Raw genomic sequence first — 56750 nt, 5'->3', positions numbered from 1 at the left:
TTATTTTGATTCGATTCCCAGTAAATAAGTAAGAACTTCTGCGTCATTGCGGGTGCAAAAGTAGCATACTTATTCGCTTTCGCAAACTTTTAAATGTCTTTTTTTGAAAGTTTTTTTGATTGATACGCTAAGTTGCTGGGAGCGTGTTTTTTGGATATGAAAGTTTTTTGGCCGTTTTCGCTCGGAAGGATGCTAATCGGTCCATTTGTAACAGGTGACCGTTTTGGATTAGCTTGAAATCTTTTGAAAATGTACGGTTTTTGCGGATTGCAGATGAAAGGAAATTCATAAATAAGCCTCAAACTCCTCCTTTAGCCCCGAGTGCAGCGGAAATCCTTTCGCTTTTTCCTTTAAAAAGCGAAAGATTGGAGCGGAAAGCGGGAATAAGACTTATATATAAGGACGGACTTTGCGCTCCTGAGGAAAATATTAATCGAAACGGATGGCTTTTACAGGAGAAATTTTGGTTATTATATAGGATGGGATTAACAATACGACCAGGCATATTAATACGGTTCCTATATTTAGAAGCAGAATGTATCCCCAATTGAGATAGACTGGTGCTTGGTTGACATAGTAATTTTCGGGATTGAGCTGGATGACGCCAAAATATTGTTGGATTAAAACGAGCCCGATTCCTATTAGGTTCCCCCAGAACAGTCCTCGTACTATAAGGTAGAAGGCATTATAGAGAAATATTTTCCGGACTGCCCAATTGCTTGCGCCTAATGCTTTGAGGATTCCGATCATTTGGGTACGTTCTAAAATCAATACTAATAATGCGACTACCATATTAATGGTGGCAACTACAATCATTATGATGAGGATGATGATGATATTGAAATCGAATAATTTGAGCCATTCGAAGATGTAGTAATATTTTTCGACAATGGTTTGTGTGTTGAGTGTGGAACTGGTTTGTTCGTAGACCTCTTTCCCTTTGGCTTCAATATTATTGAAATCGTCTACAAAAACTTCGAATGAGCCGACTTGCTCCGGTTTCCATTTGTTGATGCGTTGCAGATGACGAATGTCTCCTATAATATAGGTAGCGTCGAATTCCTGGAATCCGGAGTTATAAATTCCAGTAATTAGGAAAACCCGAAGGTTTGGCATTTGATTGCTGTCTTCTTTCATGAAGAAGGTATTGAACTTATCTCCTACTTTTAGATTTAATCTTTTGGCGAGATATTCCGAGATTAGCACTTCTGGATTTAGATTGCTCGACAGATTTGGTAATTTACCAGCAATTAAATACTCTTTAATATTATCCCATTGATAGTCTTTGCCAACACCTTTAAAAATAATCCCTTCAAAAGCCGTTGCGGTTCTTATAATTCCGGCTTTGCTGGCTACTGCTTGAATATGACTAATTCCATCAACTGATTTGAACTTGGGATAAAAATCCTGTTTTGTCGAAATAGGCTCTACGCTTACCTGAGATTGATTATCATCGTAATTCGAAATAATAATGTGTCCGTTGAAGGCAGAAACTTTTTGGCGTATTTTTTGCTGTAAGCCAATACCGGTAGCAACGGACACAATCATCATAATCATTCCTATTGCAATAGCAGAAATAGCAATTTTTATAATTGGTGCAGAAATACTACTTTTATGATCTTTAGCAGTAATGAGTCTTTTGGCTATAAAATATTCTAAATTCAATTTGATATGGTATCTAATTCGGTTTTCAAAAATACAGTTTTATTCTTGGTTTTAATAATTTTTTCAACTTCGTGTTCTGCAAAGAAAGCACAAGGAGATTCTGCGGAAACAAAACAAGTTCTCGAAAAAACAAGTTCTGACAAACAAGAAATAAAAACCGGAGCTGATAATTACGTAAAGTACCTTCCCTTATTAAAGAATAAAAAAATTGGAATTGTCACTAACCAAACCGGAATTCTAACTAGCAAAACACATTTAGTTGATTTTTTAATTGAAAATAAAATCAATATCAAAACCATTTTTGCCCCAGAACACGGTTTTCGTGGAACAGCTGATGCCGGCGAACATGTTGTAGACGGGAAAGATTCTAAAACCGGCTTGCCAATCATTTCGCTTTATGGTGATAATAAAAAACCAAAACCTGAGCAATTAGCCGGAATTGATATTATGATTTTTGATTTGCAGGATGTGGGTGCGCGATTTTATACTTATATCTCTTCCCTACATTATGTAATGGAAGCCTGTGCAGAAAACAACATTCAACTTATTGTTTTAGACCGGCCAAACCCGAATGGAAGTATTGTTGACGGACCAATTCTTGAAAAGCAATACACCAGTTTTGTGGGCATGCATCCGATTCCTGTTTTACACGGCATGACGATTGGCGAATATGCAAAAATGATTAATGGCGAAAAATGGCTGAAAAAAGAAATTCAATGCCAATTGACTGTGATTCCCTGTTTAAATTATAAAAGAAATATGCCCTATAGCATTCTTGTAAAGCCTTCACCAAATTTACCCAACGACCAATCTATCAATTTATATGCGAGTTTGTGCTTTTTTGAAGGAACAAATGTGAGCATGGGTCGCGGAACGGAAAAACAATTCCAAATCTATGGTTCTCCATTTTTACCGAAGCGTAATTTTAGTTTTATTCCAAAACCAAATTTTGGCGCTAAAGAGCCAACTTATAATGGTGTGGAATGTTATGGTGAGGATTTATCCGCTATTGCAAAAGTAAATAGATTAGAACTAAAATGGCTGATAAAAGCTTACAATGAAACCGCGGACAAAACCAAATTCTTTAATTCATTTTTCACTAAACTGGCCGGAACGAAAAAACTGCAACAACAAATTGAAGCGGAAATTTCAGAATCAGAAATAAGAGAAAGCTGGCAAAACGGTTTGGAAACCTTTAAAAAAATGAGAACAGCCTATTTGATTTACTAAAGAGGCATTCTTTTCTTCATTTCTTCCACAATATTATAAGCTGCCGGACATATAGCAACATTTCGCAATGTTAAATCAGAAATTTGCTGAAACTTTTTTCGGTCGGTATGCGGAAATTCGCGACATGCTTTTGGACGAACGTCGTAAATCATGCAAGCATTTTCATTATCCAAAAATGTACAAGGCACACTTTGCAATACATAATCCTGGTCTTCATCAATACGTAAATATTGGTCGATGAATTGTTGTGGTTTTTGTTTCAGATGTTTGGAAACACGCTCAATGTCGGCAGACGTGAAGAGTGGTCCAGTCGTTTTACAGCAATTGGCACATTTTAAGCAATCTGTTTTTTTGAATTCAGCATCATGTAAATCCTGCATTACATAATCCAAATTCTTGGGCTGCTTGTTTTTTAGCTTAACGAAATACTTTTTGTTTTCGATATGCTTATCTTTGGCAAGTTTTCCCAGTTCGTTTAAAGGTGGTTTCAAGTTTAAAGTTTAAAGTTGATGACCGCAAAATTAAACTTTCTAAACTTTAAACATTAAACTTTAAACTTAAATTATGAAAGACCTTTTTGGAAAAGCCATATTAGATTACCAAACGAACAATTCTCCCGAAGATTTAATTACGGAAACAACAATTTCTGAAGAAGACGAAATGAGCGTGGCTTATCTTTTTCGTTCCTTTTCTGAAATGCCACAATTGGAACAGAAAGCACTGGAACTTGCCAAAGGAAAAGTTCTAGATGTGGGCTGTGGAGCAGGAAGTCATGGTTTGTATTTGCAAAATGAAAAAGGATTAGAAGTAATTGCAATTGATATCTCTGAAAATGCCATTAAAGCATGCCAATTAAGAGGACTTACTAATGCTAAAGTCGTAAATATTCTGGATTTAGATGTGAATGAAAAATTCGACACGATTTTATTACTGATGAATGGCACGGGAATTTTTGGAAAACTTAAGAATGTTTCGCAATACTTTCAAAAATTGAAATCGCTACTGAATGAAAACGGACAAATCCTGATTGATTCCTCTGATATAATTTATATGTTCGACGAAGATGAAGATGGCGGAAAATGGATTTCAGGTGACGATTACTATGGCGAACTGGAATTCACACTTACTTATAAAGGCGAAAAAGAAGCATCGTTTCCTTGGCTTTATCTTGATTACAATACTTTACAAAATGCTGCTCATGCGAATGGATTAGAATGTGAGTTGGTTTTGGAAGGCGAACATTATGATTATTTGGCTAAACTTTCACTTTAGAAAAAAATCTGGCATTGCAACCACCATCTTGCTCACACTACTGAATTGAAAAAACTAAAAGATTGGAAATAATTTTATTTCAACAAATCGGTTGTAGCTTTAATATCAATAATTGCCATTCTTAATTTATCTAAATCTTCTTGTGAATTATATACATTGATGGAAATTCTCAAGAATATCTTATCTTCAATTTTCATTACAGGAATTTCTATTTTGTATTTATTGTAGAGTAATTCTTTTAATTCAACAAGACTTTCAGTTTGAATAGGAATGCTGCACATCTGTCCCAAAAACTCTTCGGTAACCGGACAAATAGGTTTTGTGTTTAGCAAATCGCAAAAAGATTCATAATTATCTAGTATCAATTTTCGGCATTGAGCTGATTTTTCCTTCCAATTGTTATCGTTCAGAAATTGTATGGCGGTTGGAGCAGTCAAAAAAGCCGAAATATCTCTGGTTCCTTGGTATTCGTGATACTCCAGAAATTGGTTTCCATTTGGAATTTCACTTTCATAACCCCAACTGACCACTAAAGGATCAATCGTGTTTTGAAATTCCTTTTTTACGTACAAAAAGGAACACCCTTTTGGTGTCAACATCCATTTATGTAACGTTCCTGTGTAAAAATCAGGATTTAATTCCTCGATATTCAAATCGATATGACCCGGAACATGAGCGCCGTCAACAATAGTAATCAATCCTAATTCTTTTGCCTTATCGCAAATTTCTTTCACAGGAAAAATTAAAGCGGTACAGCTTGACAGTTGGTTGATGAAAATAACTTTGGTTTTAGAGGTATAACCGCTCCAGAATTCTTTCAAGATCTGTTCTTTTGAAACTATTGGAAGAGAAATGTTTTGACGTATATATTTGGCTCCAGTTTTTTTGCAGTAGAAATTCCATGTTTTATCCATTGCACCATACTCGTGATTGGTAGACAGAATTTCATCGCCAGCTTGCAAGTGCAAACTTCGCATAATGGTATTAATCGCAATTGTCGGATTAGGTGTAAAGAAAAAATCCTCCGCATCACAACCTATATATTTTGCCAAAGCTGTTTTGGATTGCTTTAAATAATCATTAGATTTTTTTGTGATAAACTGAACCGGTTCTTTCTCCAATTCCAATTGCCAATGTTGATAATTCTCGAAAATAGGTTTTGGACAGGCGCCAAAAGATCCGTGATTTAGATAGGTAATTTCTGAATTGAGGAGGAATTGCGATTTCATGGTGTTTTTTTGTAAAAATAAAAAATCCCAAGCGATATACATTTGGGATTTTCATTATTTCTAAGTCTGAATATTTATGGGTAAAGAATACAAAACTCTTACTTTTTTACCTTGCTGTTCTCCTGGCATCCATTTCGGGCATTTTTTCAAAAGCTTTATTGCTTCTCTTCCAGTTCCATGTCCAATATCTCTTATCACTTTTATATCTTCAACACTTCCATCTTTTTCAATTATAAAAGTAACAAATACTTTCCCAGAAAGCCCTTTTACATTTGGAACTTTATAATTGCTTCCAATGAATTTATAAAACTCCTGAATACCACCAGGAAATTGAGGAATTACTTCAATACCGGCGGTATTATAAACATTTTCATTTGATGTTTCTGTTGCCTCTTGGGCAGATAGGTTTTGTATTGCAAAAAACGCTAAAGCAAAAAACAGGATTTTTTTCATAAGATAATTAATGAGGTAGGTGTTAAATTTAATCTCTCGGAATATTTATTCTGATTGGTAAAGTAAGAGTGCTTTTTACTGGTTTTCCATCCTTAACAGCAGGCGACCATTTTTTACCTGAAGATTTTAAAACTCTAATTAATTCTTTAGCTGAACCATACCCCAAATCATTAATGATTTTATAATCACTAAGACTCCCGTCTTCATTTACAACAAAACTAACGATAACTTTACCATTTAATCCAGGTACATCCGGAGCGTGGTAATTTTCTCTAACGAACTTATAAAACTCATGGAGTCCCCCTGGAATTTTTTTTTTATTTTCAATAGAAACCGGATTTTCAGAAACTGGATTTTGAATTTCACTAGTATTAGGTGCAGAATTTATTGTAAAAGTAAAAGGCCATTTAATATCCACATTAAAAGGTTTTCCTGAACGTTTAGCCGGCTCCCATTTTGGTGCTTTTTGTAATACTCTTATGATTTCACTTGCAGACTCTACATTTGAAAATTCCAAAATGCGGATGTTTTTAATCTCGCCCACTTGGTTTATGGTAAATGATGCGACAATTTTACCGGATTTAGTAATTTTTGAAAGATCCAATTCCTGATGGATATATTCATTAAATTTATCCAGACCTCCACCGTTAAATTTTGCTTCGATAACATCGGCGGGATTTACGTCTTCGGTATCCATTAAAAGTTCTTGTGAAAAACCCGATATACTGAAACAGAATAAGAAGAACAATAGGTATTTTTTCATATTTAAGGGATATTCAAATATTTATGGGTTTGCAATGACACACGCCATTTTGGGTTATTCATTACATAATCTACAATTAGTGGCGTCATTTCTTCTTTTTTGCTCCATTCGGGTTGCAGGAAAAGAATCGCATTTGGATTTACTTTTTCGGCTTGCTCTTCGGCAAAAATGAAATCGTGTTTGTTGTAGATGATTACTTTCAGCTCGTTGGCATTATCATAAACGGTTTGGGTTGGCAGTTTGTTTTTCTTTGGGGAAAGACAAATCCAGTCCCAAGTTCCCGACAACGGATAAGCCCCCGATGTTTCGATGTGAACTTTGCGGTTTTTCTCTTTTAATTTTTGAGTCAGCAAAGTCATATCCCACATTAATGGTTCTCCGCCAGTGACAACAACAGTTTCTGAATATTTACTTGCGTTGTCAACTATCAAATCGGTATCTGTTGGCGGATGCAGTTCGGCATTCCAGCTTTCTTTTACATCGCACCAGTGACACCCTACATCGCAACCGCCGATTCTAATAAAATAGGCTGCTGTTCCTGTGTGATATCCTTCGCCCTGAATGGTGTAGAATTCTTCCATTAAGGGAAGCATGGCTCCTTTTTCTACAGCTGATTGTATTTCTTTTTTAAGCATTTTTTTATAAAATAGTCTGCAAAGATAGTTATTTGGATTTTTAGATTATTAGATTTCTCGATTATTCGAATACTGATTGGGAAATGAGATTTAGAATTTGAGAATTAATAGAAATGCCTGCAATTTCTCCTTAGCCCTGATCGGAGCGGTATCCTTTTTTCTTGTTTTTTTAAACGAGAAAAAAGATATAGCGGAGAGCAGGAAGAGGCATTTACTGAAAGATTGGAAATTAATGCTTCGAATAAAACAAAAAAACCGATAGCGTTGAAGCTATCGGTTTGTTTTGAAAATAATTAATGTATTATTTTAATGATTTTAATAAATCTAATGCGTATTTATTTGTCGGATCAAGAGCAAGCGTTTTGGCTAAGTATTCTTTAGCTTTTGCTTTTTCAGAATTTCCGGCAATAGTGTTGTATGCTTCGATAAGTTTTGCTTTAGTTGCAGGTTTTGCAATTTCTTCGGCACCTTTCTCGCTTACAACTTTAATATATTCTTCATAAAACTTGACCATTAAGTCTGGTTTTTCTAACAAACTGTTTGTTCTGGCTCTAAAGATGTAAGCATCTTGAGTTGCTGGAGAAGCTGTGATTACATTTGCAAAAGCGGCATCGGCTTTTTGTAATGCAATTGGATCTGGTTTTACAACATCTTTTCTATTATTGTCATAGTACAATGAGTTTCCTAAATAGAAATTGTCAAGCAAATAATTTCTAGAATCCGGATTTGTAACTGCAATTTCATAAATGGCAGCTGCTTCTTTAAACATTTTAAGTTCGTAGAATTTTTTTCCCACTTCATTCAAATCGTTTGTCATGGTAATTTCCATTTCAACCGCTTTTTTAATATTTGAAACCGCAGCATCAAAAGCAACTTGATCAACTTTTTTAGTTTCTGGATTGCTTGCATTTCTTAATTTTGCAAGACCTAAATAAAGGTAATCTCTTGCAATAATTTTGTTTGTTGGATTAGCAATAAAACTTTCCAGAGCTTGTATGGCTGCATCGATATTTCCGTTTTCGTAAGCTGAATATCCTAAATAACGCAGAATTCTTGGGTTTACGTTGTCTAATTCTTTCATTTTGTTGGCTTCAACTTCTAATGCTGCGTAATCTTTTGCTACGATTAGAAAATCGGCATGACGCATACGAGACGTTAACGAATAATCCGTCATGCTCATGTATTTTTCATAATAACCCAATGCTTTTTGAATGTATTCCTTGTAATTTTTTGGGTCATTATTTCCCCAATAGAAATACGTTTCGGCCAATTCTCTGTAAACAGGACCATAATTCGGATTTGTGGCTACAATTTCGTTTAATAATTTTGTGGCTTCAGAATAGGCTTTGGCCCCTTTTAGCAAAACAGCTTGCTGCATTTTTGCTCTGATTAAAGTTGGGTCAGATTGAAATGCAGTACGATAGGCTACATAAGCATCGTTTTGATTTTTATCTCCATAATAAGCATCTCCCAAAACCAATTGCAATTGTGCGTCTTGAGGGTTTATCAATTTTGCTTTACCTAAAACGGTAAGTGCATTTTTATAATCAGGTTTGTTTGCATTTAAATAGGCTTTACCTACGTAAACATAAGGTTCTACATCTTTCTTTTTGATGTCTTTCGTTGCCATGGCAAAGTTGGCTTGCGCAGCGGCAAGATTACCATTGTCTAAATCCATTTGTCCTAAACCGATATAGTTGAATTTTGAATCCTCACTTGCGGATAAACCTTTTTGAAAGTAAATTTTAGCCGAGTCAGCGATGTTCTGAGTAAGATAAACATTTCCTAAAAGAAAAGCAGCCTTTCCATTTGCAGGTTTACTTTGAATAATCGTTTTCAACATTGATTTCGCTTTTTCAAATTGTTCTGCATCGATTGCCTTTTTTGCCTGATCTATATCTTGCGCATAACTGGCCGTAACCGAAGCCAATAAAGCAATACTAAAAGTCTTAAATTTGTTCATCTTGATATAATTTATTTATTTTTTCTCGATTTCTTTTTTAATTATAAAATTTCTTCCAGGCATTCTTATTGGTAACAAACCTGATTTCAAAATTATTCTTTGTCCTTTATCTCCTGCGACAAATGAAGCGAACCCCATTCCTAGACCGGAAAAACCTTGACAATTGATTATATACAAATCCCGTGCCAAAGGATACTTACCTTCTGCGATATTGTTTTGAGATGGCGCAAAAAAACCATCCTTAGTGGTGCCTTTTACACTTAGCACATTTATATTTTTTAAATAATCTTTGGATAAAGCCGAAGGCTGTGAAATCCAATTTACACCTATAACTCCAATCATGCCTTGATTTTCAGAAACAAATTTAAGAACCTCTTCATTGGTCTTAAAAGAGAAGATACCATTTTCAGGTATGGTTTTTAACCCGGCTAAATCATTCATGTAACGAACCGTACTTGAATTCGGATTGTCAAAAACCAATCCTTTAATGTTGTTATTTGATTTGCCTTGCATAAAATGAATTACATCCTGCAGCGCAATTAAAGTGTCCTTGTTTTTACTATTAGAAATAAATGCAATAGCATCAATGGCAAACTTGGTAACTTTTGGAGTAATTTTCTTTGCTTCAAAAATCTTTGCTTCTTCTGTAGTCAGTGTTCTTGTTAAGATTGCGATGCCTGCTGAATCTTTCACAAGTGATTGAACTACCTCTGTTTCAGACTTGGCATCCAAAATAATCTTAGCCTTATAGAGACTTTCAAAAACCTCAATCTGATCTTCAATTATTGGTTTTAATGTCTCGTCGACAAGAATAGTTGTTGCTCCTTCCAAAATGGTTTCTTTTGGGTTTTTAGGACCATTTGATTGGTTACAGGAAAAAACCAAAACAATTATTGAAAGAAAAATTAAATACGGAATTTTTTGAAAATTTTTCATGATCTAATCTTTATTATCATTAATAATCCTTAAGAATCTAAAAAAAGAATACACAATAAGAACGACACCAAAAGCAATTCTATAACTGCGTTGCATGTCCATTGGGAAATTCTTCATAAAGATAATGAATAATCCTAAAACTAGATAAACTAAGAAAAACAAAATCCCTATAACGAGAAGAAATCGCTCTTTAAGCGATTTCTTCTGAATATTATCAAATATTTTTTTCAACATTATTCCGCTGATTGAATCGTAATTGGAAGAGAATAAAGTACTCTAACCTTTTTACCATTTTGTTCTCCAGGAACCCATTTAGGAGAAGCTTTAAGTACGCGAATCGCTTCTTTTCCGGTTCCAAAACCAATATCTCTAATTACTTTGATATCCGTTAATGAACCATCTTTTTCAACTACAAACGTAACATATACTTTTCCTTTTAAACCTTCTTCTTCTGGAGCTCTATAATTATTTCCTACATATTTGTAGAATTTATCCATTCCCCCAGGGAAAAGTGGTTTTACTTCGATACCGGCAGTATTGTAAATGGCATTGTCTTCTACAACATCCGCAGGGCCGTTTCCAACGGGTTCTACTGTTAATTCGGCATCCGGATCACCTTTTATAGTTTCAGCACCGATTTTTTTGTCTTTTATTTCCGCAATTTTTGGTGGCTCTTCAGTCACTTCTTCTGCTTTTGCCACAACTGGTTTAACAAATTTAACCTGATCCACTTTTGGTGGTGGTGGTGGTGGCGGTGGAAGATTTTCTGGCGGTTTCTCTTTTGGAGGAAGCTTAATAGTGACAATTTTCGTGTCTAAAGTTGTGTCAACATCCGAAGAATCCGGAATTAAGTTCATAATAAGCGGTGCGCTTATTGCAAGTGCAAAAACAACAGTACCAAAAATAAGCGCTTTCACGGTAGTTTTTGGGTTTGTTTGTCTTAGCTCATATGCTCCGTAACTTTTATTTCGCCCTTCAAATACGATATCAAGCCATTGCTGTTTTAATATATCTAATTTCATTTTTCTTAATTATTAGGTTATTGGGTGGTAAGAATGATCTTAGTTTCCTTCTAACAATTTTAGTTCTTCTGGCGAAAAATCATTAACAATTGCATTCGTTTCCACTCCTACAATTGCCATCTCATCAAGTATATCAATCAAATTTCGGTAATTTGATTTTTTACTTGGTTTGATAATAACAATAATTCCATTTTTCGGAAAACCCTTTGCTGTAGAATACTCAAGCACAGATTTTTTTCTTTTCAGTAATTCTTTACGAATACCCTCCTTACCGTAAGCAATATCCTTAGGTCCAGCGATTGGAGTAGCCAACAAACCCATGTAGTATACCATTTTATTATCATCTCCTAATAATATAGTCATCGTACGGTTTTCATCAACTTTTATAGGCTTTTCCTTCTTTTCATCCTCAGATTTATCTGGCAAAGCCAAACTCATCGATTGAGGTTTAGACAACGTAGTAGTAAGCATAAAGAAGGTTATCAATAAGAAAGCCAAATCCACCATCGCAGTTAAATCTACTTTTGCGTTTTGCTTTTTACTTCTTACTTTACCACCTTTTCCGCCTCCACCGCCGTCGGTATTTAATTCAGCCATTTTAGTGTCTCTTTTTTAATTAAAAATCTTTTCCTCTTAAACCAGTAACCAGACTAAAGCTATTGATTTTTTGGTCTTGTAAAATATCCATTACGCTTTTGATTGCTGGATACTCTTCTTTTGCATCGCCTTTTATAGCAACTTGCAATTCCTTATCATTTACATCGATATTCGCAATTCGAGAATTATAAATCCATTCTTTTAATTGATTATCAAGTGAATCTTTTGGAACACCAGGTTGATCTGCTTTGCTTCTGTCTGCATTTTTCATCGCAATAATTTGCTTAAGATTTTGGATTGGCACGCCAAATCCTTCCATCAATGAAAATTTTGCTGATTCATCTTCTGTAAAGGCAATACCGTATTTTTGACCCATCAATTCGAGAGCTCTTTTACGAACTTCTCTTCCTTTCAAATCATAAAATACTTTTCCTTTTCCTATAGTTATAGTCGCCAAATCACTTTCAGGTAATTTAGTTTGCACAGTAGATGCTGGTGTATCCACCGGCAAAGCTTCTGGCACTTTAGCTGTAGCAGTCAAAATAAAGAACGTAAGCAAAAGAAACGCAACATCACACATAGCCGTCATATCGGTAGATGTTGACTTTTTTTTCATTTTTATTTTAGCCATTATTTTTTATATATTATTTGATATATTTTATATCAAAAATTATTATTGTTTTAAGCTACCTCTAAATTTTCTGTAAGTATTTACAATTGTTGTACCTGCCTCATCGATAGAGTACGTTAAATCATCAATTTTAGAAGTAAAAAAGTTGTAAGCAATAATTGCCAATACAGAAGTAGCAATACCTGTTGCAGTATTAATAAGTGCCTCAGAAATACCTGTTGCAAGAGCTGCTTGGTCAGGAGTTCCAGCACTAGCCAAAGCACCAAATGCTTTAATCATCCCAGATACTGTTCCTAATAATCCTCCAAGTGTCCCTAAAGAAACTAATGAAGAAATAATAGTCATGTTTTTCTCTAACATTGGCATCTCAAGAGAAGTAACCTCTTCGATTTCTTTGTGTATAGTTTCGGAAGCTTCTTCACTATTGAATCCTTCTTTTTTAACGTCTTGATATTTGATCAAAGCAGATTTAATTGCATTTGCAACAGACCCTTTTTGTTTATCACAAGCAGCGATTGCCTCGTCAATTTGACCACCTTTAATACTGCCTTGTACATTTCTCATAAAAACATCTAATTTGTTTTTACCAGCCGCTTTTGATATAACAAAATATCTCTCAATAGAAAACACAACAACCATTAATAACATCCCTAACAAAATTGGCACGATAAATCCTCCTTTGTAAACCATACCCAAAGTATTTAATGGATGCCCTTTTTCAGGATCTCCTCCCTCAAAATTCGCTGAAGATCCCATTAGAAATTCCCATATTAAATATCCAACAAAAACACATGCTACAATAATGATTCCTGAAACCATTCCTCCTGCGTTAGAACCACCTTCTTTTTTAACGTTTGCCATTTTTTTTTTAATTTTAATAGTTTTAAATAATTTAATAAGCTTTAAGTTGTATTCGAACTTGCATAGGAGCAAATTTAATTTTTTAGTTTAAATAAAAAAATATTTTTTGAATAAATTAGCATTTATCCCCCATTCAGCTTAAAAATCACAATTTTAAAGTTTATTTTTTTAACATATCGATACACCATAACGTTGAAACATTCTAAATAGTATACGAAAAGTAAATAAAAATTTATATCAATTATTGAATATTCTATTTAATTATTAAAATACCATTCTTAAAAATTTAATAACTTGCATTATAATTTTAATTTCAACTTATACCGATACTATAGATGAGCAAAAAAGAAGATTTTATACAACACATAAATAATGGCTATACCTCTAAAGGCGAAAGCATTACTCTAGGAGGCGCCATACTTGACGGAGAAGCTTTGCCAAATGCTCCTATTAAAGTGCCGCTGAAAACTTTAAACCGACACGGATTGATTGCCGGAGCGACAGGAACCGGAAAAACCAAAACCATTCAGGTGCTTTCGGAACAATTATCCGCTCTCGGAATTCCGGTTTTAATGATGGACATCAAAGGTGATTTTAGCGGAATTGCAAAAGAAGGAGAAGAAAAACCTTTTATTGCAGAACGACATGCCAAAATCAACATTCCTTATGCTGTTAGTGGGTTTCCTGTAGAATTATTGACTTTGTCGGAACAAAATGGGGTTAGGCTTCGTGCCACCGTTTCAGAATTCGGACCCGTTTTATTCTCCAGAATATTAGGTTTAAATGACACACAAGCTGGTATTGTTTCGATAATTTTTAAGTATTGTGACGATCATAAAATGGCTTTATTGGATTTAAAAGATATTAAAAAAGTCATTAATTATATTACTGAAGAAGGAAAAGTAGAGATTGAAGAAAGCTATGGCAAGATTTCAACCTCATCAACCGGCACTATTCTCAGAAAAATTATTGAACTAGAACAACAAGGCGGAGACCTGTTTTTTGGTGAAATGTCATTCGACATCAATGATTTAATGCGTTTTGATGAAAACGGAAAAGGGTATATCAACATCATTCGACTTACGGACATTCAGGATAAACCCAAATTATTCTCGACTTTTATGTTGAGTTTATTGGCAGAAATCTATCAGCAAATGCCTGAAAAAGGAGATGTCGAGCGACCTGAATTAGTGATTTTTATCGATGAGGCCCATTTGATTTTTAACGAAGCCAGCAAAGCATTGTTGGAACAAATAGAAACCATCATCAAATTAATTCGTTCCAAAGGCATCGGGGTATTCTTTGTAACCCAAAACCCTATGGATGTTCCGAGTGGCGTTTTGGCACAATTGGGTTTGAAAATACAACACGCTTTGAGAGCTTTTACCGCAAATGATCGTCAGGCGATTAAACAAACCGCTGGTAATTATCCACTTTCCGATTATTACAAAACCGATGAAGTTTTGACCAGCCTCGGAATTGGGGAAGCATTAGTCACCGCTTTGAACGAAAAAGGAATACCAACGCCGCTGGCCGCAACGATGATGCGGGCGCCAATGAGCAGAATGGATATTTTAACTGATGCAGAAATCAATGAAATCAATGCCAAATCTAAATTGGTAAAAAAATACAGTGAGATAATTGATCGGGAAAGTGCCTACGAAATGCTCCATAAAAAAATTGAAATCGTAGAAAAAGAAGCTGCCGAACAGCAACAACAAAAAGACGAAGAAAAAGAAGACAGGAAAACATCCGATGCAACCGGAGCAATAACAAAGTCCGTTGTAAAAGTGTTGACTAGTGCTACTTTTATCCGTGGCGCTTTTGGAATTTTGACTAAAATGTTTAGAAAATAATCTTTGGGAAAAATCCTCTAAAATTCACAGTAACCCTTTCCTGGTTTCAAACTCTGGAAGGGTTATTTATCATAAAAATTTAAAAATGAAAAAATACTTCATCCAAAAAACCCCGTTCGTAGTTCCAACCACCGATGGCAAACTAATTGAAGAGCACCACGGATTAGCAACTACAAATAATTCCGAACTTTCAATCGCACACATGATTGCACCGCCAAAATGGAGCGAACCATTTCAAACGCCCGAATTTGACGAGTATACTTATATTATCAAAGGCAAAAAACAATTTAACATCGATGGCGAAATCGTAATTATTGAAGCCGGACAATCCATAAAAATAGAAAAAAACACCAGAGTACAATATTCAAATCCGTTTGATGAAACTTGCGAATACCTTGCGATTTGCCAGCCAGCATTTTCTATGGAAAAAGTTAACAGAGAAGAATAATCCTATTTTAATTGGTAACTTTACGTATCAAATTGAATCAACATGGAAAACAGAAAACGAATTGTTATCGTCGGTGCCGGATTTGCAGGATTGCGACTGGCACAAGATTTAGAAGACACCGATTATGATGTTTTATTAATCGACAAAAACAATTACCATCAGTTTCAACCATTGATGTACCAAGTGGCAACAGCGCGATTAGAACCCGCCAGTGTTTCATTTCCTTTGCGAAAAGTATTCCAGCATTCCAAAAATGTCCGCATTCGAATTGCCGATGTCTTGAGTGTCGATGCAACAAACAAAACCCTAAAAACTTCAATTGCCGATTTTACTTATGATTATCTGGTTATTGCATTTGGCTGCACCACGAATTATTTTGGCAACAGTCAGATAGAAAAATATGCTTTCCCAATGAAATCAGTTCCGGAAGCCATACAATTACGCAACCGAATTCTGCAGACTTTTGAAGATGCCCTAATTGCAGAACCCGCCGAATTACAATCGCTAATGAATTTTGTAGTAGTCGGTGGCGGACCAACAGGCGTTGAACTTGCCGGTGCCCTGGCCGAAATGAAAAAGAACATTTTGCCCAAAGATTATCCTGATAAAGATTTCTCCATATTAACCATTTATCTTCTCGAAGGTTCTCCCAATGTTTTGAATCCGATGAGTGAAGCTTCCCAAAAAAAATCCCGTAAATATTTGGAAGAATTGGGGGTTATTGTAAAAACCAGCACTATTGTCAATAATTATGATGGCAAAACGGTAACCTTACAAAATCAGGAAATCATTGCGTCCAAAAATGTGATTTGGGCGGCAGGAATTACCGGAAACACCTTGGACGGCATTCCAAAGGAAAATATTACCAGAGGAAACCGGTTTACTGTAAATCGTTTCAACAAAATTGAAAATCTGGAAAGTGTTTATGCCCTAGGTGATATTGCTTTTATGACCACGCCAAAATATCCAAACGGTCATCCTCAGGTAGCGAGTGTGGCTATAGAACAAGCACAAATTTTAGCGAAGAATTTCAAGTCACAATTAAAAAATAAATCGCAATTAGAATACGAATACCACGACAAAGGATCAATGGCAACCATCGGAAAACGAAAAGCCGTGGTCGATTTGCCTAAATTCAGTTTTCAGGGAAGACTGGCTTGGTTTACCTGGATGTTTGTTCACCTGATGCTGATTTTGAGTGTCAAAAACAAACTATCGATTTTTATCAATTGGATGTTTAGCTATTTCAATAACGACAGTACCTTACGGGTTTTATTGAAGTCGGTCGATAAAAAAGTCGGGGAATAAATCAGTCCTGAAATTATTTCAACAATTCTAAAATTTTATGCTCCACCTCGGGACTATCCCAAATAGTTTCGATATTGGGCATTTTCATCACTTCTTCCATAATGGCATTCTGATGATTTCCAATCGCCAAAGCTTCGGAATAAGGACGATGACTGAAGGTTACTCTATCGTATAATGGCAACCATTTTTTTGGATGTTTTTCGGCAAAACGCTTTTCGATTTTCTTTTGCAATAAGAATTTTTCGTCTGCCGTTTTGGAACTCATTTCCATGAAATTACGATACGATAATTCAGCAATTGCGTCGGCATTGGGTTTTCGAGAGGTTTCATATTCAGAGAAAATGGCTTTCCAGTCGTCTCCCAGTTTTCCCATTAATTCATACAAAACGGTAATATCTTCGAAACCGGCATTCATGCCTTGCCCGTAAAAGGGAACAATGGCGTGACAGGCATCGCCAATCAGCGCGACTTTATCTTCATAAGTCCACGGGAAACATTTCATGGTCACCAAAGTACTCGTTGGATTTTTAAAGAAATCTTCGGTCAGTTTTGGAATTACATCAATCGTATCCGGCAAGTTTTTCTCAAAAAAAGCTTCCACAGATTTTCTGTCGGTTAAAGAAGCAAACGAATTTTCTCCTTCAAAAGGCATGAACAAAGTACAGGTAAAACTACCATCCAAATTCGGTAAGGCAATCAGCATGTATTCGCCCCTTGGCCAGATGTGAAATGAATTTTTATCTAATTTATGAGTTCCGTCCGCATTGGCGGGAATATTTAATTCTTTATAACCTGAATTCAAAAACTCCTGTGAATAATTGAACATGCTTTGGCGTTGCATTCTATGGCGCACTCTCGAGAAAGCACCGTCGGCACCAAAAACCATATCGTATTTATATGCTTTCCACTCTCCCCGCTCTTCTTCACCGATGTGCAAAGTGGCATCGGCCAAAGTCACATCCCATACTTTATGTTCGAAGAAAAATTCGGCACCGGCTTCCTCTGCCAGATCAATCATTTTTCTATTCAAAGTTCCTCTCGAAATCGAATAAATGCTCTCACCTTCCTGTCCGTAATTCTGAAAATTAATCTTATCCACAAGATGAATGGCACGTTTTTCCATAGGAATGGCAATAGCCCGAACGGCATCGCCAATACCCACGCCGTCTAAAGCTTTCCAGCCCCTATGCGACATGGCCAGATTGATGGATCGTCCCGAAAATTCTATTTTTCGAATATCCGGACTTCTATCAAAAACATGAACCGTATGACCTGCTTTTTTGAGATAAATTGCCAACAGCGATCCCACTAATCCGGAACCAACAACAGCAATTTTGAGAGATTTTTGCATCAAAAAGAATGTAAATGTAAGTTCGCAAAATTAAGTAATAATAAACATATACGGTTATAATTCAGTGTTTATTTAGCTGTTTTGCTGCGGTATCATTTTTAACTCTGATTCGATGATTCGATTGTTAGATTGTTGGATTTTTCGAACCATCGAACTATTTTATAAAAAAAAGGTCCAGCCTAAACTGAACCCTTTATAGTTTTTAAACCAACGGACCCTCTACTTCGGCAGTCTTACCTGTCCGCATGCGTCCTATAATTTTGAATTACCATTTAACACTTTGCAATTGGGTATTTTTTCCCCTACCAATAGGTCTTATGTCAAATTGGGAAATCTATATAAACGAACAAAGAAGAACTTCACGTTCGTCTTTGCTTTATAGTATTCAGGAAAATTATTATAGGTTAAAAGCAATCTTCTTGCCCACCTTCATTCCGTTATTTTTGGCCAAAACACCGCACATGTGGTATAGCATTCTTGCGCCCACATTACCGTCCCAATCGTCATCGCCGGGAGCCACTTCAACCAAATCGAATCCGATAATTTCTTTGCTGCTGTCGGCCAGTTTGCTTAACAAATAAGTCGCTTGTTCGAAGGTAATCCCTCCAGGAACCGGCGTTCCCGTATTCGGGCAATACCAAAAACACAATCCGTCAATATCAAAACTGATGGTTACTTTTTGTGGCAAAGCATTGATGATGGTGTCACATTGTTGTTCCCATGTAACCCCTTTAAAAGTTTCGGCTTTCAAATCGATATCAGTATGAACCACCACCCGTTTTTCTGCCATGACCACATCTACTTCCTGTTCGCAGAAATCACGGATGCCCACTTGTACAATTTTGGAAATTTGAGGAATCTTCAATGCGTTATACATAATCGAAGCATGCGAATATTCGAAACCTTCATAAGCAATCCTCATATCCATGTGTGCATCGATATGCAGAATCCCAAAATCATCATGATGGGTCGCCAAAGCCTGATAATAGCCCAGTGGCGTGCTGTGATCTCCACCCAATAAGACTACTTTCTTTCCTTTAGACATCCAATGCAACGTTCTTGCTCTTACCGCATCGTTCAATTCATGGCAAACATTATTGATAGAATCTAAATCTCTTTTGAGCGCTAAATTATTTTCGATTTTTTCTCCGTTTTCGAGTGCTTCAATAATGGGTTGTGCCAATGCTTTGAAACGAACGCTGTCATCGGCCCATTGTGCCGTTTCGGTACTTAAATCCAGAAACATCCCCAGTTTCCATAATTCAGGAAATTCCTGATGATGTAAATCCACCTGAAATGAAGCATCCAGAATAGCTTCCGGTCCATCCGAAGCACCTGCGCCGTAACTCACGGTTACTTCCCAAGGAACGGGAATGATAATGATTTCACTTTCTTCGGCTGTAAACGGTAATCCGAATATACTTTCATCTGCCAATCCTGGTTGAGAAGGATCGAAGTTTTTTATTTTTTCTTGTTTGTTCATGGTTTATCGATTGTTAGATGGTTAGATTTTTAGATTTTTCGAACTATCGAATAATCCAACAATCTATTGTGTTTTTAATGTTGCTATAAGTTTTGATGCCATTTCGTGTTTTTCGAAAAATCGAATCATCGAATCATCGAACTATCGATTTACCCAATAATCCCTTGTTTTAATATTTGTCCAAATTCGTACATATCTTCAAAAGAGCAATACAAAGGAACTGGCGCTAATCGGATCACATTGGGTTCTCTCCAGTCGGTGATTACCCCGTTTTTCATTAGGTATTCAAATAAAGAACGCCCTTCCCCATGAAGAAAAACAGACAATTGACTGGCACGTTCTAATGGATTTGACGGCGTTATGATTTCGAAAGTACTGTCGACTTCCAAATCAATTTCGTGCAGAATAAATTCTAAATACGAAGTGATTTTGTCTCTTTTTTCAATTAAAGCGTCCATTCCGATTTCATCGAACATTTCGACAGAAGCCAAATACGGAGCGAGCGACAATATGGGTAAATTACTGATTTGCCATCCATCAGCGCCACGAACTGGATCGAAAGTAGGCTCCATTTTGAAACGTCTTTCTTTATTGTGTCCCCACCATCCGGCGAATCGGGATAACTCGGTATTGTTGTGGTGTTTTTCGTGGATAAAACAACCCGAGGCATTTCCTGGTCCTGAATTCATGTATTTGTAACTACACCAGGCCGCAAAATCGACATTCCAATCGTGTAATTCCAGTTTGATGTTTCCGGCGGCATGGGCTAAATCCCAACCTACATAGGCGCCTGCTTTGTGACCAGCTTCGGTAATGGTTTTCATATCAAACACTTGTCCAGTGTAATAATTCACACCGCCAATTAATACCAAAGCCAGTTCGTCTCCTATTTCATCAATTTTTGCCAGCACATCTTCCAGACGAATATTGTGTTCCCCTTCGCGTCTTTGAATTTCTACAATGGCATCGTTTGGATTCATCCCGAGGTTTCGGGAGTGAAATTGCACTTGCGACTGAATCATGTATTGATCACTTGGAAATGCTTTGGCTTCGCAAAGAATTTTATATCTTTTGGTGGTAGGTTTATAAAACGACACCATCATTAAATGAAGATTTACCGTCAGGGTATTCATCACTGTAACTTCGCTTGGCAAAGCGCCAACAATTTTACTTAAAGGATTTGCAAATCGTTCGTGATAATCCCACCATGGTTTTTTGGCATAAAAATGGCCTTCAACAGCTAGATTTGCCCAGTCATTCATTACTTCATCTATATAGGATTTGGTTCGTTTGGGCTGCAATCCGAGAGAATTGCCGGTAAAATAAATGACTTTTCGTCCGTTTACTTCCGGGAAAAGAAATTCATTTCTGTATTGGCTTAATTTATCCTGCTTATCGAGTTCCTGCGCAAATTCTCTTGTATTTTGAAAAGTCATTGTTGTTCTTTTTAATGTTGTAAAAATAAGAAAAAATAAGAATTTACGTTACCTAATATAGGTACAATAATTCCGTACATTTATTACTTTAAATCCTTTCTACATGAAAACTAGTATTACTGCTATTATTATTGCGATTGCCGTAATTGTTTCGGCTTATTTATTTTCGAATGCTTTCAAAAACCGGAACCAAAACAATGACACCATTAGTGTTACCGGATCAGGCAGCAAAAACTTTATTTCCGATTTAATTGTTTGGCGTGGTTCCTTTAACAAAAAAAGCTTTGTCCTTAAAGATGCCTATGCAGCACTGGATAATGACCGTGAAATCATCAAAAAATATTTGGTTTCAAAAGGATTACAGCAAAGTGATTTGGTTTTTTCGGCAGTTACCATCAATAAGGATTTTGAAACTACTTATGATACCAATGGCAATACCCGTCAGCAAATTTTTACCGGTTTTACGCTCACTCAAAATGTTCAGGTGGAATCTAAAGATGTTGATAAAGTAGAAACTATTTCCCGAGAAGTAACCGAATTAATTAATTCGGGCGTAGAATTCTACTCCAATCCGCCGGAATATTATTATACCAAACTAGCTGCTTTAAAAATAGAAATGATTGCCGAAGCGACAAAAGATGCCAACGCAAGAGCTAAAAGTATTGCCGAAAATGCGGATTCAGATTTAGGGAAACTCAAAAAATCAGAAATGGGGGTTTTTCAGATTATTGCTCAGAACTCCTCCGAGGATTATTCCTGGGGCGGTTCTTTCAATACCTCAGCCAAAAAGAAATCAGCAAATATTACTGTAAAACTGGCTTATCAGATAGATTAATTCAATTGGATAAATTATAAAAACAAAAAATCTCGCCATTGCTGACGAGATTTTTTTATATAATCTGTTTTGAATGATTAGATGATTAACATCGCATCGCCATAAGAATAGAATTTGTATTCTTCTTTGATGGCTATTTCGTAAGCTTCTTTCATCAAATCATGACCGCAGAAGGCAGAAACCATCATCAATAAAGTTGATTTTGGGGTATGGAAATTGGTAATCATACAATTTGCAATACTAAAATCGTGTGGCGGAAAAACAAATTTGTTTGTCCAGCCATCAAATGTATTCAAGGTTCTTTGTGAAGAAACGGCACTTTCGACAGCACGCATCGAAGTAGTTCCAACAGCACAAATACGTTTTTTCTTTATCTTGGCATTGTTTACTATATCGCAGGCTTCCTGAGTAATTTTCAACTCTTCGGAATCCATTTTGTGCTTTGATAAATCTTCCACTTCAACCGGATTGAAAGTTCCCAAACCAACGTGTAACGTTACTTCGGCAAAATCTATTCCTTTGATTTCTAATTTTTTCAACAAATGTTTCGAAAAGTGCAAACCTGCAGTTGGAGCCGCAACAGCGCCTTCTTCTTTAGCATATATGGTTTGGTAACGTTCGGCATCTTCCGGAGTCACTTCTCTGCTGATGTATTTTGGGATTGGGGTTTCTCCCAATTCTGTCAATTTATTTCTGAATTCTTCATACGAACCGTCATAAAGAAAACGCAATGTTCTTCCGCGTGAAGTGGTATTATCGATAACCTCAGCCACTAATGAATCATCATCGCCAAAATATAATTTATTTCCAATTCTGATTTTACGGGCCGGATCAACCAAAACATCCCAAAGGCGTTGTTCTGCATTTAATTCTCTAAGCAAGAAAACTTCGATTCTGGCACCGGTTTTTTCTTTGTTTCCGTATAAACGAGCCGGGAAAACTTTGGTGTTATTTAGGATTAGAACATCTCCATCATCAAAATAATCGATGATGTCTTTGAACATTTTATGCTCAATAGTTTTTTTCTCACGATTGATTACCATTAAACGTGCTTCATCTCTGTTCTCTGCCGGATATTCTGCAAGAAGTTCTTTTGGTAAATTAAATTGAAAATGTGATAATTTCATAAAGTCATTTATTTAGGGTGCAAATATACGATTGTGAGATAGGCGTTGTCAAGTGTTTTGGTGTTTATTTATTGTAAAGGTACAAAGGTGCAAAGGCGCAAAGACGCAAAGGCCTATGGAATATAGGAAAATAGGGCATTATTTCTTTTCTGAAATTCCAAAACCTAAAGTTTCTAAATCTTTCCAAAAATCAGGATATGATTTCGAAACGACCTCAGCATTTTCTATTACAATGGGTACTTTTATTGCAAATGGAGCAAATGCCATCGCCATTCGATGGTCGTCATAGGTCGCAATTTTGATATTTAAATTGATATGATTAGAAGGCTCTAAAGTTAAACTTTCATTGGTAACCATAACTTTTGCCCCGAGTTTTGACAGTTCGGTTTTTAATGCTTCCAATCGGTCGGTTTCTTTGATTTTCAACGTATGCAAGCCTGTCAAATGGCAACCAATTCCCAATCCGAAACATGTTATAGCAATCGTTTGGGCAATATCAGGCGTTTCATTTAACTCCAAGTTTAAATTTTCAAGTTTAAAATGGCTCGATTTCCTGAGTACAATTGAATGGTTTTTAAAAATGGTTTCTACTCCAAAGTTTTTATAAATTCCTGCTAAAGCGGAATCGCCTTGAAAACTATTCTCTTTATAACTTGATAATATAATTTCGATATTTTCATCCGCTAAAGCTCCAATAGAATAAAAATAGGATGCCGAAGACCAATCGGACTCAATTATGAATTTCGAATTATGAATTATAAATTGAGGTTTTACTATAATTTTTTTTCCTTCAAAGGACGTTTCAATTCCTATTTCATTCAGCAAAGCCAATGTCATTTTGATGTAGGGAATGGAAGTTATTGTTCCTTCTAAAGTCAATTCCAAACCGTGTTCAAGTTTGGGTGCGATTAATAATAAAGCTGATATATACTGGCTGCTTACATCCGCTTTTAAGGTAACTTTATTCTGAACGAGTTTTTTCCCGGTGATTTTTATCGGTGGAAAACCTTCGTTTTCTATATATTCAATTTCAGCTCCCAATTGTCGTAACGCCTCAACTAAAATTTTGATGGGACGTTCTTTCATTCGGGTTGAACCTGTCAAAGTAACAATTCTTCCTTCCTGAATGGAAAAATAGGCTGTTAGAAATCGCATCGCTGTTCCGGCATGATGGACATCAATTACTGTTTCATCAGAAGAAAGCGCTTTTAGCATTACTTCGCTGTCATCTGAATTAGAAGTGTTTTCCAAAGTAATATTTGGATACAACGCTTGCAGCAATAACAATCGGTTCGTTTCAGATTTACTTCCAGAAACCTGAATTGTTACTTTACTGTTAAGTGAAGATAATTGGAGATGTAAATTCACAATTATTTAAGCTTTTCGTTATTCTTGTGTCGGTCTTTATCTCTTATGGATTTCAAATCCATTTTCTTGTCGAAAGCGTCTTGTAGATTTATTCCTGTTTGATTCGCCAGACATAAAACCACGAAAACCACATCAGCTAATTCTTCGCCTAAGTCTTTGTTTTTATCGGATTCTTTCTCGGACTGTTCACCGTAACGACGGGCAATTATTCGGGCTACTTCACCTACTTCTTCGGTAAGTTGCGCCATGTTAGTTAATTCATTGAAATAACGGACGCCGTGTTCTTTGATCCAGGTATCGACGTCAAGTTGTGCGTTTTTGATATTCATAATTATACTTTTTTGAGAACAATTTTTTCGTTTTGTTTGTCGACCATTTCTTTGTAGAAAATCTTTAATGCATCATAATATTCTGAACCGATAATAGCTTGATTAATATCTACCGTAAATAATAATTGGCACTGTTTACCATTGCTTGAAATGCTATATTTAAAATTAGCCATGTTGTCCTGTATCGTAAGGGCTTTAGATTCTGGTATTGTTTCTACAGCATATCCTTCTGGAATTGTAACACTTATGCTGTATTTTTCCTGATGAGGGAAAACAAAATCTACTGGATATTCTCGGGTTTCTTGAGTGAAAGGATTTCTCGTTTCAGCGAAAAAAACCATTGGTGAAAAATACATTTTATTTCCAATTATTTCTACTGCGTTAGTATGTACAAAAGAATAATTTTCTACTACCGGTTTTGACAAGTCTGTATTGAGGGATTCATACTCTCCAACCTCAATTCCCTGATATTTTTTTTCTAGTTTTTCCAAATAAGAGTCCTTTGAAATACTGCCATATTTTTCTCTAAAAGCAAAAGCATTATAATCAAAATACTGGTCTCTTATTTTTCCTGTTATTTTTCCTTGCGCATCAATTTCTGCCCTTAAATTAATCGCTTCTTTTGAGTTTGACTTTGGCATTAAATCAATTTGAGTCGAAGTGCCATCTTTTCTGATAATTCTTCCGACCCAGTTTAGCGCATTCAAAGGAAGAATATTAGGCAAAGTGTTTTTACTTGTTGCGTCAAGAAGGATTAAGCCATCATTAACCTCAACCGCTGCAATGGCATAATTGAAAGCCGTTCTGGATGGAAAAATCGTAATTCCATTAGAACGTGTACTAATCAAAACCGGGTTGGCTTCTAAACCGGCATATCTTAACATGGAGGTTAGCATCAGATTGATTTCTGCAACATTTCCTGTTTTTTCCAAATAGGCTTTTTTAATGCCTTCATCACAATAATAACTATTGTATCCATTCCAATTCATTCGGGATTTTACATAATTGAAAATCGCAATTATCTTCTCCTCTTTTGAAATAATTCCTTGTAAAATGACATCGATATCTTTTTCAAAATACCCTGTTTTATTTAGTTCTACGCCAAAATCATCATTTTCATAAATTTTCTTTACTACACCTTCCCAATCCGTTGCGAAATTCTCATAGCTGGCATTTGGCATTTGTTTGCCTGAAAGTTCATGTTGTATAGAAGCAGTATAATTATCCACATTATTAACAAATGATTCCTCTTTTAATGCCGGCATATTTTCCATAAAATATTTCGTGATATTTTCTATAAAATCAACTGATGTTGTAACTCTTTTCGGCACATACCTTCCTAAGTCACTACTTTCTTTATAAGAGTAAAGTAAATTTCTTGTTTTTGAATCTTTAGCAACTTTAGGAAAATAAAACCCTTTTTGATGTGTTTTATAAATGAAATATTCAGGCACATAGGTTACATACTCTGAATAATTTACCGGAATATTTTTTTGAAATTGCCATTCAGGAAAGCTTGTAAGAAATGAAGATTTAATTATGGTTCTGTATTCAATAATTGAACCTTCTTTGACATTAGGCATCGCTATTTTCTTTTGAGATCTATATTTATTGATTTTTTCAATAAACTCCCCATCACTTTTTAATTTAGTCTTTTCAATTTCATCGTTAATGAGATTATACGTTATCGCTTTAGAAAAAGAAACAGATTCAGAGTTACTTCGACTCGCATAATAACTAATATATTGGTTAGCGAAATCATACCCTTCTTTTTTATATATCTTTATTTTAGTGTCTATTTCAGTTATTATTTCAAACCCTACTTCTTCTTTATATTCAAAATAGGTTTTCCCAACTTGAAATAAAACAGCGGCTGCGGCCGAAGTGTCCTTTGGATGCACTTTTTCTTTTAGTTCTGCAATGGTTACTTTTCCCAATTCAGCCTTTTTTTGCGAAAAGCTGTTTATCGAAAAAATCATGCCCAGTATGATTATAAATTTAAAGTTCTTCATGGTTGTAATTTATTGAGTTGGGTTATTAATTTTTTATTAAAACTGTTTTGGAGTTATCGTTTTTTGCTATTTTTTCCATAAAAAGTCGAAATTCATCGTATTCGTTTTTTTGGTAAAGTCCTTTTTTGATAAAAAGCGACCGTTTGTATACCAAATTTCCATTGTCCATTTTTATAATTTCGGTTTTGTAATCTCCGAATTTACTGCTTAATTCAAAATCTTGTGGAATTGATTCAATGGTGAATCCTTTCGGCAAAGTTATTGCTATTTCATCATGATCATAAAAACCTCTTTGGATTTCAAATGGGCTCTTACGGTTTCTGATTCTTTTGACACCTCCTGTAAATTGGCTAAATGCATTCAACGCAAACAGCATTTTATTTCCCGAAATATTACCATAATTTGCCGCACTCATTTCAACATTTTCGGTTAAAATGACTCTTTCTTTATCGTTTGAGAAGGTAGCTTTATTAATTTTCAAATTATTGATATTATCCCAATAGTCTTTATAATAAGCATCTTTTTCATTTGGTTGAAACTTTTCGACTAGTGCTTTTGGACTGTATTGAGAACCTTCGGAAACTATGGTTATTTTTCCAGAAAAATCCCCGTTGTCAGTTAATGAATAATTGCCTTTTCCTGTTTGTGTATTTTCTTTATCAGGATAGATTTTGGTTCTGACAATTTCGCCACCTTCGGGTTTCATAATTAAAACATTTCTGTCATCCGTAAAAATACCTTGATAACCAAAAGGATCATCTTGGCTGGTACATTCCAGCCATATATAATCATCTCCGTTCGGAATAGATAAAATCATGTGATTGCCTTGCATGGAAACAAATTCAGATTCGATATCCCGTTTGTCTTTACTGCCATATAAAACAGTATTGAACGACGGAACATCTACTGCATTTAGCAAGGCTTTAGTATAATTGGTCAAGGCCTTACAATCACCATAACCCAAACGATCGACATCATTGGCAAGCATCGGTTTCCATCCTCCGATTCCAACTTGGATGCTAACGTATCTCGATTTTTGTTGTACAAAGTTGTATATTATTTTGGCTTTCTTGACTGGGTCTTTTTCATTGCCCACAAGAGTTTTTATTTTCGTTTTTGTTTCTTCAGATAATTCAGTTGTTCCATATAAAATTTTATCCGAATACCATTGCCCGAATTCTTTCCAGGTTTTGGCTGTCCCATCTACTCCTTCAAGATGAAAAAGTGTTAAACCCATCATTACTTTAGGTAAAGCATCATAATAATTTGGACCATAGTCTTCATTTTTTTGAGCCACAATATTTGTCGCTGTATAGGACAGTTGTGTTGGAGTATCTACTGTTTTTTTGATTTGAAAATCAAAAAAATTGAATTCCTTATTTTTAAAGCCAAGATTATCCGGATAATTTACATTCAAAACACTCTTTTCTATACTTACAAAATAGTCGTCCAAAGGAAACCATTGTGGTATAAAAGCCGTGTTTGAAGTTTCCGTTTCACTTTCAAATACAATCGTAAAAGGATACCCGATAGGTGTGTAATCTAAATAAATAACTCTGCTGACCGAAAAAAGGGTGCCGCCATCAACTGCACTCTGATCTCTAAAATCTTTTCTCTTAATTTTTTTGATTTCATTTCCAAAAGCATCAAAAACGGTTGCTTCAATACTTTTTACGGTTGTTGTCTTATTATAGTTTTCAATAGCATTTATGGCTCCAAGTCCAATTTTGTTTAAGACGGTAACCACTCTTTTAGTAGAGACATTCATATTTCGCTGAGAAGAAATAACAATGTCCATTTGATTCAAACGAACAACAGCATTCGCATTTTCTTTTAGGCTATCGGCAATACTTACTGTACTGTAATCAATCTTTTGGGCAAAAAGTGATATTGTTGAAGTTAAGAAGAGGAAGAAAGCAAGTTTGAATTTCATGAAATTATATTTGCTCAAAAATATAAGAAAATTTCGACAGAAAAAAATTTACTCTCTGTTTTTACTATCGATTATTATTGTCACTGGTCCATCGTTTACTAAACCGACTTTCATATCGGTCCCAAACTGTCCGGTTTGTACTTTTTTGCCTAATTCGTCTTCCATTTGTTTTACGAAATTTTCATATAATGGAATGGCAATTTCGGGTTTTGCCGCTTTAATATAAGATGGGCGATTGCCTTTTTTGGTAGAAGCATGAAGCGTAAATTGGCTTACGACAATAATATCTCCATCGATGTCTTTGACCGACAGGTTCATTATATGATTTTCATCTCCAAAAATGCGGAGATTTATAATTTTGGAGGTGAGCCAATTGATATCTTCCTGACTGTCTGCATCTTCTATTCCTAAAAGAACCAGCAGTCCATTTTGGATTTCGGCTACTTTTATTTCATCAATAGTTACGGAAGCTTCGGAAACTCTTTGAATGACTACTTTCATTTTTCCCTATTGCTTGTTTCTTGTTTCGTCACTCGCAATCCGATCTTCGTTATGAATGTCGGTTCGGAAATTCTCCTCATCACCTTCAAGGATTTTTAGGTAACTTTTATATCTTGACCAAGAGATTTCGTCTTTGTCTAATGCGGCTTTAATGGCACAATGTGGTTCATCTTTATGCAAACAATTGTTGAATTTACATTGGTCTTTGAGCTTGAAAAATTCCGGGAAATAACCACTAATTTCTTCTTTCTCCATATCAACAATTCCAAAACCTTTGATTCCTGGTGTATCGATAATTTGTGCTCCAAAAGATAAATCGTACATTTCTGCAAACGTGGTTGTATGCTGTCCTTGTTTGCTTTGTTCGGATATAACCGTAGTTTTTAGATGCAAACTCGGTTCCATCTTATTCACCAAAGTGGATTTTCCTACACCGGAATGACCGGCAAACATGCTTACTTTTCCAATCATCATTCCCTTTAGTTCTTCAATTCCTGTTCCTTCAGTAGAAGAAACGCGGAGGCATTTGTATCCGATTTGCTCATAAATATGTTGCATATACAACTGTTCGTCAAGTGTAGCTTCATCATAAGTGTCAATTTTATTGAAAACTAAAATGGCTTCAATTCCATACGCTTCGGCAGTTACGAGAAATCTATCGATAAAGTTGGTGGTGGTTGGTGGATTATTGATGGTTATCAACAAGAAAACCCGATCAATATTGGACGCAATAATGTGCATTTGATGGGACAAATTCACAGATTTTCTAACGATGTAGTTCTTTCTGTCGTGAATTTTATAAATGGTTCCTGTAACGGTATCCGAAGTTTCTTCGAGTTCATAATCAACCACATCACCAACGGCAATAGGATTGGTGCTCTTGATTCCTTTTATTCTGAATTTCCCTTTCATACGGCATTCTATAAAATCTCCCTCTGTAGATTTTACGGTGTACCAGCTTCCTGTAGATTTATAAACGATTCCTGTCATGTGACAAAGGTATTGTATCTTTTTTTTATTTAAAAAAAAAGGTTGCTTTTTTAAAGCAACCTTTTGAACTATACTATAATATAATCATCCTTCCTAGTTTGTCCTGAGATTTTCTCGAAGCATAAATTAGAAACTCATTTTGATTTTTTCTGTAAAAAATTCCTGGTCTAATAACCAATTCATTTTTAATTGCCTCTTCAGGATCTTTTCTTGTGATTTGACCTTTATCATCAAAAACAAAAAGTGTTGGAACGGCATTATTGTAATTTCCTAATGCTTTAATTTGCTCAATATCAGTTATTCCTTTGTTTTTCTTGTTGTCATTAAATAAGATGTTCAATTGCCCATCTTTATAAATTGGAATGGCACTCAAATATTCAGGGCCTTTACCCATAACACCCAACGAAAATGAAAATCCAACTGCAACATTAAAATTACCTCCGCCCGCAAGCGCAAAAATATTAAGTGATGCCTCAGTTACGGTTGCTGATTGTTCTTTTGCAACAACGTTACACCATTCTAATTCACCGTCAGGTTTTAAAGTTGTTACAATTATTTCATTTGTTGTATACGTAATAGGAGTCAATCCTAATGGACCTATACCTTGCGTTTGTCCAACATAAATAAATCTAAGTTCAGACAATACAATTAGACCGCCGTCATTTTTTTCAATAATAGTGTGGATTTGGTATAAAGGTTTTAAATCTTTTCCTTTTCCGGCTCTTCTTTCTCCTAATAATTTAACCTTTGTCGCATAATCAAACTCATTGAATTTTAAGTTTTCGGTTGCATTATTTGCTAGATTAATAGTAGCATTATAAATGCCTTTTAATTCTCTATTTGCTCTTCCGCTTTCTCTAACACTGGAATAAAAACCGACTAATTTTACCGTGTTTTTACTTGTAGAAATCATTTTGCAGTTGATAATTTCTTTATCAATTACATCAATCTTAACTACATCTTTTTTGTAGCTATTATCTTTCTTAAAAATATGAAGTTCAAATTTCTCTACTTTTTCTTTCTTCTTTTTATCTCTATATCCTTCGTTTACCACTAAAAACACATCATCTTTATAATTAATATCAAAATCCGATATTGTAAATTGGTAATCTTTTTTATTATCATCATACGAAACTTTATCCTCAGTAGAAAAAGTTGTTTTCATTGAGTCATCAAATAATTTAATCTCATATTTCATGGCATCTTCTTTTTCAAACAAAGCTGTATGCATGACCAATAACACTTGTTCGTCTGGAGATGTTTTAAAATAAAAACCGCCTCTGTCTGAACTTCTGGCTACTTGAGATTCAAACATTGTTGTCATTTCATTGCTAAGTTTTCCGTCTTCGGAAAATGCAATTCCAACCAATGTAAAAACTTTATCTTTTCTGTGGTAAACACTTCCGATGATGTATAATCTATTGTTTAATATAACAATATCTTCAAATTTTACGTCTTTGTCTTTTACTTCAGGCAAAACAATAGGAATGTTCGAAATCAATTTCATTGCTTTTGATTCGAAAATCTTCAAGAAATAATCATTTTTCCCTTTTAAACCAAGTGCATAGATTTTATTATTTGCTTCGCCAATAATTTTAATTATTTTTCCTTTTTCCTCAGTAATTTCATCACCATAGGACATTGAAATATTTTCTATTTTATATTGTGCCTGGACATTAAAACCACATAACAATGTAGCTACAAACAATAGTAAAGATTTTCTCATAAATTTATATGTTTTAAAATTTCGACGAAAATACGAAATTTCTCAAAAAAATGTTAATTATTTATTACTTTTTCCTGATGAGCAATACTTTCCTGATGTATGGCCTTAAATAACTTCAAAATAAATTCTTCGCTTAAACCTTTTTCTTCTCCTTCAAGAATCATTTTACCCAATATTTCATTCCAACGCTTATTTTGCAAAACGGCAACATTTTTTTCTTTTTTGAGAGCTCCAATTTTATTGGAAATTTTCATTCTTCTGCCTAAAATTTCAACCAATTTGGTATCATAATCATCAATTTCAATACGCAATCGGGAAAGTTTTTGATTATAATCCGCCTCATCTACACTTTCTTTTCTGATACGTAAATCTTCAAAAATTTGTTTCAATGCTTTTGGTGTCACTTGTTGCGCGGCATCGCTCCAAGCATGGTCAGGGTCAGTATGTGTTTCTATCATCAAACCATCATAATTCAAATCCAGGGCCTGTTGCGACACTTCCAAAATCATATCGCGTTTCCCGGTTATGTGTGAAGGATCGCAAATTAACGGTAAATCCGGAAATCGGTTTTGCAGTTCAATCGCAATTTGCCATTCGGGAATATTTCTGTATTTTGTTTTTTCGTAGGTTGAGAAACCCCTGTGAATAACGCCTAATTTTTTAATTCCGGCATTATACAAACGTTCCACTCCGCCAATCCAAAGCGATAAATCGGGATTTACTGGATTTTTGACCAACACAATTTTATCGGTGTTTTGTAATGCATCTGCAATTTCCTGAACGGCAAACGGGTTTACGGTGGTACGAGCTCCGATCCATAACACGTCGATATCATGTTCGAGAGCGAGTTTCACGTGAGTAGCATTGGCAACTTCAACCCCCATTAATAATCCGGTTTCTGCTTTTGCTTTTTGCAACCATTTTAAACCAATGGCTCCAACACCCTCAAATCCGCCCGGACGGGTTCTTGGTTTCCAAATCCCAGCCCTGAAAATACTCACATCCGAATCTTTTAATTCGTGTGCAATTTTCAAAACCTGATCTTCCGTTTCAGCGCTGCAAGGCCCGGCAATCACTAAGGGATGAGACAATTTGAAGTCATCCAACCAAGTGCGCATATCTTTACTATTTTCCATAGTTGTAATTTGTTACAAAATTAAGTTTTTTACTCTTTAGTTTAGAGCAAAAAAAATCCTGATATGACATCAGGATTGTATATTCGTTTACTTATTTTAATTTCAATTAAATAACGACACGACAATCCGTTTTGCTTTCCCAAGCAAACCAAAGTGAATTGTTCCAAGAATTTTGTGAATTGAATGTCATTACTGCAAATATAAAAATAGTATTTGGAATTCGTGTTTTTACATTCACAATTCAATCATATATTTTGTTACTTTTGCTACAAATCACGAATTATGTCAATCGAAGTCAAAAACATATCCAAAAGTTACGGTGCTCAAAAAGCATTAGACAATATTTCTTTTTCTGTAAACAAAGGAGAAATCGTGGGTTTTCTTGGTCCAAATGGTGCCGGAAAATCGACTTTGATGAAGATTTTAACTACTTATATCAATGCTGATGAAGGTTCGGCTTCGGTAAATAGTTTTGATGTGAATTCGCAACAAAAATCAGTTCAGCGGTCTGTTGGGTATTTGCCGGAGCACAATCCGTTGTATTTGGATTTGTATGTTCGGGAATATTTGGCTTTTAATGCCGATGTTTATAAAGTGGAAAAATCCCGCATTGATGAAGTGATAGAATTGACGGGCTTAACTTCTGAAAGTCATAAAAAAATCGGACAATTATCTAAAGGATATCGTCAGCGTGTGGGTTTAGCCAATGCTTTGTTACACAATCCTGACGTGTTAATTCTGGATGAACCGACTACGGGTTTAGATCCTAATCAGTTGGTAGAAATCAGAAATGTCATTAGGAATGTGGGTAAAGACAAAACGGTTTTTCTTTCGACACATATTATGCAGGAAGTGGAAGCCATTTGCGATAGAGTCATTATCATCAATAACGGTAAAATTGTAACTGATAGAAAACTGGAAAACCTGATTTCTGCCGATAAAGAACAAGTGATTGAAGTGGAATTTGATTTTAAAATTGAAGAGCAACTTATTGCTAAAATACCGCATTTAAAATCCTATAAAAACGTACACGACATGCTTTGGGAATTGACTTTTTCTTCAGACAAAGACATGCGCCCGGCGGTTTTTGATTTTGCTCATGACAATGGTTTAAAAACCTTGCAACTGAATCAGAAAAATAAAAATCTGGAAACGCTTTTTAGAGAAATGACTAAAAAATAATTTTTAGATTCCTATTTTAATTATAGATTACATGCCCAGTATACAGTTGTTGCACATCAACAATTGGCGGTGTGTTTTTTAGAATGACATTTCCTGTACTGACCATTTTTCCCGTAATACTTTCGGTAGGTTTTACAACTAAGTCATTTGAACTGCGATGAAAAATATTAATAGATTTTGCAGTTAGGCTTCCCCCTTCAAAACGCCCGCTCCCATCATGGAAATAAAGTTGTAAATCGTTGGTTTGACCTGAAATATAATATCTTGCTATGTTGTTGCTTTCAACAACCGTTTGCTCGTTATTCACCTGAATATCAAAATCCCCCGTTCCGATACCATCGGTTAAATCCATGGAGAATAGTCGTAAAATCGGATAGCTTAAAATACCATTGGACGTGATCGTTCTTGCGGTTTTTGAATGCAATTCTATAATATTGGGAGCTGTAACATAGACTGTGGTTTGCCCATAATCGCGAACCAAGTTACAAGTGATATTGTCTTTCAGTGACAGTAAACTATCGGTTACTTTTACTTCAATTCCTTCCATTAAATTTTTGCCTGTTTTTACCTCAACTTTAAATTCAGGACCTTGAGTCACCACCAAACCAATTCCTTCGTAAACAATTATCTTATCGAAATTGGTCACGCTAAACTCTTTTGTAATGATATCTCCAGTAGATTCAATGCAATCACCAGGATTTGAACATCCTACCAAGAAAAACAAAAAACCGACTAATATTAAAATATTTTTCATCTGTAAAAATTATAATCTTACTCCAACTGCAAACTCTAAAGCTTCAGCCAAAAAACCGTGGGTTTTAATGGACAAACCTGTATATAATTTATCTCCAAAATAATATTTCATTCCTATTCTGTCATATACCGGAATATCATGTTTGTAAGGCTGATAAACATAATAACCCACTTGTGCTTCGAGTGAAATCTTATTTATGAATAATTCATAGCCTATAAAAACCCCTACTCTTTTATAATCGGTATTCGGATCTAAATTCAGCTGTGGATAAGCAACCGACTGATATTTGATAAAATCTTTGTAGAAATTAGACACAAAAACTTCCGTTCCAAGTTGAATAGCGCTTTTTCTATTCAATCTTTTGTCAGCATAAAACCCAATATGATAGAAAGCTCTTTGTCCGCTTCCAATTATTGGACTTTCATTAACTCCTGTCCGAAGAATAAAATTATATTTGACGGGCTGTGTAAATTTTATTTTTGCGGCAGCAGTATCAACAATTTTTTGCTGTAGTTTGTCAAAATTATAATTGACCCCAATGTTAATACTGTAGGTGTTTATTCCACTATTAGGGGATTTTACTCTTCCATTAGAAAAATGAGTGAAAACAAATCCAGCCTGAACACCCAAATTATCTATTATATTTTCCTCTTTATAATTTAATAAGAAATCGGTATTGGCCATGATTTTTGATCCAAATGCATTATTCTTACTATTGGTTTCTTTATCATAAGGATTTGTAGTAATGGCAATTCCCTCAGCTACTTTAAGCATCAATTTCCTATTTAAAAAATAGAAATTATAATGTGCCCCGATAGCGTAATTTTTTCCTAAAAATTCATTTTTAAAATCCTGACCTAAAAAATAAATCCCATAATCCGGGTAATTATAAACGGAATGCCATTCTTTTTCTCCATTTGTTTTTCTGGAAAAACTAACCATCACGCCTTCGGGATGACCAGTAATCAAATGAGAGATACCAGGAGAGTGCAACATCACATTTCCTGTAAAATAATTTACATCTACCGCATTTGAATTGTTCAATTCCTGCGCAGAAACAAATCCAAAAAATAACAATAAAATTCCCGAAAAATAAACTTTCATTGGCCAAATTAAAGTCGCAAATATATTCTTTTTTTAGAATATGGCTTTAGCTATTTGTTTTATGTTTTCGGATTTACCCATGGAGTAATAATGCAATACCGGAATTCCGGCTTTTACTAATTCTTTGCTCTGATTGATGCACCATTCGATTCCGATTTGTTTCACTGCTTCGGCGTCATGGGCGCGAACGACTTCCATAATCAAATCATCGGGCAAATCTACTTTGAAACGATGTGGAATTAGGTTTAACTGCTTTTTGGTAGCAATAGGTTTTAAGCCTGGAATGATTGGAATTGTTATGCCCTCTTTTCTACATTTTTGCACAAAATCAAAATATTTCTGATTGTCAAAAAACATTTGTGTGATAATATATTCGGCTCCGTTTTTTATTTTTTGCTTCAAAAAATGAATGTCGCTATCCAAACTTGGCGCTTCCATGTGTTTTTCGGGATAACCGGCAACACCAATGCAAAAATCGGTTTTACAGGAATTCTGCAAATCACAGTCTAAATAAATGCCATTATTCAGATTCGATATTTGCGAAACCAGTTCACTGGCATAATGATGGCCTTCTTTTTCGGGTTTGAAATAAATCTCGCTTTTAATTGCATCCCCTCGAAGCGCTACGACATTTTGAATCCCAAGAAAATCAATATCTATCAGAAAATTTTCGGTGTCTTCTTTGGTAAAACCGCCACACAAAATATGTGGAATCGCATCAACCTGGTATTTATTTTGGATAGCGGCACAAATTCCAACGGTTCCCGGGCGTTTTTTTACAACTTTTTTCTCCAATAATCCGCTTGGTAATTCCTTGAATTCAAATTCTTCACGGTGATAGGTTACATCAATAAATGGCGGATTAAATTCCATCAATGGGTCAATACTGTCAAAAATAGATTGGATATTTTGTCCTTTTAAAGGCGGTAATATTTCGAAAGAGAATAATGATTTCCCTTGCGCGTTTTCTATATGTTGGGTTACTTTCATGTTTTTTGTTTAAGGTTTAAAGTTTAAAGTTGTTTGAAACCACTTAAACTTTAAATAAATTTTTTAATCGGCAATGTTGGGATTGAGCCATTTCATTGCGATGGCGGTTGGAATATTTCTTCGTTTGGCATAATCAATGACCTGATCTTCTTTGATTTTTCCTAATCCAAAATACTTGCTTTGGGGATTCCCAAAATAATATCCTGACACCGAAGATGCCGGCCACATCGCCATGCTCTCCGTTAGTGTTACTCCAATTTCCTGTTCTACATTTAATAATTTCCAAATCGTAGGTTTTTCCAAATGATCGGGACAGGCCGGATACCCTGGCGCAGGACGAATCCCTTTGTATTCTTCTTCTATCAAATCCTGTTTGGACAGCGTTTCATCGGAAGCATAACCCCAGATTTCCTTTCTGATTTTTTCATGTAAATATTCAGCAAAAGCTTCCGCTAAACGATCTGCCAATGCTTTGACCATTATGGAATTATAATCATCTAAGTTTTTCTCGAATTCGGATGCCCATTCATCGACACCGAAACCGGTTGTGACACAAAAAGCGCCCATATAATCCGTTTTTCCGGTGTCTTTTGGGGCAATAAAATCGGATAAAGCCATATTGAAAGCGCCCTTTGTTTTTTGTGACTGTTGGCGTAAAGTCAAAAAGGTCTGCAGCTTTTTTCCGTTTTCATCCGAAAGTTCAATATCGTCATCATTAATTTGATTGGCCGGAAAAATACCGTAAATCCCCTTGGCAGATAGTTTGTTTTCTTTCAAAATTAGGTACAGCATTTCTTTCGCATCTTCAAAAACGGATTGCGCTTGTTCGCCCACCACCTCATCGGTTAAAATCGCCGGATATTTTCCGAACAATTCCCATGTTCTGAAGAATGGCGTCCAGTCGATATAAGGCACTAAAGTTTCAATATCGACTTCGATGGTTTTTGTTCCAATGAAATTGGGTTTTATTGGAGTGAAATTATCCCAGTCTAATTTTAGTTTATTGACTCTCGCCTGTTCAATGGTTAAGAAATTTTTATCTCGACTTCTATTTAAATACCCTTCTCTCAATTCGTCATATTCGGAACGTAAAATTTTAGAATAATCTAATTTAGTTTCCGAATTCAATAAATTTCCTGCAACTGTTACGGCACGGGAAGCATCGTTTACATGAACCACAGTTTCTCGATATTCGGGAGCAATTTTCACGGCAGTGTGAGCACGAGAAGTGGTGGCACCGCCAATCATTATTGGGATTTTTATATTGAGTTTATCTAATTCTTTGGCAAGATATACCATTTCATCCAATGATGGTGTGATTAACCCGCTTAATCCGATGACATCTACATTATGCTCTATCGCAGCTGCAATGATTTTTTCTGGAGCAACCATTACGCCCAAATCTATTATTTCGTAATTATTACAGCCCAAAACGACTGAAACAATATTTTTTCCAATATCATGAACGTCCCCTTTTACGGTTGCCATTAATATTTTTCCAGCTGAACTTGACTTGCCGTCTTTTTGAGCTTCAATAAATGGAAGTAAATACGCCACCGCTTTTTTCATTACTCTTGCAGATTTCACTACTTGAGGCAAAAACATTTTTCCGCTTCCAAATAAATCACCAACGACATTCATACCCGCCATCAAATTGATTTCGATGACTTCGATAGGTTTTGAAGCGGCTTGTCTGGCTTCTTCGATATCTAACTCTATAAATTCGTCAATTCCTTTTACTAAAGAATGCGTTAACCGTTCCTGGATTGTTCCCGAACGCCATTCCTGGATTGCTTTTTCGTTACTCTTGACATCGCCTTTTACATTTTCGGCGAAATCCAGCAATCTTTCGGTAGCATCTTCTCTCCTATTCAATAAAACATCTTCGACACGTTCCAATAAATCTTTTGGAATCTCATCATAGATTTCTAACATTTCCGGATTGACAATTCCCATCGTCATTCCATTTTGAATGGCATGGTATAAAAAAACGGAATGCATGGCTTCTCGAACTTTATCATTTCCCCTAAAAGAGAATGAAACATTACTTACGCCACCGCTAACATGTGCGTGAGGCAGATTTTCCCGAATCCATTTTGTGGCTCGGAAGAAATCAAGTGCATTTAGTTTATGCTCATCCATTCCCGTGGCAACGGGAAAAATATTGGGGTCGAAAATAATGTCTTCGGCCGGAAAGCCTACTTTATCAACCAATATATCATAGGAACGTTTGCAAATTTCGATGCGTCGTTCGTAGTTATCTGCTTGTCCTTTTTCATCGAATGCCATCACGATTACAGCGGCACCATAGCGTTTTACTAATTTAGCATGATGGATAAACGTTTCTTCGCCTTCTTTTAAAGAGATAGAATTGACCACACTTTTGCCTTGAGCGACTTTCAAACCGGCTTCGATGATTTCCCATTTGGAACTATCAATCATTACCGGAACTCGTGAAATATCCGGTTCGGAAGCTATTAAGTTTAGGAAAGTCGTCATCGCGTGAACGCCATCGAGCATGCCTTCATCCATATTGATATCGATGATTTGCGCTCCGCCTTCGACTTGATCACGGGCTACAGAAAGTGCTTCTTCGTAACGCTCTTCTTTTATTAAACGCAGAAATTTTCTAGAACCGGTTACATTGGTTCGTTCACCAACATTTACAAAATTGGTTTCCGGAGTAATGATTAAGGGTTCTAATCCTGATAATTTTAAATATTTTTTACAGTCTGAATCTGCCATTTTTGTTTTTTTAATCCTGTACGGTTTGGTTTGATATAGGAGATGCACTGCGGTGCATCTCTACGGTGGTAACGGAACGTGGTTTGAATTCTTTTGCAACTTCTGCAATTAATCGGATGTGGTCGGGATTGGTGCCGCAACAACCGCCGATGATATTGATTAAATTGTCTTTTAAATAATCTCTGATTAAGGCTTGCATTTCTTCCGGGGTTTGGTCGTATTGTCCGAATGCATTGGGCAATCCTGCATTGGGATGTGCCGAAACATTAAAGGAAGTGTTGTGTGCCAATTGTTTTAAATAAGGTTTTAACTGGTCGGCACCTAAAGCGCAATTGAAACCAACGCTCAATAATGGGATGTGCGAAATGGAAATCAGGAATGCTTCGACAGTTTGTCCTGACAAAGTTCTTCCGGATGCATCGGTAATGGTTCCTGAAACCATGATTGGAATATCGATATTTCTTTCTTCTTTTACTTCTTCGATGGCGAACAAGGCGGCTTTGGCATTGAGCGTGTCGAAAATGGTTTCCACTAACAGAATATCGCTACCGCCATCTAATAAGGCTTCTACTTGTTGCTTGTAGGCCATTCGTAAATCATCAAAAGTGACGGCGCGGTACCCTGGGTCGTTTACGTCGGGTGACATGCTTGCGGTCCGGTTCGTTGGCCCGATAGAACCGGCTACAAAACGGGGTTTATTGGGGTTTTTGGTGGTAAATTCGTCGGCTACTTCTCGGGCTATTCGTGCCGATTCATAGTTTAATTCGTAAACCAGTTCTTCGAGATGGTAATCTGCCATTCCGATGGTGGTGCCAGAGAAAGTATTGGTTTCTACAATATCGGCACCTGCTTCGAAATATTGGGCGTGAATATCGCGAATGGCTTGCGGCTGGGTTAGCGACAGCAAATCGTTATTGCCTTTTAGTGAATGTGGAAAATCCTTGAAACGCTGGCCGCGAAAATCTTCTTCGGAAAAATTGTAGCGTTGCAACATGGTTCCCATGGCTCCGTCGAGGATAAGGATTCGGTTTTTTATAGCTTCCTGAATTTTTGACATTTTTGTTTTTTAAAAAATTTTACAAAAGTTCAATACATTTATTTTTTAGCCCCGATGGCAGTGATATCCTTTTGTTCTGTGGTTCAGAACAAAAGATATAACGGACAGCGGGAATAGGATGGATAAAAATGCCCAAGCCATTTGCTTCAAAAAAATATCGATATGCTATCAGGAAAAGTAGAAGGAATACTGTGGAAGTATTCTGTCGTTATCTATCCAATTGCTTGGTAGAATGTAGCACCTTCTTTACGGATAAAGGGTTGCTAAGGCTTCATTGGGTCTAATCCCTCTGCCTTTCGTGATAACAAATCAGTGTGTGTATGAACACTGCAAATGTAATAATAAAAATTACATTATGAAATATTTTCTGTTTTTTGACTTATTTTGATAGTTTGCTAGATTTATATTCTAAAATAAGTCGTTTTTATAAATATTATTTCCGTTTAAACTACTTTTAAGGAATTATCCAAAGCCTGTTTTAAATCGTTAATGACATCATTTACGGTTTCCAAACCTACAGAAACGCGCACCAATCCATCGGTTATACTTACTGCCAATCGTTCTTCGACAGTTAATTTACTGTGAGTCGTTGAGGCGGGATGCGTGACTATGGTACGGGTGTCTCCCAAATTTGCCGACAGGGAACAGAGTTTGATTTGGTCTAAAAATTTTCGTCCGGTTTCGATTCCGCCTTTGATTTCGAAAGCGACTACGTTTCCGCCCAGACGCATTTGTTTTTTCGCGATTTCATATTGTGGATGCGATTTTAGAAAAGGATATTTTACGCGTTGCACATTGGGATGATTTTCTAAAAACTCGGCAACCTTCAGTGCATTTTCGCAATGCTTTTCTACTCTGACGGCTAATGTCTCGAGGCTTTTTGACAACACCCAGGCGTTGAAAGGCGATAATGAGGGCCCAGTATTTCTGGAAAACAGATAGATTTCGCGGATTAAATCTTCCCGTCCTACGGTTATTCCGCCGAGCACTCGTCCTTGACCGTCAATTAATTTGGTGGCGGAATGGATGACTAAATCGGCTCCGAATTGGATTGGATTTTGGATATATGGCGTAGCAAAACAGTTGTCGATGATTAAAATCAAGTTGTGTTTTTTGGCAATTTTACCTAAATATTCTAAATCTAAAATATCTACTGCAGGATTCGTTGGAGATTCGGCATACAGAATTTTGGTATTGGATTGGATATATTTTTCGATAGTTTCGGGTTCGTTAATATTGAAATACGAAGTTTGAATGTTCCATTTCGGGAAATACTTTGTAAACAACGTATGTGTAGAACCAAAAACACTGCTTGCCGAAACGATATGATCTCCCGAATTCAGTAAGGCCGCAAAGGTGGAATAGACTGCTGCCATTCCGGTGGCGAAGGCATAACCGGCTTGGGCTCCTTCCATTTGGCAGATTTTATCGACAAACTCATTCGTGTTTGGATTGCTGAAACGACTATAAATGTTCTTTTCTTTTTCTTCGGAGAAAGAAGCGCGCATATCTTCGGCATCTTCAAAAACAAAACTGGAGGTTAGGTATAATGGTACCGAATGCTCTTGATATTGTGATCGTTCTAATTGTGTTCGTATGGCTTGGGTTTCAAATCCAAATTGGGTTTCGTTCATGTTTTTTTGTTTAAAGTTTAAGGTTTAAAGTTATTGGAACTGCCTATTGGCTTGTGCCTACTTCTTTATTATTCAGAACTACTTTATAATTAATTTTTGCTGTTGGCTCCAATGTTTTGGAAACGGAACAATATTTTTCGAAGGAAAGTTGGGCCGCTTTTACGGCTTTTTCTTCGTTGATATTCCCTTCTAAAAAAATGGTTACCGTGATTTCTTTGAATGGCTTGGCGTCTTGTATTTGTTCCCGGATGCCCTCCACTTCCGCTTTATAGGAACTGATTTCCTGACGTTGTTTTTTGAGTATCGAAATGACATCTATGGCGCTACATCCGGCAACTCCCATGAGTAGCAATTCCATTGGACTTGACGCTAAATCATTGCCTCCAAATTCGGTTCTGCTGTCTAATTCGACAATGTGACCTCTTTCGTTTTTTAATTGAAAATGATAATTTTCGTTGATTCTGTTTAATGTTATTTTCATGTTGTTTGTTTTTTTATCCTTTTTCCGATAATCTCAAAATATCTCCAAAAACACCTCTTGCCGTTACTGCCGAACCTGCTCCTGCCCCTTGAATTACGATGGGTCTGTCACCATAGGATTCGGTATAAATTTCAAAAAAGGAATCGGAGCCTTTGAGTTGTCCTAAAGCGGTATCTTGGGGAACAGAAACTAATTTTACTTCTAAATTTCCTCTGTCTTGTTGTAAATCTCCTGATAATTCTCCGATATATCGCAAGACATGATTGGGTTTTTGGTTTTGTTTTATGGTTGCATATAAAGCATCCAGTTCAGTTAATTGGTTTAAAAATTCGGCTTTATCTCCTGTTCTTAAATTTTCGGGAATAAGATTTTGAATTTTGACTTCCTCGAATTCATTTTGAAGGTCTAACTCTCTGGCTAAAATTAACAATTTTCTACCGACATCATTCCCGCATAAGTCTTCTCTTGGATCGGGTTCCGTAAAACCTTTATCGATGGCTTCTTGCAGCACTTGACTAAAAGGTCGGCCTTCCGCAGAAAAATGATTGAATAAATAACTTAAAGTTCCTGAAAAAACCCCTTTTATTTTAGTGATATTTTCACCGGAATGATGCAATAATTTGATAGTATCAATAAGAGGAAGACCTGCACCAACATTGGTTTCATACAAATAATTCTTCTGATTATCCGTAAGTGTTTTTCTTATTTTTTTGTAGAAACTGTAGCTTAAAGTGTTGGCTACTTTGTTGGAAGAAATTAAATCGAAACTATTTTCTGCCAGTGGAATATAATTTTCGACAAACGTGCTACTTGCGGTATTATCGATGGCAATTAAATTTTCAAGATGATGCTCATTGGCGTAAGCGATAACATCTTCAAGGGTATAGGGAATGCCGTTGTTTTGGATTTCGGTTTCCCAATCCGGAGTGATTCCGTTTTTGTTGAAAAGGACTTTCTTAGAATTGGCAATGGCAAAAACATTGAGTTTAATATCTTTCCGCTTTTCGATATTTTCGGCGGAAGTTAAGATTTGATTGATTAGTGTTCCGCCCACTAAACCATGTCCAAAAATTGCAATATTGATCTTCTTTGAAACTCCGAAAATCTCTCCATGAATGACGTTCAATGCTTTATGAAGTTGGGATTTATTCACCACCAAACTCACGTTTTTGCCTGTCACCGTGTTATTGAAAAGAATTGGGACGATTTTGTTTTTGATAAGTGCCGTGTACGGTTTATGAAACGTGCTTAAATCCTGTCCGATAATAGAAATCACTGAAACATTATCGGTTACCGAAATCTTGTTGACATCTTTGGAATAGAAATCATTTTCGAATTCTTTTTCTAATTCAATAATTGCTTTTGATGCTTTATCGGCAGCCACCACAATCCCAATTCCTCTTTCGGATGATCCTTGCGAAATAATGCTGACGCTGATATCGTTGTCTCCCATCACTTTAAAAATACGGGCATCGACTCCAGTTTTACCTAAAAGTCCGCGCCCTTCGAGATTAACCAAAGACACATTTTCTAAAACGGAAAGTGATTTTATGCCTGCTGAATCGGCAGTCGAAGTGATTAATGTCCCTTTATTTTCATGATTGAAAGTATTTAAAATCCGAAGCGGGATATTTTTTTCCAATAAGGGAATAATGGTTTTGGCATGAAGAATGGTTGCTCCGAAATTGGCTAATTCATTGGCTTCATTAAAAGACAATTGATCAATTTTTTTAGCGTCAAAAACCAAATCAGGATTGGCGGTATAAATCCCATCCACGTGGGTGTAGTTTTGCAATTCTTCAGCATCAAGGTAATTGGCAATTAAGGAAGCAGTATAATTACTTCCGTTTCTGCCCAAAGTTGTCGTGTCATTAGTTGCATTTGAACCTATAAAACCCGTAACAATATTTACCGTTGTTCCATTATTCTGCTTAAAGTGATTAATCACATTCTTTTTTGACAATTGTTCCAAAGGTTGTGCGTCGCCATATTTTCCGTCGGTTTTGATGAGCAAACGTGTGTCCGAAAAATTGGCATTCACGCCTTTATCTTTTAACGCTTGCGTGACCACTTTTGCCGAAATCACTTCGCCTTGCGCCAACACATTGTCTTTTATCTTTTTGCTATAATCGCCCAATAAAGCTACGCCTTCAAAGGTTTTTTCCAATAGCCGAAACTCTTCTGATAAATCAACTAAAAAATGAGATTGTTGGTATTTTTGGAATGCATTAAGTTGTTCGAGATAGGCTTCGTTTTTTACGGCTTTGTCTAAAATCTGCTCCAATTCATCGGTTGCATTGGCGATTGCCGAAACGACTACGGCAATTTTCTCGTTATTGTTTACTTTTTCCAAAATAATTTCGACTGCTTTTTCAAAGCCATTTCCGTAAGTCAGCGACTTTCCTCCAAATTTTAAAATTTTCATTATGCGGTTTGTTTAGTTGTTATAAAAAGGTTGTTAAGGATTGTATTTAATTGTTCGTACTCTATCAAAAAAGCATCGTGTCCATGAATGGATTTGATTTCGTGGTAAAACACATTTTGCTTTACTTTTTTCAAATCTTTATACGTTTCTCTATTTTCATCGGCTGTAAAAAAATGATCCGTATCAACAGCGATGATGTGAATATTGGATTGGATTACTTTGGCAACGGTCACAAAATCTTTTCTGTTTCTCGTAATATCAATCGTCTTAATCAGATGATTCATCATTTTGTAAGCAGACAATTGAAAACGTTTTTGCAATTTATCTCCGTGATGGAACAGCCAGCTTTCGACTTGGAAAATGTTTTTCAGTTCATTTTTCTGACGACCGAATTTTTGTTTCAACGATTGAGGCGTTCTGTATAATAACATAGCGTGTGCTCTTGCAGTAGGAATCGGGTAATTCGAATTGTTCAAAATCTCATCTTGAACCAACGTGTTTGCAATTACCCAATCAGTAGCTTTCCAATCCGAAGCAATCGGAATCAGATTTTCGATACCTATCGGATTAAGCACCGCCATTTCCCAGGCAATTCCTCCGCCTAAACTTCCTCCGATTACGGCAAAAAGTTTTTCGATACCCAATTCTTGCAATCCTTTCCAGAATATTTTAGCAATATCCCTTGCGGTAAAATGGGTGTAATTATAAATCAGATTTTCCTTCACGCCATCAAATCCATTTCCGGGAATATTGAACGCTATTATCGTAAATTCATTTGCATCTATGGTTTGATTGGCTCCGATTAATTCTTTCCACCAACCATTTTCTCCAGTAACTTCTGAGTTTCCGGTAAGCGCGTGATTGACCAATACTATCGGTGCTTTTCCGATAGGCTGCCCAAAAACCTGAAAGAAAAGAGGAAACCCTTTTAGGATTTTTCCGTTCTCTGTTACAAAATGGGAGAGTATTATTTTTTCTAATTTTTTCATTCTAAATATTTTAAAAAGACTGTTTTTTGACTAAAAGTCAATGGTCAAAAACAGTCTGATAAACAACCAATTTTAGTGTTTAAATGGATTCTGGCGGTGCATATTCTTTAATCAAAGTCAGCAAAACCGGTGTGGCATTTAATAAAGTATCACGAACCGGACATCTTTCTTTTACGGTGTCAATCCATTCTTTCAAAAGTGCTAAAGGCGCATCTGAACTTGGCTTTACCACAATTTCGATTGATTTGAAACCTGCTCTGCCTTTTTTGGTTTTCTCATTTTTATCGACTAAAGTCCCGGAAATTTCTACCTGTAACGATTTCAATTCAATACCCAATTCCTTGGCTACTATTTGCCCAATGGCATTCACAGAACCTGCAAAACCGGCTAACAAATATTCGAGTGGATTTGGCGTTTCTGAATTTCCATTCGCTGTGTTATTATTGATTCTTATATTGAAATCTTGTGCTTTTACGATGAATTGATTGTCGTTTGCTACATATCCAAATACATTTATTATTTTAGTGCTCATGATTATTTTATTTTTAATGTTGTTTTTATTTATATGAAAAGAAATTCGTTTTCTTCTCCATTTATCAGAATCAATAATGACTCTGAGTTGTTTGTAAATGATTCGTTTTTTTGCAGTCTTACTGATTTATTTTTGAAATCAATCTTCGTTATCGATTGAAGTATTTTTAAAAATTTATTTAGTGTTTTCATGTTTTGTAATATTTAATTGTTGGATAAAAAAAAGTCCTTTTGGAGCGTTTACCAAAAGGACTTTATAGTTTGAACTATAACAAAGATTAAATCTTCCGCTTTCGGCAATAGCAAGTTTGAATATGCATATACATGCACATCATACGGCGTTTCATAAAAATCTTTGTAGTCGCTATTGTTTTCATCTTTCATTTAGCTGAACTTATTTCAGCCTTGTTTTAATTGAACCGAATTTAAATTCAGTCATTGTTAATGTTTGTTTTTTCTTTTCTCAAAAAGACTGAAATGAATCAGCATTAAACAAAAAAAGCCTCTGCGGTGTGCAGAGGCTTTAGCTGTATATTTTAAAATTGAATTTTAAATTGAAGCAATAGTGTCCTCTGCGGAAGATTTCCACATAAAATAACACATATGACGCTTAATTGAATTCATTTTTTTGTTCTATTTGATGGTGCAAACTTCCGAACTCTTTTTTGATTTACCAAACGAAAAAATAAATTTTAACATTTTACATTGAATTATATTTAATAAAACCCTGCGCATTTACCCTTTTACAAACAATTCCATAATTCAAAAAAAGTATTTAATTTTAAAACCATAAAAAAAAGTGAAGTTTAATTTGCAAATCAAAATCGTTTCATACATTTGCAATCGATATTAGAGGAAAAATTTGAACTGATTGCAACCTCGTTAAAAAAATGCTAAAGCAGAAACTCTCCTTTAGTATTTCCCCTGCAATTATTTCATCCTCGCTTAATTTAAAAAAACTATATTATTATGGCTTATTTATTTACGTCAGAATCTGTGAGTGAAGGACATCCGGATAAAATTGCAGATCAAATTTCGGATGCATTAATTGATAATTTCTTAGCCTTTGACCCTCAGTCAAAAGTGGCATGTGAAACTTTGGTTACAACCGGTCAGGTATTTCTTGCTGGGGAAGTAAAATCAAAAACATATTTAGATGTGCAGCAAATTGCTCGTGATGTCATCAAAAAAATTGGTTACACGAAGAGCGAATATATGTTTGAGGCCAATTCTTGTGGCGTTTTATCTGCTATTCACGAACAATCAGGTGACATTAATCAAGGTGTTGAAAGAGCCAATCCGGAAGATCAAGGTGCCGGTGACCAAGGAATGATGTTTGGTTATGCTACCAACGAAACCGAAGATTTCATGCCTTTGGCTTTGGATTTATCTCATAAATTATTACAGGAATTAGCTGTTTTACGTCGTGAAAACAACGAAATAAAATATTTGCGTCCGGATGCTAAATCACAAGTGACTTTAGAATATGACGACAATAATAAACCAGTACGTATTGATGCGATTGTAATCTCTACTCAACATGACGATTTTGATGAAGAAGCTGTGATGTTGGCTAAAATCAAATCGGATTTGGTTGGGATTTTGATTCCTAGAATCATCAAGAGCAATCCGCAATATGCACATTTGTTCAATGACAAAATCACGTACCATATTAATCCAACAGGGAAATTCGTAATTGGTGGACCTCACGGAGATACTGGTTTGACTGGAAGAAAAATCATTGTGGATACTTACGGTGGAAAAGGAGCTCACGGTGGTGGTGCTTTCTCTGGAAAAGACCCGAGTAAAGTGGATAGAAGTGCGGCTTATGCTACACGTCATATCGCTAAAAACCTGGTTGCTGCCGGAGTTGCTGATGAAATTTTAGTACAAGTTTCGTATGCTATTGGTGTTGCGAAACCTATGGGGATTTTTGTTGAAACCTACGGAACTTCGAAAGTGAATCTGACTAACGGTGAAATCGCTAAAAAAGTGGAAGCTATTTTTGATATGCGCCCTTATTTTATCGAGCAACGTTTGAAATTAAGAAACCCAATCTACAGTGAAACTGCAGCTTACGGACATATGGGACGTAAATCAGAAACGGTAACTAAAACTTTTAATGCTCCGGGCGGAAACGAAAAAACCGTTACGGTTGAATTGTTTACTTGGGAGAAATTAGATTTCGTGGATCAAGTGAAAACGGCTTTTGGATTGTAATTAATCAATTCCTTAGATATAAAAAAAACCTGTTCGCCGCGGCGAACAGGTTTTTTTTTAGCCCTGATAGCAGCGGCATCCTTTTGCTTTTTTCTTTAAAAAGCAAAAGATATAGCGGATAGCGGGAATAGCTACAAATTATACTTCAACGATAAAATCAAATACCTTGGCTGCACCGTGTATTGGGAAGTTCGGGTTGAAAATTGCGTGAAACTATCATCATTTAATGAGGTCGTATTCAACAAATTCGTAGCGCTGACTTTGTATTCCAATTTGCTGTCTTTCTTTTGGTAAATCAAACTGGCGCTTAGGAAATCATATTCGTTATCCACTGTTTTGGTGTTGTTGGTATAATGATAGAATTCATATTCGGCCACAAAAGAGAAGCTTTTCAGGAAATAATAATCCAATTTGGCGAATGGTTTTTCGGTATAAAAAGTGGTTCCGTTATAATCATTGATGCTCAAATTATATCCCACTTCAAGATTGGGTAAGTTTTTGTAATTGGTGGATAATTTTGCGGTGTAGCTTTTCGTAAAGGATTCGGTAGTTTCCAAAACTTCGGCACTATTAAACGGATTGATACGAATGTTATTGAATTTCGACCAAAGCAGCCCCAAATTCACGGATGCTTTATAGTTTTTCGCAAATGATCTGCCGTAACTGGCGGCTCCGGATAGGGTTTCGTCAGCAAAATTAGAATTATAAGGAGTCGAAAATTGATTGATCCCCACAAATTGCGCTTTTGATTTCACGGCATCGATGCGTCTGGTATAATTGATATTGGCAAAAATGTTTTCGAAATTAAACATGTTGTATTTGAAATAACGCAGCGAATGGCTTTGCGCCAAAGCATTTTCCAAGGTTCTGTTTCCTCTGAATAAAGAGTTGTAATTCGTGAAGGTATAGCCTTCCGCCAATTTATTGATATCGGTAAAATCATTCGTGATGGAATAATTATATGTCAATGTTTCGGCTTTTTTTATTTGATACAAAGCGTAAACATCCGGCAGAACACGATAGAAATCATCTTTAGCTTTAGTTGCTGATTGTTCGTTGAACGTGTTGTATTTATGCACGCTGAAACCCGGATTAAAGGTAAACTTTCCGGTTATAAATTTGTAATGCAATCCCAAAAACACATCATTAAAACTGTAACGAACCTGATTGTTTTTGTCGGCATCGTTTAAATCATTGGCATTTCCATTATCCAAAATCTGAAAAATATGGGAATTGAAATTCTGATAAGAATAGGTGTCTCCAAAGGTTACATTGATGTTGCTTTTTGGCGTAAGCATGTAATAATAATCAAACTTCACATCGGTTTTGTTGGTTTTGACAAAACGGTTCTGATTGATGTTAAATCGATTCTCATCTTGCAATCCTAAAATCGGAAATGGATTTTCGGCTAAATTGGCATTATAAAACGGATCTTCATCCTGATATAAATTTTGCATTTCGAAAGCAAATACATTCTTATCGTTTTTGGTGTAATACAAACTCAGATTTTGGTTTAACGAAATCGGATCTTGTTGTTTGAGTGTCTGAATGTCCTGATTACTATTTATTGGCGCGGAACCATTTGTATCTGTCGTAGTGGATTGCGAAAGCAAATTATTGTCTTCATCCTGTTTGGACGTTTTTAATAAAATATCATAATCGAACTGCAATTTTGTATTGGGTTTGTAACTGGAACTCAATTTGAAAAGCCCTAAATTACTTTTTTGATGCGTAACTTCCTGCGTATTTTGATTGGTTGTCAAGGTGTTTACAACCGCTCCGTTAGCATCTTTAATTTCGTCTGTTCGGCTATTTTGAGATGCGGTCTCCAAGTCTGTTAGTGTTGAAGACACAATAGCAAAACCACTTAAACTCCAGGCTTTATTGACGTTATATGAAAAATTAGTCGCGCCAAACTGGGTTTCTATTTCCTTGGCACGATTGTTTCTCATTAATGAAATTCCCAAATCATTGGAAGAAACATTAAAGTTTGTCCCTCCTTTTTTCATCATGCTTCTGAATCCACCGGTGAATTTGAAATAATCCTGAATGGTAAAAGGCATTTCTCCTATATTATTGAAATTCCCAATCACATTGATGCTGTATTTTGGACTGTAATAAAACAATTTTGGATTGATAACATATCGGGTATCTTCATGAGCGATTCCAATTCCGGCATTCATATCCCCAAACCAGAAGTTTTTCTTTCCTTTTTTGAGTTTGATGTTCATGGCGATATTTTCATCTCCGTTTTCGAGTCCTTTTAAAGCGCTGACATCGTTGAAATTCCTGAGCACTTGCACTTTATCAATCGCATCGGCAGGAATATTTTTTACCCCTAATTTGGTATCGCCATCAAAGAAATCTTTGCCTTCGACCATTAATTTGGACACTTTTTTTCCTTCTACTTCAATTTCTCCATCGGCATTTACCTCAACTCCGGGAAGTTTTTTCAGGATGTCTTCGAGTTTCCGTTCGGTTCCTGATTTGAATGAATCGGCGTTATAAACAATCGTATCTCCTTTGATGGAAACCGGCATTTCACGGACAATTTCAACGCCTTCCAATTCTATTCCTCCTGATTCCAAGGTTATTTTTTGGGTAATATTCTCGGTTTGTGTGGTTACGGTAATCTCTTTGGATTGCATTCCGAGGTAACTTACTTTGATAGAATAAGTCGAATTGGGTTTTAAATTCAATTGAAATTTTCCTTTGTCATTCGTAATTCCGTAAGAATCCATGGCTTTTGTACCAATATTAACCGCCATTACATTGGCCATTTCCAACGGTTTATTGGCATTATCCTGGATAAAACCTTCGAATTTAATGTTCTGCGAAAAGGAAATTGAAGTAATAAAAAATAAAGTAATCAGTAATGTTTTTTTCATTGATGGGTGCTTGATAATGACGAAATTTTAATCTTAAACTTAATTCTTAAATTAAAAATTAATTCCCCATTCTTATCTGCATACCACCGTTTCCGCCACGTCCCTGATTCATTTCCTGCATTTCCTTCATTTTTTTGACCACAGTTTCGTCATATTCTTTTTGAGAAATCACTTTGCCGTTTGTTGGTGCTTTGATTTCTACTTTTTCTTTAGCATTCAATACAATTTTAGAACACAAAATAATTGTTTTACCATCATTGACTTCAAGAATCAATCCTGGCAAACCCCAATAATTTTCCGGTCCTTGGTTCACCGGAATTTCTGGTGTGTACCATGCAGTAATAGTGATTTCTTTTGGCAACTCGAATTCATCCATAAAATTGGTTTTCTTTGTTGCATCCTCTTTTTTTGCCGCATCTTTTTTATCTTCTTCCTTTTTAGCTCGGAAGTTTCTGAAATCCGATTGACTTACCGGACGGACAGCCGTAGCTTTGAAACAAGTGTAACCACCAATTAGTTTGGTTTCACTTTCCATTTTCCATTCTAATTTAGGTAAGGAATCTTTTACTAAAAACTCTTTTCCCATGAATTCTTTATCAACAGTGTATAGCTTTTCTTTTACGTTTTTATAATGCGTTCCACCACCGCCCATCATGGAGCTCATCATTCTCATTCCGCCACCACTTTGTCCCGGAGCATCTAATTTTTCTTCTTCTTTATAAATAGAAGCTGATTTATTGAAATTCAGAATAAATGTTTTTTCGAACATTGTTTTCATTCTTTCCTCAATCATTTTCTGCATATCCGGCGTCATGTCTTTGTTGCCGGCCATTCGGGTTTTAAAATCGGAGGTACTGGTTTTGGATTCGTAAACTGCCATTCCTTGGAATTCCTGAGCGTGCAATTGTAAAAAAGAAGCGGTTATAAATACAAAAGAGAAAATTATTTTTTTCATGACTAATTGATTTTAATTAAGACGTAGCAAATATGACGAATCGGAAGTGTTTTTGTTACAAATGTTTTGTTAAATAAAAGAGTAAGACCCTCCTAATAGTAAAAAGTTTAATTGTAAATTAGCTTTCTATGAAATTAAGAATTTACAAATCCAAAAAACCGTTCATCAATTACAGAAGTAAAGGATTACTACTCCTTTTTTTTATGATGCAATTGGCTTTGGGATTAGCACAAGAACAAAAACTGACCGTTTCGCCTGTTTCGGCTTATGAAATCGATGCAGATGCTTTTGCAGGTTTTGATGGATTAGGGAGTTTTTATTATATCAAAAACGATGTTTTTTTTAAGAGAAAGAATGATAAATTATGGGAATATAAAAATCTTTCATTAGGTAAAATTACTCGTGTCGATTTGCAAAATCCATTGCAGATGGTCTTATTTTATGAAAATTTCAACACGGTTATTATGCTGGACAATCAATTGAATGAAGTCCAGAAAATAAATTTTTCAGAAAATGATCTTCCTATAATGGTTGCTGCCGTTGGGATTTCTTCTCAGAACCGACTTTGGATTTACAACAGTTTGTCGCAACACATTGGTCTTTTTGATTATTTGAAAAACACATTGCAACCGATAACACCTTCTTTTCAAGGAAACATAAAATACTATGAATCCGATTTTAATACTTTTCAATGGATTGATGAAAAAATGAACTGGTTTACCTGCGATATTTTTGGGAAAGTGACTGCTTTAGGAAAAGTCTCTGATTTTGATCAAATTCAACCTGTTACCAAACAAATTGTCCTTTTTTCCAAAGACGGGAAATTACACCTTCAGGATTTGCAGAAGAATGTTATTTACACAATTGTGAATGTTGAGAAATCATTTAAAAATTTCTACTACAAAGACCAAATTTTATCTATTTTTACCACAACAGGAATTACGAATTATAAAATCACAATACCATAATGCACATAGCAGTAGCAGGAAACATCGGCGCAGGAAAAACAACATTGACACGTTTATTAGCAAAACATTTCAAATGGGAACCGCATTATGAAGATGTGGTGGACAATCCTTATTTGGATGATTTTTATCATCAGATGGAACGTTGGTCCTTTAATTTACAAATTTATTTCCTGAACAGTCGTTTTCGTCAGGTATTGCAAATTCGCGAAAGTGGAAAGAAAATCATTCAGGATCGAACGATTTATGAAGATGCACATATTTTTGCACCCAATCTTCATGCGATGGGTTTAATGACCAATCGTGATTTTCAGAATTATACTTCGTTGTTTGAATTAATGGAAAACATGGTCGAAGGTCCTGATTTATTGATTTATCTAAGAAGTTCCATCCCGAATTTAGTAAACCAGATTCACAAACGTGGACGCGAATATGAAAACACGATTAGTATTGATTATTTAAGTCGTTTGAACGAACGTTATGAAGCTTGGATTCATACTTATAACAAAGGAAAACTACTCATTATAGATGTAGACAACATTAATTTCGTGGACAATCCTGAAGATTTAGGCGTAATTTTAAATCGTATTGATGCAGAATTAAATGGTGGATTGTTTTAAATTTCTTTAAATTATATAAAAATGAAAAATGCCTCACTCCAAATAATTGGACTGAGGCATTTTTGTGTAAATAAATTATTCAAATCTGCAAAAAGCTTGTTGCTTATTGTGGTTTTTTAACCGTATTCATTTGAAGCGTTACCGCAGTTTGAGCCAACATTCTTCCGTTTATTGACGCGCCAGTCTTTAAATTAATCCCTGTCGCTCCCAATATATTTCCTTCGAAATGACTGGTCGTTCCCAAGGTTACCGCGTCAGCTACCTGCCAATAAATGTTTTTTGCCTGTGCACCATTAGTCAATGTAATATTCACTCCAGAACTCATATCAAGTGTGCCATCAACCTGAAATATCCAGATATCATCCGGTCCGCCTGAAATACTGATATCTGTTGGAATAAGAAGCGCACTTGTCCATTTATACAAACCAGGAGTAAGTGTTTGACCTCCAATATCTCCGGCACCTAAATTCACGAAATCCGGATTAATTCTTCCGGCAAGATCAGTATAAGCCGTTTGCATATCACCCACAGCAGAAGTTAATCTGGTGGAATTGGTTATTTTACAAGCCGGACCAGCAGCATCAACGGTGTATATTGTTCCCGTCACTTCAACACATTCAAGCAAAATTGCTGCACCGGTAATTGGACTTGTTCCAACATCTCCGGTAATGGCAGATTGAAAAACATCAGTAATCCCCGATTTGGAAAGAATCACGAAATCGCCTGCTAGCCCTAAATTCACCCCTGATAATTCACCACTTCTTTGATTCAGACCAGCACTTTCTTCCTTCAGACTAACCGACTTATTCAAAGTCGCATTCTCTGCAGAAGCCGCACTAGTGTCCTGATCTTCGCTACACGCTGACATGAAGACAATCGATAGCATGGCTATGATTGCTGTTGTTTTTTTTAATATCATAATTAGTAGGTTAATTATAGTGAATTCATTTCCACTTTGCCAAAGATGACTTATAATATATGAAATAACTTACGGATCATCACAATTGTGATAGTATTAACGGACTACAAAAGAAAATTATCCTACAAAAGCAGATTTAAAAATCAATCAATTACTGCCATTGATAGTATTCATTTTAATAAATATTTCAGAAGATTTAGCAATTATTTTTTAACTGAAGTAATGAGAATTGAATGGCAGTTTATTTTTAGATTCCTATCGTTTTTCATATCTTTGTATATCAGCATGTTACAATAAAAAAATACTGGTAATTTGTTTTTATTTCCCAAATCTATTCTAAACTATTAATCTATGGTTTACTGATTATTAATTTAAATCTAAAAATCATGAGCCTTAAATATTTTAAATTTAAATCTGTTTGTATGTTTTTAATTCTCGGATTTATCCTGCAAAGTTGTACTGCTAAAAAACCTTGCGTCATAGGAGGCGACAAGAGTACTCAGGAGAAAACATTAATTGTTAGGACTACTTAGCTTTTAATAAAACCGAATAAATATTGAATCATTGATAGAACTCATTAAAAAAAATCAATAAAAAGTCTTGAGTTCTCAGGGCTTTTTTATTTTTTTGAATAATAATCCGAATCAATTAATCGATTTCCTTCCGCATCATTAATGGCAAAATTGAAACCTCTTTGAACACAATAAGCACCATATTCCCCTTTTTTATTCAAGGCAATAAAACCAACTTGAATGTCTTTCAGGTTTTTATTTCTGATTTTGGTCAGTTTTACTATTCTATTTACGGCTTCTTCACAGGCTTTTTGGGGTGATTTTCCCTGACGCATCAATTCGACAACCAAATGGCAGCCAGAAATTCGAATTACTTCTTCACCATGTCCGGTCGCTGTTGCAGCTCCAATTTCGTTATCCACATACAATCCCGCTCCAATAATTGGAGAATCTCCTACCCGCCCGTGCATTTTATAAGCCAATCCGCTAGTAGTGCAGGCTCCTGATAGATTACCATGTGAGTCAAGCGCAATCATTCCTATTGTATCATGATTTTCGATATTGGCATCAGACTTATAATTGCTTGTTTTCAGCCATTCTTTCCATTCCTTTTCGGATTCTTCTACTAATAAATTTTCTTTTTTAAAACCTTGTGACAAGGCAAATTGCAAGGCACCCTCACC

At 35.7% G+C, this 56750-nt stretch carries 48 protein-coding genes and 1 riboswitch; of the genes, 10 read left to right on the top strand and 38 right to left on the bottom strand.

Annotated features, from left to right (window positions below):
• Positions 1-429: 429 nt before the first annotated feature.
• Complete coding sequence (locus tag VI621_RS11905; protein WP_324218617.1) at positions 430-1665, bottom strand: ABC transporter permease; 1236 nt, start codon at positions 1663-1665, stop codon at positions 430-432.
• Between the two features lie 6 nt (positions 1666-1671).
• Here VI621_RS11905 and VI621_RS11900 point away from each other — a divergent pair, with 6 nt between their 5' ends.
• The gene (locus tag VI621_RS11900; protein WP_324218616.1) at positions 1672-2895 is read left to right on the top strand and encodes a DUF1343 domain-containing protein; all 1224 of its coding nucleotides are present in this window, start codon (positions 1672-1674) and stop codon (positions 2893-2895) included.
• Here VI621_RS11900 and VI621_RS11895 read toward each other — a convergent pair.
• The gene (locus VI621_RS11895; protein WP_324218615.1) at positions 2892-3386 is read right to left on the bottom strand and encodes a YkgJ family cysteine cluster protein; all 495 of its coding nucleotides are present in this window, start codon (positions 3384-3386) and stop codon (positions 2892-2894) included. The two genes, VI621_RS11900 and VI621_RS11895, sit on opposite strands and share 4 nt — an antisense overlap.
• A gap of 73 nt (positions 3387-3459) precedes the next feature.
• On the opposite strand from VI621_RS11895, the gene VI621_RS11890 reads away from it, so the two are divergent.
• Positions 3460-4167, top strand: a complete 708-nt coding sequence (locus tag VI621_RS11890) for an SAM-dependent methyltransferase (protein WP_324218614.1) — start codon at positions 3460-3462, stop codon at positions 4165-4167.
• A gap of 74 nt (positions 4168-4241) precedes the next feature.
• On the opposite strand, the gene VI621_RS11885 is transcribed toward VI621_RS11890, so the two are convergent.
• The 10 genes from VI621_RS11885 to VI621_RS11840 form a co-directional block, all read right to left on the bottom strand.
• Positions 4242-5396, bottom strand: coding sequence for an aminotransferase class V-fold PLP-dependent enzyme (locus tag VI621_RS11885; RefSeq protein WP_324218613.1), 1155 nt, complete (start codon positions 5394-5396; stop codon positions 4242-4244).
• Between the two features lie 60 nt (positions 5397-5456).
• Entirely contained in the window at positions 5457-5849 is a 393-nt protein-coding gene (locus tag VI621_RS11880; RefSeq protein ID WP_324218612.1) for an energy transducer TonB, read from the bottom strand.
• Positions 5850-5877: 28 nt separating this feature from the next.
• Complete coding sequence (locus VI621_RS11875) at positions 5878-6546, bottom strand: energy transducer TonB (RefSeq protein WP_324218611.1); 669 nt, start codon at positions 6544-6546, stop codon at positions 5878-5880.
• Between the two features lie 68 nt (positions 6547-6614).
• Entirely contained in the window at positions 6615-7247 is a 633-nt protein-coding gene (locus tag VI621_RS11870) for a 7-carboxy-7-deazaguanine synthase QueE (protein WP_324218610.1), read from the bottom strand.
• Positions 7248-7548: 301 nt separating this feature from the next.
• Positions 7549-9210: a tetratricopeptide repeat protein gene (locus VI621_RS11865; RefSeq protein WP_324218609.1), complete on the bottom strand. Its 1662-nt coding sequence runs from the start codon at positions 9208-9210 to the stop codon at positions 7549-7551.
• A 15-nt stretch (positions 9211-9225) separates the two neighbouring features.
• Positions 9226-10146 (bottom strand): substrate-binding domain-containing protein, encoded by a 921-nt coding sequence (locus VI621_RS11860; RefSeq protein WP_324218608.1) that lies wholly within the window; start codon positions 10144-10146, stop codon positions 9226-9228.
• A gap of 233 nt (positions 10147-10379) precedes the next feature.
• Positions 10380-11168 carry an energy transducer TonB gene (locus tag VI621_RS11855; RefSeq protein ID WP_324218607.1) on the bottom strand — a complete coding sequence of 263 codons (789 nt, stop codon included), beginning with the start codon at positions 11166-11168 and terminating at the stop codon, positions 10380-10382.
• A 39-nt stretch (positions 11169-11207) separates the two neighbouring features.
• A complete protein-coding gene (locus tag VI621_RS11850; RefSeq protein ID WP_324218606.1) occupies positions 11208-11765 on the bottom strand; it encodes a biopolymer transporter ExbD in 558 nt (185 codons plus the stop codon).
• A gap of 19 nt (positions 11766-11784) precedes the next feature.
• Entirely contained in the window at positions 11785-12396 is a 612-nt protein-coding gene (locus VI621_RS11845) for a biopolymer transporter ExbD (RefSeq protein ID WP_324218605.1), read from the bottom strand.
• 42 nt (positions 12397-12438) lie between these two features.
• Complete coding sequence (locus VI621_RS11840) at positions 12439-13257, bottom strand: MotA/TolQ/ExbB proton channel family protein (RefSeq protein ID WP_324218604.1); 819 nt, start codon at positions 13255-13257, stop codon at positions 12439-12441.
• A 335-nt stretch (positions 13258-13592) separates the two neighbouring features.
• Here VI621_RS11840 and VI621_RS11835 point away from each other — a divergent pair, with 335 nt between their 5' ends.
• The 3 genes from VI621_RS11835 to VI621_RS11825 all read left to right on the top strand — a co-directional run bounded on the left by VI621_RS11835 (position 13593) and on the right by VI621_RS11825 (position 16869).
• Positions 13593-15113, top strand: a complete 1521-nt coding sequence (locus VI621_RS11835; protein ID WP_324218603.1) for a helicase HerA-like domain-containing protein — start codon at positions 13593-13595, stop codon at positions 15111-15113.
• Positions 15114-15198: 85 nt separating this feature from the next.
• Entirely contained in the window at positions 15199-15561 is a 363-nt protein-coding gene (locus tag VI621_RS11830) for a cupin domain-containing protein (RefSeq protein WP_324218602.1), read from the top strand.
• 42 nt (positions 15562-15603) lie between these two features.
• Positions 15604-16869, top strand: coding sequence for an NAD(P)/FAD-dependent oxidoreductase (locus tag VI621_RS11825; RefSeq protein ID WP_324218601.1), 1266 nt, complete (start codon positions 15604-15606; stop codon positions 16867-16869).
• Between the two features lie 13 nt (positions 16870-16882).
• Here VI621_RS11825 and VI621_RS11820 read toward each other — a convergent pair whose 3' ends face one another.
• The 3 genes from VI621_RS11820 to kynU form a co-directional block, all read right to left on the bottom strand.
• The gene (locus VI621_RS11820) at positions 16883-18220 is read right to left on the bottom strand and encodes an NAD(P)/FAD-dependent oxidoreductase (RefSeq protein ID WP_324218600.1); all 1338 of its coding nucleotides are present in this window, start codon (positions 18218-18220) and stop codon (positions 16883-16885) included.
• A 397-nt stretch (positions 18221-18617) separates the two neighbouring features.
• Positions 18618-19703 carry an agmatinase family protein gene (locus VI621_RS11815; protein ID WP_324218599.1) on the bottom strand — a complete coding sequence of 362 codons (1086 nt, stop codon included), beginning with the start codon at positions 19701-19703 and terminating at the stop codon, positions 18618-18620.
• A gap of 149 nt (positions 19704-19852) precedes the next feature.
• Positions 19853-21139: a kynureninase gene (kynU, locus tag VI621_RS11810; RefSeq protein WP_324218598.1), complete on the bottom strand. Its 1287-nt coding sequence runs from the start codon at positions 21137-21139 to the stop codon at positions 19853-19855.
• A gap of 103 nt (positions 21140-21242) precedes the next feature.
• On the opposite strand from kynU, the gene VI621_RS11805 reads away from it, so the two are divergent.
• Positions 21243-21974 (top strand): SIMPL domain-containing protein, encoded by a 732-nt coding sequence (locus VI621_RS11805; protein WP_324218597.1) that lies wholly within the window; start codon positions 21243-21245, stop codon positions 21972-21974.
• Positions 21975-22051: 77 nt separating this feature from the next.
• Here VI621_RS11805 and queA read toward each other — a convergent pair whose 3' ends face one another.
• The 9 genes from queA to VI621_RS11760 form a co-directional block, all read right to left on the bottom strand.
• Entirely contained in the window at positions 22052-23101 is a 1050-nt protein-coding gene (gene queA, locus VI621_RS11800; protein ID WP_324218596.1) for a tRNA preQ1(34) S-adenosylmethionine ribosyltransferase-isomerase QueA, read from the bottom strand.
• A 138-nt stretch (positions 23102-23239) separates the two neighbouring features.
• Entirely contained in the window at positions 23240-24469 is a 1230-nt protein-coding gene (locus tag VI621_RS11795) for a 3-phosphoshikimate 1-carboxyvinyltransferase (protein WP_324218595.1), read from the bottom strand.
• Between the two features lie 2 nt (positions 24470-24471).
• Complete coding sequence (locus VI621_RS11790) at positions 24472-24798, bottom strand: nucleotide pyrophosphohydrolase (RefSeq protein WP_324218594.1); 327 nt, start codon at positions 24796-24798, stop codon at positions 24472-24474.
• A gap of 2 nt (positions 24799-24800) precedes the next feature.
• The gene (locus VI621_RS11785; RefSeq protein ID WP_324218593.1) at positions 24801-26810 is read right to left on the bottom strand and encodes a transglutaminase; all 2010 of its coding nucleotides are present in this window, start codon (positions 26808-26810) and stop codon (positions 24801-24803) included.
• Positions 26811-26835: 25 nt separating this feature from the next.
• Positions 26836-28743, bottom strand: a complete 1908-nt coding sequence (locus tag VI621_RS11780; RefSeq protein WP_324218592.1) for a DUF3857 domain-containing protein — start codon at positions 28741-28743, stop codon at positions 26836-26838.
• Between the two features lie 48 nt (positions 28744-28791).
• On the bottom strand, positions 28792-29244 hold the full coding sequence (dtd, locus tag VI621_RS11775; RefSeq protein WP_324218591.1) for a D-aminoacyl-tRNA deacylase: 453 nt from the start codon (positions 29242-29244) through the stop codon (positions 28792-28794).
• A gap of 6 nt (positions 29245-29250) precedes the next feature.
• Entirely contained in the window at positions 29251-30234 is a 984-nt protein-coding gene (gene rsgA, locus VI621_RS11770) for a ribosome small subunit-dependent GTPase A (protein WP_324218590.1), read from the bottom strand.
• 73 nt (positions 30235-30307) lie between these two features.
• Positions 30308-31960: a hypothetical protein gene (locus VI621_RS11765; protein ID WP_324218589.1), complete on the bottom strand. Its 1653-nt coding sequence runs from the start codon at positions 31958-31960 to the stop codon at positions 30308-30310.
• Between the two features lie 53 nt (positions 31961-32013).
• Complete coding sequence (locus VI621_RS11760) at positions 32014-33096, bottom strand: bifunctional 3-deoxy-7-phosphoheptulonate synthase/chorismate mutase type II (RefSeq protein ID WP_324218588.1); 1083 nt, start codon at positions 33094-33096, stop codon at positions 32014-32016.
• A 282-nt stretch (positions 33097-33378) separates the two neighbouring features.
• Here VI621_RS11760 and gldA point away from each other — a divergent pair, with 282 nt between their 5' ends.
• A complete protein-coding gene (gene gldA, locus VI621_RS11755; RefSeq protein WP_324218587.1) occupies positions 33379-34278 on the top strand; it encodes a gliding motility-associated ABC transporter ATP-binding subunit GldA in 900 nt (299 codons plus the stop codon).
• Between the two features lie 16 nt (positions 34279-34294).
• On the opposite strand, the gene VI621_RS11750 is transcribed toward gldA, so the two are convergent.
• The 10 genes from VI621_RS11750 to VI621_RS11705 form a co-directional block, all read right to left on the bottom strand.
• Complete coding sequence (locus tag VI621_RS11750; RefSeq protein ID WP_324218586.1) at positions 34295-35032, bottom strand: head GIN domain-containing protein; 738 nt, start codon at positions 35030-35032, stop codon at positions 34295-34297.
• A 9-nt stretch (positions 35033-35041) separates the two neighbouring features.
• Positions 35042-36136, bottom strand: a complete 1095-nt coding sequence (locus VI621_RS11745; RefSeq protein ID WP_324218585.1) for an acyloxyacyl hydrolase — start codon at positions 36134-36136, stop codon at positions 35042-35044.
• A 33-nt stretch (positions 36137-36169) separates the two neighbouring features.
• Complete coding sequence (metF, locus tag VI621_RS11740; RefSeq protein WP_324218584.1) at positions 36170-37126, bottom strand: methylenetetrahydrofolate reductase [NAD(P)H]; 957 nt, start codon at positions 37124-37126, stop codon at positions 36170-36172.
• 63 nt (positions 37127-37189) lie between these two features.
• Positions 37190-39871: a methionine synthase gene (gene metH / locus VI621_RS11735; RefSeq protein ID WP_324218583.1), complete on the bottom strand. Its 2682-nt coding sequence runs from the start codon at positions 39869-39871 to the stop codon at positions 37190-37192.
• A gap of 10 nt (positions 39872-39881) precedes the next feature.
• Positions 39882-40928, bottom strand: coding sequence for a homocysteine S-methyltransferase family protein (locus VI621_RS11730; RefSeq protein WP_324218582.1), 1047 nt, complete (start codon positions 40926-40928; stop codon positions 39882-39884).
• Between the two features lie 205 nt (positions 40929-41133).
• A riboswitch (SAM riboswitch) is annotated at positions 41134-41236 on the bottom strand.
• A gap of 135 nt (positions 41237-41371) precedes the next feature.
• A complete protein-coding gene (locus VI621_RS11725) occupies positions 41372-42562 on the bottom strand; it encodes a trans-sulfuration enzyme family protein (protein ID WP_324218581.1) in 1191 nt (396 codons plus the stop codon).
• A gap of 43 nt (positions 42563-42605) precedes the next feature.
• Complete coding sequence (locus tag VI621_RS11720) at positions 42606-43043, bottom strand: OsmC family protein (protein ID WP_324218580.1); 438 nt, start codon at positions 43041-43043, stop codon at positions 42606-42608.
• Between the two features lie 13 nt (positions 43044-43056).
• A complete protein-coding gene (gene thrA, locus VI621_RS11715) occupies positions 43057-45468 on the bottom strand; it encodes a bifunctional aspartate kinase/homoserine dehydrogenase I (RefSeq protein ID WP_324218579.1) in 2412 nt (803 codons plus the stop codon).
• Entirely contained in the window at positions 45468-46457 is a 990-nt protein-coding gene (locus VI621_RS11710) for an alpha/beta fold hydrolase (protein WP_324218578.1), read from the bottom strand. The genes thrA and VI621_RS11710 overlap by 1 nt, the downstream gene beginning before the upstream one ends.
• 79 nt (positions 46458-46536) lie before the next feature.
• Complete coding sequence (locus VI621_RS11705) at positions 46537-46989, bottom strand: OsmC family protein (RefSeq protein ID WP_324218577.1); 453 nt, start codon at positions 46987-46989, stop codon at positions 46537-46539.
• A gap of 968 nt (positions 46990-47957) precedes the next feature.
• On the opposite strand from VI621_RS11705, the gene metK reads away from it, so the two are divergent.
• Entirely contained in the window at positions 47958-49208 is a 1251-nt protein-coding gene (gene metK, locus VI621_RS11700; RefSeq protein ID WP_324218576.1) for a methionine adenosyltransferase, read from the top strand.
• A gap of 131 nt (positions 49209-49339) precedes the next feature.
• Here metK and VI621_RS11695 read toward each other — a convergent pair whose 3' ends face one another.
• A complete protein-coding gene (locus tag VI621_RS11695; protein ID WP_324218575.1) occupies positions 49340-52096 on the bottom strand; it encodes a carboxypeptidase-like regulatory domain-containing protein in 2757 nt (918 codons plus the stop codon).
• Positions 52097-52154: 58 nt separating this feature from the next.
• On the bottom strand, positions 52155-53051 hold the full coding sequence (locus tag VI621_RS11690; protein WP_324218574.1) for a GLPGLI family protein: 897 nt from the start codon (positions 53049-53051) through the stop codon (positions 52155-52157).
• A gap of 128 nt (positions 53052-53179) precedes the next feature.
• On the opposite strand from VI621_RS11690, the gene VI621_RS11685 reads away from it, so the two are divergent.
• Both VI621_RS11685 and VI621_RS11680 read left to right on the top strand, forming a co-directional pair.
• A complete protein-coding gene (locus tag VI621_RS11685) occupies positions 53180-54019 on the top strand; it encodes a hypothetical protein (protein WP_324218573.1) in 840 nt (279 codons plus the stop codon).
• Positions 54019-54636, top strand: coding sequence for a deoxynucleoside kinase (locus tag VI621_RS11680; protein ID WP_324218572.1), 618 nt, complete (start codon positions 54019-54021; stop codon positions 54634-54636). The genes VI621_RS11685 and VI621_RS11680 overlap by 1 nt, the downstream gene beginning before the upstream one ends.
• 103 nt (positions 54637-54739) lie before the next feature.
• Here the strand turns inward: VI621_RS11680 and VI621_RS11675 are convergent, their stop codons facing one another.
• Positions 54740-55555 (bottom strand): ice-binding protein, encoded by an 816-nt coding sequence (locus VI621_RS11675; RefSeq protein WP_324218571.1) that lies wholly within the window; start codon positions 55553-55555, stop codon positions 54740-54742.
• A gap of 619 nt (positions 55556-56174) precedes the next feature.
• The coding region (locus tag VI621_RS11670; protein WP_324218570.1) for an isoaspartyl peptidase/L-asparaginase at positions 56175-56750 on the bottom strand (576 nt) is incomplete at its 5' end.

The sequence above is a fragment of the Flavobacterium sp. genome (assembly GCF_035292545.1).
Classification (GTDB): domain Bacteria; phylum Bacteroidota; class Bacteroidia; order Flavobacteriales; family Flavobacteriaceae; genus Flavobacterium.
Note: the sequence above shows the minus strand (reverse complement) of the source record. Positions and strands in the feature narration are given on the sequence as shown.

Excerpts from the sequence above, each read along its gene's own strand:
- VI621_RS11900 (WP_324218616.1), top strand. The coding sequence starts at position 1,672 with ATGGTATCTAATTCGGTTTTCAAAAATACAGTTTTATTCTTGGTTTTA.
- VI621_RS11890 (WP_324218614.1), top strand. The coding sequence starts at position 3,460 with ATGAAAGACCTTTTTGGAAAAGCCATATTAGATTACCAAACGAACAAT.
- VI621_RS11885 (WP_324218613.1), bottom strand. The coding sequence starts at position 5,396 with ATGAAATCGCAATTCCTCCTCAATTCAGAAATTACCTATCTAAATCAC.
- VI621_RS11880 (WP_324218612.1), bottom strand. The coding sequence starts at position 5,849 with ATGAAAAAAATCCTGTTTTTTGCTTTAGCGTTTTTTGCAATACAAAAC.
- VI621_RS11875 (WP_324218611.1), bottom strand. The coding sequence starts at position 6,546 with ATGGATACCGAAGACGTAAATCCCGCCGATGTTATCGAAGCAAAATTT.
- VI621_RS11870 (WP_324218610.1), bottom strand. The coding sequence starts at position 7,247 with ATGCTTAAAAAAGAAATACAATCAGCTGTAGAAAAAGGAGCCATGCTT.
- VI621_RS11865 (WP_324218609.1), bottom strand. The coding sequence starts at position 9,210 with ATGAACAAATTTAAGACTTTTAGTATTGCTTTATTGGCTTCGGTTACG.
- VI621_RS11860 (WP_324218608.1), bottom strand. The coding sequence starts at position 10,146 with ATGAAAAATTTTCAAAAAATTCCGTATTTAATTTTTCTTTCAATAATT.
- VI621_RS11855 (WP_324218607.1), bottom strand. The coding sequence starts at position 11,168 with ATGAAATTAGATATATTAAAACAGCAATGGCTTGATATCGTATTTGAA.
- VI621_RS11850 (WP_324218606.1), bottom strand. The coding sequence starts at position 11,765 with ATGGCTGAATTAAATACCGACGGCGGTGGAGGCGGAAAAGGTGGTAAA.
- VI621_RS11845 (WP_324218605.1), bottom strand. The coding sequence starts at position 12,396 with ATGGCTAAAATAAAAATGAAAAAAAAGTCAACATCTACCGATATGACG.
- VI621_RS11840 (WP_324218604.1), bottom strand. The coding sequence starts at position 13,257 with ATGGCAAACGTTAAAAAAGAAGGTGGTTCTAACGCAGGAGGAATGGTT.
- VI621_RS11835 (WP_324218603.1), top strand. The coding sequence starts at position 13,593 with ATGAGCAAAAAAGAAGATTTTATACAACACATAAATAATGGCTATACC.
- VI621_RS11830 (WP_324218602.1), top strand. The coding sequence starts at position 15,199 with ATGAAAAAATACTTCATCCAAAAAACCCCGTTCGTAGTTCCAACCACC.
- VI621_RS11825 (WP_324218601.1), top strand. The coding sequence starts at position 15,604 with ATGGAAAACAGAAAACGAATTGTTATCGTCGGTGCCGGATTTGCAGGA.
- VI621_RS11820 (WP_324218600.1), bottom strand. The coding sequence starts at position 18,220 with ATGCAAAAATCTCTCAAAATTGCTGTTGTTGGTTCCGGATTAGTGGGA.
- VI621_RS11815 (WP_324218599.1), bottom strand. The coding sequence starts at position 19,703 with ATGAACAAACAAGAAAAAATAAAAAACTTCGATCCTTCTCAACCAGGA.
- kynU (WP_324218598.1), bottom strand. The coding sequence starts at position 21,139 with ATGACTTTTCAAAATACAAGAGAATTTGCGCAGGAACTCGATAAGCAG.
- VI621_RS11805 (WP_324218597.1), top strand. The coding sequence starts at position 21,243 with ATGAAAACTAGTATTACTGCTATTATTATTGCGATTGCCGTAATTGTT.
- queA (WP_324218596.1), bottom strand. The coding sequence starts at position 23,101 with ATGAAATTATCACATTTTCAATTTAATTTACCAAAAGAACTTCTTGCA.
- VI621_RS11790 (WP_324218594.1), bottom strand. The coding sequence starts at position 24,798 with ATGAATATCAAAAACGCACAACTTGACGTCGATACCTGGATCAAAGAA.
- VI621_RS11785 (WP_324218593.1), bottom strand. The coding sequence starts at position 26,810 with ATGAAGAACTTTAAATTTATAATCATACTGGGCATGATTTTTTCGATA.
- VI621_RS11780 (WP_324218592.1), bottom strand. The coding sequence starts at position 28,743 with ATGAAATTCAAACTTGCTTTCTTCCTCTTCTTAACTTCAACAATATCA.
- dtd (WP_324218591.1), bottom strand. The coding sequence starts at position 29,244 with ATGAAAGTAGTCATTCAAAGAGTTTCCGAAGCTTCCGTAACTATTGAT.
- rsgA (WP_324218590.1), bottom strand. The coding sequence starts at position 30,234 with ATGACAGGAATCGTTTATAAATCTACAGGAAGCTGGTACACCGTAAAA.
- VI621_RS11765 (WP_324218589.1), bottom strand. The coding sequence starts at position 31,960 with ATGAGAAAATCTTTACTATTGTTTGTAGCTACATTGTTATGTGGTTTT.
- VI621_RS11760 (WP_324218588.1), bottom strand. The coding sequence starts at position 33,096 with ATGGAAAATAGTAAAGATATGCGCACTTGGTTGGATGACTTCAAATTG.
- gldA (WP_324218587.1), top strand. The coding sequence starts at position 33,379 with ATGTCAATCGAAGTCAAAAACATATCCAAAAGTTACGGTGCTCAAAAA.
- VI621_RS11750 (WP_324218586.1), bottom strand. The coding sequence starts at position 35,032 with ATGAAAAATATTTTAATATTAGTCGGTTTTTTGTTTTTCTTGGTAGGA.
- VI621_RS11745 (WP_324218585.1), bottom strand. The coding sequence starts at position 36,136 with ATGAAAGTTTATTTTTCGGGAATTTTATTGTTATTTTTTGGATTTGTT.
- metF (WP_324218584.1), bottom strand. The coding sequence starts at position 37,126 with ATGAAAGTAACCCAACATATAGAAAACGCGCAAGGGAAATCATTATTC.
- metH (WP_324218583.1), bottom strand. The coding sequence starts at position 39,871 with ATGGCAGATTCAGACTGTAAAAAATATTTAAAATTATCAGGATTAGAA.
- VI621_RS11730 (WP_324218582.1), bottom strand. The coding sequence starts at position 40,928 with ATGTCAAAAATTCAGGAAGCTATAAAAAACCGAATCCTTATCCTCGAC.
- VI621_RS11725 (WP_324218581.1), bottom strand. The coding sequence starts at position 42,562 with ATGAACGAAACCCAATTTGGATTTGAAACCCAAGCCATACGAACACAA.
- VI621_RS11720 (WP_324218580.1), bottom strand. The coding sequence starts at position 43,043 with ATGAAAATAACATTAAACAGAATCAACGAAAATTATCATTTTCAATTA.
- thrA (WP_324218579.1), bottom strand. The coding sequence starts at position 45,468 with ATGAAAATTTTAAAATTTGGAGGAAAGTCGCTGACTTACGGAAATGGC.
- VI621_RS11710 (WP_324218578.1), bottom strand. The coding sequence starts at position 46,457 with ATGAAAAAATTAGAAAAAATAATACTCTCCCATTTTGTAACAGAGAAC.
- VI621_RS11705 (WP_324218577.1), bottom strand. The coding sequence starts at position 46,989 with ATGAGCACTAAAATAATAAATGTATTTGGATATGTAGCAAACGACAAT.
- metK (WP_324218576.1), top strand. The coding sequence starts at position 47,958 with ATGGCTTATTTATTTACGTCAGAATCTGTGAGTGAAGGACATCCGGAT.
- VI621_RS11695 (WP_324218575.1), bottom strand. The coding sequence starts at position 52,096 with ATGAAAAAAACATTACTGATTACTTTATTTTTTATTACTTCAATTTCC.
- VI621_RS11690 (WP_324218574.1), bottom strand. The coding sequence starts at position 53,051 with ATGAAAAAAATAATTTTCTCTTTTGTATTTATAACCGCTTCTTTTTTA.
- VI621_RS11685 (WP_324218573.1), top strand. The coding sequence starts at position 53,180 with ATGAAATTAAGAATTTACAAATCCAAAAAACCGTTCATCAATTACAGA.
- VI621_RS11680 (WP_324218572.1), top strand. The coding sequence starts at position 54,019 with ATGCACATAGCAGTAGCAGGAAACATCGGCGCAGGAAAAACAACATTG.
- VI621_RS11675 (WP_324218571.1), bottom strand. The coding sequence starts at position 55,555 with ATGATATTAAAAAAAACAACAGCAATCATAGCCATGCTATCGATTGTC.